The following is a 56,283-nucleotide window of genomic DNA, read 5'->3' as shown; positions in this document are numbered from 1 at the left end:
GTTGAAGTCGTAGTCGAGCAGGATCGCGATCTCGCCCGAGAGCACGCGCGCGTACGAGGTCTGCTTGGGCACGATCGGCTCGTTCTTCTGCAGCGCCTTGAAGTAGTCGATGGCCGGCTTGAAGTTGTCGAGCGTGCCGCCGCGCGCCTCGTTCACCGCGACCGCGCCGACGTAGCCGACGAAGGCCGAGGCCGGGTCGAGGTAGCCGATCAGGCCCTTGTACTCGGGCTTGAGCAGGTCGGCCCACGACTTGGGGACCGGCTTGCCCTTGAGCGCGTCGACGTTGACCATGAAGCCCAGCGTGCCCGAGTGGATGGTGAACCAGTTGCCGGCCGGGTCCTTGAGGCCGTCGGGGATGTCCTTCCAGGCGGCCGGCTTGTAGGGCTCGACCAGGCCGTCCTTGGCGGCCTGCACCGCGAAGGTCACGCCGAGGTAGGTGACGTCGGCCACCGGGCTGGCCTTCTCGGCCGCCATCTGCGCGAGCGACTGGCCCGAGTTCTTGTTGTCGGGCGGCACGGTGATGCCGGTCTTGGCCTTGATGGCCTTCAGCTGGGTGCCCCAGTCGGCCCATTCGGTCGGGCAGTTGTAGCAGATGGCGGTCTGCGCGAAGGCGGCGCTGCCGCCGACGAGCGCGGCGGCGAGCAGGCCGAGGCGCGCGATGTGGCGCAAGGAAGAGGACATGGGAGAAGCTCCTGTGGCGGGGTGGGTTGAAGCGGTCGGGAGAAAAGGGGCGTCAGGCGATGTCGCCCGGATCGCCGTCGGGCGCGGCGGCGCACGATTCGCCGTCGCGGAACACGTGGGGCAGCAGCAGGCTGGCATCGGCGTCGAGCGCGCCGCCGCCGGCCATGGCCTGGATCAGCAGCTCGACGCCATGGCGGCCGATGTCGCTGCTGGGCTGCGCGATGGTGCTGAGCGCGGGCGTGAGGTCCTCGCCGAGCGCGATGCCGTCGAAGCCGATCACGCTGAGGTCAGCGGGCACGGCCAGGCCGCTGCGGTGCGCGGCGCGGATGCTGCGGATGGCCAGCAGGTCGTTCGAGCAGACCAGCGCGCTGGGCCGGTGGCGCAGCTGCAGCAGCCGCGCGAGCCGGTCGACCGCGCTCTCGACGAAGGGCACCTCGACCAGCGGCTGCGGCTTGAGGCCCGCATCGGCCATGCCCTTCTGGTAGCCGCGGTAGCGCTGTTGCGCGCGGTCGGAGGCCGCCAGCGTGCCGCTGACCATCGCGATGCGCCGGTGGCCCAGCAGCACCAGCCGCGCCACCGCGTCGGCGACGGCGGCCTCGTTGTCGACCGTGACGCAGGGATGCGCGGGATGGCGGTTGTAGGCCAGCACGTAGGGCACGCGCTGGGCGCGCAGCCGCTCGAGCGCCTTCGAGGTCGAGGGGTTGGAGACCACGAGGATCAGCCCGTCGACATTGCCGGCCAGGAGCATGTGGACCGCGCGCTCCTCCTCGTCGAGCTTGTAGCCGGTGGTGACCGGGATGATCGCGTAGCCGCCGGCCACGGCCGCCTGCGCGATGCCCTGCAGGCATTCGGCGAAGGTGGGGTTGAGCAGCGTGGGCAGCACCACGCCGAGCACGCGGCTGCGCTGGGTGCGCAGGGTGCGGGCGCTGGCATTTGGCAGGTAGTTCAGCTCGCGCGCCGCGCGCTCGACCAGGTCGCGCGTGGCGCCGCTGACCTTGTCGGGGAAATTGAAGACGCGCGAGACGGTGGCGACGGAAACGCCGGCCTTGGCCGCGACTGCTTGGATGCTCATCGGTGGGTGCTATGTAATCGATTACATTGGACCGCGGCAGTATGACCCCGCCATGACAGCGCGGGATCGATGAAAACCCGTGCGCCCGAATGCGCGAAGGGCGCGCCGGGAATCCCGGCGCGCCCTTCGAGGGAGCAAAAAAGACGGTGGGCTGCTACTTGCCGCGCCGCACCCTTCGGATCTCGTCGAGGATCAGGCAGATCGCGCCGAGCGTGATCGCGCTGTCGGCCGCGTTGAAGGCCGGGAAGTACCAGCCGCCCGCGTGGAAGCTCAGGAAGTCCACCACGTAGCCGTGCATCATCCGGTCGACCACGTTGCCGATGGCGCCGCCCAGGATGCAGGCCATGGAGAACGAGAACAGCTTCTGGCCCGCATGCGACTTCAGCATCCAGACGATGAACACGGCCGCCGCCACGCCGATGCCCGTGAACAGCCAGCGCTGCCAGCCCGAATGGTCGGCCAGGAACGAGAAGGCCGCGCCCGTGTTGTGCGCGCGCACGACGTTGAAGAAGCTGGTGACGTAGGTGGCGTCGCCGAGCTTGTAGTAGCCGAGGATCAGCGTCTTGGTGAACTGGTCGATGATCACGATGATCAGTGCCAGCGCGAGCCAGGGCCAGATGCCGGCGCCGCGCGAGCGCGAGGCCGAGACGGTGCGGGTGGCGGCCATCAGGCGAAGCTCCTCGATTCGCCGGCGCCGAACAGGTTGCTGGTGCAGCGGCCGCAGATCGTCGGATGGGCCGGATCGTGGCCCACGTCCTCGCGGTAATGCCAGCAGCGCTCGCATTTCTGCGCCGTGCTCGGCACGACCGCCGTTGCCAGCGCCTCGCCCGCGGCCAGCTCGATCGCCGAGGCGATGAAGACGAACTTCAGGTCCTCGCCGAGCGAGCCCAGCAGCGCGAAGTCCTCGGCCGGCGCCGTCACGCGCAGGTTGGCCTGCAGCGAGGAACCGACCTTGCCCTCGGCGCGCACGGTCTCGATCTCCTTGTTCACCGCGTCGCGGATCTCGCGGATGCGGCCCCACTTGGCGAGCAGGGCCTCGTCGGGCGCGTCGAAGCGGCTGTAGGTCTGGGTGAAGATCGAGTCGCCGGCCTGGCCGGTGCCGACGATCTTCCAGGCCTCCTCGGCCGTGAAGCTCAGGAACGGCGCCATCCAGCGCAGCATCGCCTGCGAGATGTGCCACAGCGCGGTCTGCGCGCTGCGGCGCGCGCGCGAGCCGGGCGCGGTGGTGTAGAGGCGGTCCTTCAGGATGTCGAGGTAGAAGCCGCCGAGGTCTTCCGAGCAGTAGATCTGCAGCTTGGCGACCACCGGGTGGAACTCGTACACCTTGTAGTGCGCGAGGATCTCGTCCTGGAACTGTGCGGCGCGCGCGAGCGCATAGCGGTCGATCTCGAACAGCTCCGACAGGGGCAGCGCGTCCTTCGCGACGTCGAAGTCGCTGGTGTTGGCCAGCAGGAAACGCAGCGTGTTGCGGATGCGGCGGTAGGCGTCGACCACGCGCGCGAGGATCTTGTCGTCGCCCGCGATGTCGCCCGAGTAGTCGCTCGCGGCCACCCACAGGCGGATGATCTCCGAGCCCAGCTTGTTGCTGATCTCCTGCGGATCGATGCCGTTCTTGAGCGACTTGCTCATCTTGATGCCCTTGGCATCGACGGTGAAGCCGTGCGTGAGCAGGCCCTTGTAGGGCGCGCGGTCTTCGAGCGCGCAGGCCAGCAGCAGCGACGAGTGGAACCAGCCGCGATGCTGGTCGTGCCCTTCGAGGTAGAGGTCGGCCTCCGGGCCGGTCTCGTGGTGCACCGTGGGGTGCGTGCCGCGCAGCACGTGATAGAAGGTCGAGCCCGAGTCGAACCACACCTCGAGGATGTCGGTGCTCTTGGTGTAGCTCGGCGCGTCTTCGGCGCCGAGGATCTCTTCCACCGTCACGCGGCTCCAGGCCTCGATGCCGCCCTTCTCGACGATGTCGGCGGCCTGGTCGAGGATCTCCATCGTGCGCGGATGCAGCTCGCCCGAATCCTTGTGCAGGAAGAAGGGGATCGGCACGCCCCAGCTGCGCTGGCGGCTGATGCACCAGTCGGGCCGGCCGGCGATCATGTCGTGCAGGCGGGCCTTGCCGTTCTCCGGATAGAAGCTGGTCTGCTCGATCGCGTCGAGCGCGGTCTGGCGCAGCGTCTTGGGCGCCTTGTCCTTGGTGAACACGCCCTCGCCCTCGTCCATGCGGATGAACCACTGCGCCGCCGCGCGGTAGATCACCGGCGTCTTGTGGCGCCAGCAGTGCGGGTAGCTGTGGCTGATGGTCTCGGTGGTCAGCAGGCGGTTGGCATCGCGCAGCGCGCCGATGATCACCGGCACGGCCTTCCAGATGTTCTGGCCGCCGAACAGCGGGAAATCGGGCGCGTAGCTGCCGTTGCCCTGCACCGGGTTCAGGATGTCGTCGTAGGCCACGCCATGGGCGACGCAGGAGTTGAAGTCGTCCAGGCCGTAGGCGGGCGAGGAGTGGACCAGGCCGGTGCCGTCGGTGGCGGTGGCGTAGTCGGCCAGGTAGATCGGCGACAGGCGGCGGTAGCCCGCGTCCACGTCGTACAGCGGATGTTCGAACTCGAGCCCGCCGAGCGCCTCGCCCTTGACGGTGGCGATCACCTTGCCGTCGAGCGCATAGCGCGTCATGCACATCTCGACCAGCGAGGCGGCCAGGATCAGCAGGCCGCGCTCGGTGTCGACCAGCGCGTACTCGAGCTCGGGGTTGAGGTTGATCGCCTGGTTGGCCGGGATGGTCCAGGCGGTGGTGGTCCAGATGACGGCGAAGACGTCGCCCAGCGCATCGGGCCGGCCGAAGGCGGCGAGCACCTTCTCGCGCTCGTGTGCCTTGAAGGCCACGTCGATGGTCTGGCTCTTCTTGTCGGCGTACTCGATCTCGAACTCGGCCAGCGACGAGCCGCAGTCGAAGCACCAGTAGACCGGCTTCAGGCCGCGGTAGACGAAGCCGCGCTCGATCACGCGCTTGAACGCGCGCAGTTCGCCGGCCTCGTTGGCGAAGTCCATGGTCTTGTAGGGATGGTCCCATTCGCCCAGCACGCCCAGGCGCTGGAAGTCGGCCATCTGCTGGGCGATCTGCTCGGTGGCGTAGGCGCGGCTCTTGGCCTGCATCTCGTCGCGGCTCAGGTTGCGGCCGAACTGCTTCTCGATGGCGTTCTCGATCGGCAGGCCGTGGCAGTCCCAGCCCGGCACGTAGAGCGCGTCGTAGCCCTCGAGCTGGCGCGCCTTGGTGATCATGTCCTTGAGGATCTTGTTCACCGCGTGGCCCATGTGGATCTGGCCGTTGGCGTAGGGCGGGCCGTCGTGCAGGATGAACTTGGGCGCGCCGCGGCGGGCCAGGCGCAGGCGGTGGTAGGTGCCGTGCTCGGCGTCGTTCCATTCCTTGACCCAGCCCGGTTCGCGCTTGGGCAGGTCGCCGCGCATCGGGAAGGGGGTGTCGGGCAGGTTCAGCGTGGAACGGTAATCGGTGGGGGCAGCAGCGTCAGACATGTTGGGGGTGCGAAACAGTGGGCTTCGACAGGCTCAGCCCGAACGGCACAAAGGGCGTCGGTGCGGAAGAAAAGCCGTTCGCCCTGAGCTTGTCGAAGGGCGGCAGCACGGAGCGTGCAGGGCTAAATTCGATCGCGCGTGGTCTGGCGGTGGGTTTCTGCGTGGGTGGATGCAAAGAAGGCACGCGCGTCGCGGCCATCCTTCGCGATGCCCGCGGTGAGGGCTTCGAGGCTGGTGTAGCGCAATTCGTCGTGCAATTTGTGCAGCAGTTCCACGCGCACGATTTTACCGTAGGCCCCTTCGGCGCCCAGGTGAGAGGGCCACTCGAGGCAATGGGTCTCGAGCAGGACCCGGCCGGCATTGACGTCGTTCGGGTCGAGCGAGGGCCGCACGCCGAGGTTGGCGACGCCGGGCAGCGGCCGCTCGGACAGGCCGTGCACCAGCACCACGAAGATGCCGCTGGCCGCCGGTTTCCAGTGCTTGAAGCGCAGGTTGAGGGTGCGGAAGCCATCGTCCTGCCCCGGTGCCGAGGCACCGAGCGCGCGGCCCAGCTTGCGCCCGTGCACCACGTGGCCCGAGATGGCGTAGGGCCGGCCGAGCAGGGTCTGGGCATCGGCCATGCGGCCTTCGGCCAGCGCCTCGCGCACGGCCGAGCTCGACACGCGCAGGCCGTGCACCTCGTAGCTGTTCATGCGCGCGACATCGAAACCGCGGGCATCGCCGGCCGCGTCGAGCATCGCGTAGTCGCCCGCGCGTTTGGCTCCGAAGCGGAAGTCGTCGCCCACCAGCACGTAGCGCGCGCCCAGGCCGTCGACCAGCACGTTCTGGATGAATTCCTCGGGCGACTGCGAGGCGAGCCGGGCATCGAAGGGCAGCACCACCGTCTGCGCGACGCCGCAGGCGGCCAGCTCGCCGAGCTTGTCGCGCAGCGTGCCGATGCGCGCCGGCGCGAGTTCGGGCTTCTTCGCGAGCGCGGCGAAATAGTCGCGCGGATGGGGCTCGAAGGTCAGCACGCAGCTCGGCAGGCCGCGCTGCCGCGCCTCGGTCTGCAGGAGCGCCAGCATGGCCTGGTGGCCGCGGTGGACGCCGTCGAAATTGCCGATGGTCAAGGCGCAGGCCGGAGCCACGCCCGGGTGCCGGAAGCCGCGGAAAACCTGCATGGGTGAATATCTTTTTGATAGCGCCTGTCGCCCGCCGAATGGGCTCATCAGGCCGTTTTGTCACAAAGCCGGTATATTGTGACGCAGTGCGCCGATCCGCGAGGTCGCCGACGCGCTCCGTGTCCCGGGTCTCTCCGTGTTTCTTTCGTTCTGTCGAGGAGGCGTGTGGTGAAGGTCTTGAAGCTGTCGGCCCAAGGGCTGCCCCAGTCGTGGATTTCGCTCGAACAGGCGGTGATCCACTATGCAGCGGACGAAGTCCGCTGGGAGGCTGGCGGCCAGGTGGCCCTGTTCCGCGGCGGCCACAACGCGATGACGGGCGAGCAGTCGCAGATTGCCGTCAACAGCATCATCGGCACCAAGGGCGTGCCGCGCATCAACCCCTTCACCCAGCGTCCGGGCCTCACCAACAGCAAGCTGTTCGCGCGCGACCGCAACGTCTGCGCCTACTGCGGCGGCCATTTCCACGAGGACGAGCTGACCCGCGAGCACATCATTCCGTTCGCGCAGCGCGGCATCGACACCTGGATGAACGTGGTCACGGCCTGCAAGCCCTGCAACCACCGCAAGAGCAGCCGCACCCCCGAGCAGGCCAACATGCCGCTCTTGTACGCGCCCTACGTGCCCAGCCTCTGGGAGGATTTCATCCTGCGCAACCGCCGCATCCTGGCGGACCAGATGGAATTCCTGATGGCGCACCTGCCGCAGAGCTCGCGGCTGCACGACAGCTAGCTGGCCGGGTTCAGGCTTTCCAGGCCGGCGGGCGCTTCTCGATGAAGGCCTGCACGCCTTCGAGCGCACTCGCATCCATCATGTTGCAGGCCATGGTCTGGCTGGCGTCCGCCAGTGCCGGCGCGATGCCCGTTTCGAGCTGCCGGTAGAACAGCGCCTTGCCGAGCGCCAGCGCGGTGCGCGGCTTGGCGACGATGCTGGCCAGCAGCGCCTCGAGCGCGGCATCGAGCTCGGCCGGTGGCGCCACGCGGTTGACCAGGCCCTTCTCGCGCGCCTCCTCGGCGCCGATGAATTCGCCGGTGACGAGCATCTCGAAGGCCTCCTTGCGGCCCAGGTTGCGCGACAGTGTGACGCTCGGCGTGGCGCAGAACAGCCCGACGTTGACGCCGCTGACCGCGAAGCGCGCCTCGCTCGAGGCCACGGCGAGGTCGCACACCGCCACCAGCTGGCAACCCGCGGCCGTCGCGATGCCGTGCACGCGCGCGATGACGGGCACCGGCAGCCGCTGCAGCGACAGCATCATCTCGCCGCAGCGCGCGAACAGGCGCTGGTAGTAGTCGAGCGCGGGCGCGGCGCGCATTTCCTTCAGGTCGTGGCCGGCGCAGAAGGCCTTGCCGGCACCCGCGATCACGACGGCACGCACCGTGTCGTCGGCCGCGATGCCGGCGATGGCGTCCTCGAGGGCGCCCAGCATGCCCTCGGACAGCGCATTGAACGCGCCCGGGCGGTTGAGCGTGAGCGTGACCACGCCGCGGGCGTCGCGGGCCTCGAGCACGAAGGGGGAGCTGTCGTTCATCGCATGCCGCCTTTTCTTCAGTAGGTCAGTTCCAGCACCGTGACATGGCCCTTGACCGCGGGCCAGGTGAGCCCCGTGAGGCGCTCGCCATTGAACTCGCCCGTGACCGCGCGCTGCGGCTCGGAGCCCGTCTCGCGCAAGCGCGAGCTCGACACGCCGGCCCCCTTGGGCGGCACCCCTGCCGGCGGGCTCTTGCCGTCGAAGCGCATGGTGTCGCGCTGCGCGTCGAAATAGCCGCGCGGCCGCGTGAAGACGGCCACCGCGTTGGCGCTGCCGTCGGCCGGCACGATCGGGTCGAGCCGCAGGTTCACGAGGCTGCTGCCGCGCGGGAACGGGCTGCGGTAGATGTGGGTGACGCTGGCCTGCGTGTCGAGCACGAATTCGTAGGCCGCATCGGCGCGTGCGTTGAAGGGTCCCCAGCGGCCATCGGTGCCGATGGTCTTGCGGTGCACGGGCTCGCCGAGCCGCCGGCCGGTGGCCGGATCGACCGCGTACACCAGCACTTGCGCGCCGGCCAGCGACTGGTTCTCCGCGCCGATCGCGCGGCCGTCGAGCACCACGTTGGCCTCGCGCGCGATCTCCAGGCTGCGCGGCGCCTCGCCGGTGAGGAACTGCCAGGTCGCCGCGAAGGCCGCGGGCGAGAACGAGGTCTCGCGATGGTCGACCCGCGGCAGCACGGTGTTGGTCGCGCCCTTGAGCGCCGGGCCGTCGAAGCCGATGTTCGTCGGCTTGCCGGGCGAGCCGATCCACAGGCCGTCGGGCTGGGCGTACTTGTCGTTGTTGTCCGAGCGCAGCGTGAGCCACTTCAGGCCGGGCGTCACCTCGTCGCCGTTCGGGCCCTTGGGCGCGTTGAGCTGCCGCATGAAGGGCGACAGCCCCGAGAACTCGTTGTTCTCGCGCAGGCCCGGCACGGCCCAGATGCCGTGCGCCGGGTTGCCGCCGAGCACCACGTGGCTGGTAACGGCCGCGCCGCCGCCGTTCTGCACGTAGTTGCGGATGGTGTTGCCGCCGCGCGAGTTGCCGATCAGCACCACCCTGGCCGCGCCGGTGGCGCGCAGCACCTGCTCGACCCGGTCCTTGAGGAAGGCGGCCGATTCGGCCGTGGAACTGCGCCCGGGCTGGGCCACGCCGTCGTCGTCGCGCGCCAGCGGCAGGGGCTGGTCGAAGGCGAACAGCCGCTCGCGCGGCCAGCCGTTCGACTCGAAGCGCCAGAGCGTGGTCTGCCACAGCGCGGCCGAGTCGCCGTTGCCGTGCACGAAGACGATGGGCGGGCGGTCGGCGAGCGAGGGCATGGCGGTCGGCGCATTGGCGCAGGCGGTCAACAGGAGGGCGGGGGACGCGAGCAGCCCGGCGAGGACCGGCGGCGCGCCGAGGAGGAGGGTGCGGCGGGATGGCATGGTCGGTCTTCGTGGTTGCGTTGCGGCGGCCGTTCCGAATGAAAAAACGCCCGCCGGCGCGAAGGCGGGCGGGCGTTGGATGCTAAGAGAAAAGCACCGTCAGGCGAAGACGCCGGCCGTGTCCTGCATGCGCGCCGACACCTCGCCCAGGTGGTGGAAGCTGTCGCCGAAGCTCATCTCGAGCTGCGTGAGCTTGCGGAAGTAGTGGCTGCCGATGTATTCGTCGGTCACGCCGATGCCGCCGTGCAGCTGCACCGAGTTCTGGCCCACGAAGCGCATCGACACGCCGAGCTGGTACTTGGCGCGCGCCAGCGCCTGGCGCCGCTCGGCCGCGGGGGCGTTGAGCTTGAGCGTGGCGTAGTAGCTCATCGAGCGCGCGAGCTCGAGCTGCATCTTCATGTCGGCGACGCGGTGGCGCAGCGCCTGGAAGCTCGAGATGACCACGCCGAACTGCTTGCGCTGGTTCATGTAGTCGACCGTCACGTCCACCGTCTTGTCGAGCACGCCCACCGCTTCGGCGCAGGTGGCGGCGATGCCGACGTCGACCGCGTACTCGAGGGCCGCGAGGCCGTCGGCCGTGACCAGCGTGGCGTCGGCCTTGTCGAACACCACCTCGGCGGCGCGGCTGCCGTCCTGCGTGCCGTAGCCGCGCGCTTCCACGCCGCTGGCGCTGCGCTCGACCAGGAACAGGGCGATCTTGCCGTCGGCCTGGGCGGGCACGAGGTAGGCATCGGCCTGGTCGCCGATGGCCACCAGGCTCTTGGCGCCGGTCAGGCTCCATGCCTCGCCGGCCTTCACGGCCTTGGCTTCGCAGACGTCGAGGCGATAGCGCGCCTTGCGTTCCTGGTAGGCCAGCACCACGATGGCCTCGCCACCCGCGATGCGCGGCAGCCAGGCCTTCTTGAGCGCGTCGCCCGCGTAGCCGCCGAGCACGGCACTCGCGATCAGCGTCTGCGCGAAGGGCTCGAGCACGATGCCGCGGCCCAGTTCTTCCATCACGACCATGCCGGCCACCGGGCCCATGCCCAGGCCGCCATCGTCCTCGGAAATGTAGAGGCCGCCGAGGCCGAGCTCGGCCAGTTCGTCCCAGGCCTCGCGCGAGAAGCCGCCCTTGGCCTCGATGCCGCGGCGGCGCTCGAAGTCATAGCCCTTGTCGACCCATTTGCGGACGGCGTCGCGCAGTTGTTCCTGGTCGTCGGTGAAATTGAAATCCATGTCTTTGTCTCCTCAGCCCAGCACCGTCTGCGCGACGATGTTGCGTTGCACTTCGTTCGAGCCGCCGTAGATGGTGGTCTTGCGCATGTTGAAGAAGGTCGACGACAGCGGCGCGAGCGCCGGGTTGCCGCCCGGGAAGTTGCCCTGCCAGCCGGCGGCCATGGCTTCGCGGATCAGCGGCAGCGCATACGGGCCGCCCGCGAGCATCATCAGTTCGCTGTAGCGCTGCTGGATCTCGCTGCCGCGGATCTTGAGCAGGCCGGCCACGTCGAGCGAGTTCTTGCCCGAGGTGGCGGCCGACAGCACGCGCAGCACCATCATCTCGAGCGCGACGATGTCGACCTCGAGCCTGGCGATCTCGTCGCGGAAGCGCGCGTCGTCGTACACGCCCTCGGTCTTCGCGATGCGCTTGAGGCGCTCGAGCTCGCGCTTGGCGCGGTTGATGTCGGCGATGTTGGTGCGCTCGTGCGAGAGCAGGTGCTTGGCGTAGGTCCAGCCCTTGTTCTCCTCGCCGATCAGGTTCTCGGCCGGCACCTCGACGTTGTCGAAGAACACTTCGTTGACTTCATGGCCGCCGTCGAGCAGCTTGATCGGGCGCACGGTGACGCCGGGCGACTTCATGTCGAGCAGCAGGAAGCTGATGCCGGTCTGGGGCTTGCCCTCGCTGCTGGTGCGCACGAGGTTGAACATCCAATCGCCGTACTGGCCGAGCGTGGTCCAGGTCTTCTGGCCGTTGACGATGTACTTGTCGCCCTGGCGTTCGGCCTTGGTCTTGAGCGAGGCGAGGTCGGAGCCCGAGCCCGGTTCGCTGTAGCCCTGGCTCCACCAGACCTCGCCGCTGGCGATGCCGGGCAGGAAGCGCTTCTGCTGCTCGGGGTTGCCGAAGGCCATGATGACCGGAGCCACCATCACCGGGCCGAAGGGCACGATGCGCGGCGCGCCGGCCAGCGCGGTCTCTTCCTCGAACAGGTGGCGCTGCACGGCGGTCCAGCCGGGACCGCCGAATTCCTTGGGCCAGCCGTAGCCCAGCCAGCCCTTCTTGCCGAGGATCTTGGCCCAGGTCTGCATATCGTCGCGCGTGAGTTCCAGCGCGTTGTGGACCTTGGTGGAGATTTCCTTGGGAAGGTTTTCTTTGACCCATGCGCGAATCTCTTCGCGGAACTGCTGTTCTTCGGGCGTGAAGCTCAAATCCATGCGTGCCTCGCTGTGTTGATCGTCGGTGCACCGCAGACGCGGCGTGTCTCCGGAGCCATGAGTTTTAGCACGGTCGTGCTGCAAATCGCTGTCCGCGCGGCGACAAGTCTGGGTGCGCGGACCTCGCGCGGCAAGGGGGAGGGCGGGAAAAGGGCGCTTTCACGGGCACGGATAATCCCGCCTCCCATGAAGAACATCGTGATCCTGATCTCCGGCGGCGGCTCCAACATGGAGGCCATCGTGCGCGCCGCGGCGCGCGACCGCTGGGCCGAACGTTTCGGCGCTTGTGTCGCCGCCGTCGTCAGCAACAAGGCGGAGGCGGGCGGCCTGGCGCTGGCCCGGGCGCAGGGCATCGCGACCGCGGTGGTGCCGCACAAGGATTTCGCGAGCCGCGAAGCCTTCGACCAGGCGCTCGCCGTGGCGGTCGACGCGCATGCGCCGGCACTGGTGGTGCTCGCGGGCTTCATGCGCATCCTGACGCCCGGCTTCGTCGAGCGCTATGCCGGGCGGCTGGTGAACATCCATCCCTCGCTGCTGCCGGCCTTCCCGGGCCTGCACACCCACCAGCGCGCGATCGACGCGGGCTGCAAGGTGGCCGGCGTCACGGTGCATCAGGTCACGACCGAGCTCGACCACGGCCCGATCCTGGCGCAGGCCGTGGTGCCGGTGCTGCCCGACGACACGGCGGCGACGCTCGCCGGCCGGGTGCTCGCCCAGGAGCACCAGTTGTATCCACGCGCCATCGCCCAGTGGCTGACGGATACATTGGGACACAATCCTTAAAGAACTTGTTTATATTCGCGGGTTTTCGGGAGTCGCAGTGAAAACGCAATCGCTACTGTCCACGATCGCCGGTGCCGCCCTGATGGCAGGCTGCGCCGCTCCGGCCCCGCCGCCGCCCGCCGCACCGGCGCCGCCGCCCGCCCCGGTGTTCCAGTGCGGTGCCGACGGTGCCCGTTTCGCCGTGGGTCAGCAGCTCACGCCGCAGCTCGAAGCCGCCGCCAGGGTGCGCGCGGGCGCCGGCACGGTGCGCGTGCTCAAGCCCGGCGATGCCGCGACCACCGAGCTCGATGGCGGGCGCCTCAACCTCGACGTCGATGCGCGCAACCGGGTGACGGACGTCCGCTGCGGCTGAGCGGTTCGGCCCGATTTCCCGAACGGACGGCGAACCGGCGACGCAGGATGAGCGCCGATGCCCGTTCAGCCTTCGATCCGCGCGAAGCGCGGCTGCAGCCGGCCGTCGATGTCCACGGTTTCCTCGAACATCGCGGCCGGGCGCACCCACAGGCCGCGGGCGCCGTAGAGCGCGCGGTAGAGCGTCATCGGTTCCAGGGTCTCGCTGTGGCGCACGGTGTCCAGCACCTCGTATTCCCCGCCCTTGTAGTGGCGGTAGCGGCCCGGCGGGGTCTGGATCAGGGGCGGCAGGTCGTCGTCGGTCACGGGGTCGTTTCTTTCTTTGTCAGGAGTCGGGGCCGCCGGCAGGCATGCCGGGGCCGGCGGAAGTACCGGAATGGATCGCGCTGATTTTGTCCACCTCGTCCGGCTGAGCGAGCATGCCAGTGCGGAGGACAGCGCGCGCTACCGCCGCGGCGTGGCGGCGTTCGCGGCGCTGGGCTATCTCTGGGTGCTGGCCTGCCTCGGGCTGGCGATGGGGCTGATCGTCTGGGTCGCCGTGTCGCTGGGCGACGGGCGCTTCAGCGTCTCGCGCGGCTGGCTGCTGCTGTTCGGCCTGGGCCTGCTGTGGGCCACGGTGCGTGCGCTGTGGGTGCGCTTCGACGAGCCGGACGGCCTGGAGCTCTCGCGCGAGGACGCGCCCCAGCTGTTCGAGGCGCTCGATCGCATCCGCGGCAAGATCAAGGGACCACCGGTCCATCGCGTCTACCTCGACGACGACTTCAACGCCAGCATCCGCCAGGTGCCGCGCTTCGGGCTCTTCGGCGGCGCGGTCAATTCGCTGAGCATCGGGCTGCCGCTGCTGATGATGCTCGACCGGCGGCGGCTGCTGTCGGTGCTCGCGCACGAGTACGGCCACCTGCGCGGCAACCACGGCAAGCTCAGCGCCTGGATCTACCGCACGCGGCTGTCGTGGCTCAAGCTCGACGCCAACCTGCAGCGCAACGAAGGCGTGATGGCGATCGTCTCGCAGGCCTTCTTCCGCTGGTACTTTCCGCGCTTCGCGGCCAAGACCTTCGCGCTGGCGCGGCAGGACGAGTACGAGGCCGACCGCATCTCGGGCCGGCTGCTCGGCACCTCGGTGGCGGCCGCGGCGCTGACCGAGATCTCGATCAAGGCCAACTGGTACGCCAACGAGTTCTGGCCCTGGCACTGGGCCCGCGCCGAGCGCGAGCCGCTGCCGCCGGGGCCCTTCGCGGGGCTGCGCGAGTGCGCCGCGACGCCCCCGGGACCCGAGTTCGCGCGCCAGGCGCTGCGCGAGGCGATGCGCCGTGTCAGCGACCTGGAAGACACCCATCCGGTGCTGCGCGACCGGCTCGAGGCGCTGCGCCAGAAGGCGACGGTGCCGGCCTGGTCGAAGCGGCCGGCGCTCGAGATGCTGGTCGACGGCCCGCGCTGGATCGCGCACTTCGACGCCCAGTGGCGCCAGGCCCATGCCGCCGACTGGAAGCAGCACCACGCGCACCGCTCGCGCATCCGCGAGCGCATCGCCGTGCTGGCGGCGCGCGGCGAGCGCAACACACCCGACGAGTGGGTCGAATGGGCCGACGCCGAGCGCCGCCTCGACACCTCGGCGCCAGTGCGCGAGCGCTACGAGCGCGCGCTGCGGATCGCGCCCGAACACCCGGGCGCCTTGCGCGGCCTGGCGCAGATGATCCCTTCGACCGAGCGCGAGACCCGGCTCGCGGTGCTGGAACGGTTGCACGAGGCGGGTGCCGCGAGCCGCTGGTGGGCCGCCCGCAATGCGGTGGCGGTGCTCGAGAACCCCGACGCCGGTCCGCACGACGAGGCGGGCCTCAAGCACTGGCGCGGCCGCCTGAAGGAGGCCGAGGAAGCCGAGGCGCGCGCCTGGGAGGAACTGACCGAGACGCCGAGCTTCAGCCAGATCGGCCGGCACGACCTCAACGAGCACGAGCTCGACGAACTGCGGGCCGACCTCGTGCGCAACCTGCCGGTGTCGCGCGCCTGGCTGGTGCGCAAGAACCTGCGCGAATTTCCGTGGCGGCGCGCCTTCGTCGTCTTCGTCGAGTTGCCGGGCCTGGACGACGAGGAGCGCTGGCAGCTGTGCCGCCAGCTCGAGCAGACCCTGAGCCTGCCCGGCGTGGCGCTGGTGCTGTGGGCCGGGCATTCGCCGACGCTGGAGGACATCGAGCGGCAGGCTTTCGGGGCCGTCTGGACGCGCGGAGCCTGAGGCGGGCGGCGGCTGAGACAATCGGGGCATGCACCCCAAAGCCCTGTTGGAGGCCACCGCCGATCTGGTCGGCCTGGTCCTGAAATTCGATCACCCCGCCGACCAGGTGGTTTCGCGCTTCTTTCGCGACCACCGCGAGTTCGGTCCGCGCGAGCGCGCCACCCTGGCCGAGACGGTCTACACCGTGCTGCGCAAGAAGCTGCTGTTCGATCACCTCTCGCCCTCGGGCAGCGGCCCGAAGGAACGCCGGATGGCGATCCTGGGCTTCCACGGCCCGCGCGACTTCCTCAAGAGCGCGCTCAACGACACCGAGAAGCGCTGGCTCGACAACTGCGACGCGGTCAGCGAGGCCGACCTGCTCGAGCGCCATCGCCACAACCTGCCCGAATGGCTGGTGGCGCCGCTCAAGAACCAGCTCGGCGACGGTTTCTGGCCGCTGGTCCAGAGCCTGCAGCAGCCGGCGCCGCTCGACCTGCGCGTCAATTCCCTGCATGACAAGCGGGCCGACGTGAAGGCGGAGCTTGCCAAGGCTGCTATCAAATCGGAAGCGACACCGTATTCGCCCTGGGGCTTGCGCCTCGAAGGCAAGCCCGCGCTGACCAAGCTCGACGCCTTCGTGCGCGGCGCCATCGAGGTGCAGGACGAGGGCTCGCAGCTGCTGGCGCTGCTGCTGGACGCCAAGCGTGGCGAGATGGTGGTCGATTTCTGCGCGGGCGCCGGTGGCAAGACGCTGGCGATCGGCGCGGGCATGCGCAACACCGGGCGGCTGTACGCCTTCGACACCTCGGCGCACCGCCTCGACGCGCTCAAGCCCCGGCTGGCGCGCAGCAATCTCTCGAATGTGCATCCGGCCGCCATCGCGCACGAGCGCGACGACCGGGTGAAGCGGCTGGCGGGCAAGATCGACCGGGTGCTGGTCGATGCGCCGTGCTCGGGGCTCGGGACGCTGCGGCGCAATCCGGACCTGAAATGGCGCCAATCGGCCAAATCGGTGGAGGAACTGACCGTGAAGCAGGCGGCGATCCTGCAGAGCGCGGCCCGGCTCGTGAAGTCGGGCGGGCGGCTGGTCTACGCCACCTGCAGCGTGCTGCCCGAGGAAAACGAGGCCATCGCGGAGGCTTTCGGCGCCGCGAATCCCGATTTCGTGCCCGTGGACGCGGCGGAACTGCTGCAGGGCCTCAAGGTGGAGCGGGGCGACAGCCTGGTCGCGGGCGGCGCCGACGGACGGCGCTACCTGCGCCTGTGGCCTCATCTGCATGCCACCGACGGTTTCTTTGCGGCCGTGTGGAACCGCAAATAGGTACGGGGCTCCAAAGTTAGGGTAAATCTGCGCAAACCATGGGGTGAAAGGTGAGTGATTCCTGACCCCCGGCCCTAAAATTGCGAGTTACCTAGAAGCCGCACCTTCGTGCGGTTATGGAGTACCTGACTCAATGTTGCTTCCTGACTCCGCCATCCTGAGCGCGGCCATCGACTGGCTCGGAAACGGCCTGTGGGATCTCACCTGGTGGCAGATCGTGCTGTACACGCTCGTCACCACGCACATCACGATCGCCGCCGTGACGATCTTCCTGCACCGGACGCAAACGCACCGGGCGATGGACCTCGGTCCGATCCCGTCGCATTTCTTCCGCTTCTGGCTCTGGCTCGGCACCGGCATGGTGACGAAGGAGTGGGTCGCGATCCACCGCAAGCACCACGCCAAGTGCGAGAGCGAGGAAGATCCGCACAGCCCGCAGGTCAAGGGCATCGAGGAAGTGCTCTGGCGCGGCGCCGAGCTCTACCGCGCGGAGTCGAAGAACAAGGAAACGATGGAGCGCTACGGTCACGGCACGCCCGACGACTGGATCGAGCGCAACCTGTATTCGCGCTACAGCTGGCAGGGCGTGGGCCTGATGCTGGTGATCAACCTGGCGCTGTTCGGCACGCTCGGCATGGCCGTGTGGGCGGTCCAGATGCTGTGGATCCCGATCACCGCCGCCGGCATCATCAACGGCATCGGCCACTACTGGGGCTATCGCAACTTCGAGGCGCCCGACGCCAGCCGCAACATCATGCCCTGGGGCCTGATCATCGGTGGCGAGGAGCTGCACAACAACCACCACACCTACCCGACCTCGGCCAAGTTCTCGGTCAAGAAGTACGAGTTCGACATCGGCTGGATCTACATCCAGATGATGCAGAAGATCGGCTGGGCCAAGGTCAAGAAGGTGCCGCCGAAGATGCAGATCGGCGACATCCAGCCCGTGGCCAACGAGAAGACGCTCGAAGCCGTCATCGCCAACCGCTACGAAGTGATGGCCGGCTATGCACGCGAAATGCGCCGTGCCACCCAAGAGGAAATCGCCGCGCTCAAGAGCAAGGGCGCCGACCTCTCGGTGCTGAAGGCCGCCAAGCGCTGGATGCACCGCGACGACGACAAGGTGCCTGCATCGGCTCGCTCGCACGTGGTGCAGGCCCGTGCCGCTCACCCGGTGCTCGACAAGATGGCGACCATGCGCGAAGAGCTGCGCCAGCTGTGGCTCAACACCTCGCATTCGCGCGAGCAGCTGGCGGCCGATCTGGCGGCCTGGTGCCATCGCGCGGAAGCCAGCGGCATCGCGGGCCTGCGCGAGTTCTCGACGCGGCTGCGCTCGGCGCGCGCCTGACCTCCGCCGGGGCCTTGGCCCCTGTCAAAAAGCCGGCCCGATGGCCGGCTTTTTTGTGCCCGACGTTTCCGTGGGGAAGGAATCTGGAGGGCGCGTCAGATGGCTGGCCCGTCCCGGTAATTCGCTCTGCGGGCGAAATTCAGGGCAAATAAAAAAGCCCGCGGCTTGCGCTGCGGGCTTTTTAGAAAGAATTCAGACTGAATTACTTCAGCTTGATTTCCTTGTATTCGACGTGCTTGCGTGCCTTCGGGTCGAACTTCATGATCGACATCTTTTCAGGCATCGTCTTCTTGTTCTTGCTGGTCGTGTAGAAGTGGCCGGTACCCGCGGTGGATTCCAGCTTGATCTTTTCGCGTCCGCCTTTGCTCGTTGCCATGATTCAGCTCCTTAAGCTTGGCCGCGTGCGCGCAGGTCTGCGAGCACGGCGTCGATGCCGTTCTTGTCGATCAGGCGCAGGGCAGCGCTCGAAACACGCAGGCGAACCCAGCGGTTTTCCGTTTCGACCCAGAAACGACGGTATTGCAGGTTCGGCAGGAACCGGCGCTTGGTTTTGTTGTTGGCGTGGGAAACGTTGTTTCCCACCATCGGGCCCTTGCCCGTGACTTCACATACGCGTGCCATGAGGACACTCTTTCTTGAACAGCTGGCACCGGCTCGACAGCAGTGGCCGAGGGTGTTTTGCAGCTTGACCTCGCCAGAAACGGGTGGCGGTACCCCGGATTGCCGCTGAGCCCACCCTTCATGGAAAGGAGGCGCGATTTCGGCAAAGCCTCGGATTATAGCCCTTTTGGCGGCCCGGCAGCAAAGCCCGGGGCGGGCCCATGAAAAAGGCGGGCACCGGGCCCGCCTCGTCGAGGAGCCTCGCGGCTCAGAGCGTGCCGTCCTGCTCCAGGAAGCGCTGCGCATCGAGCGCGGCCATGCAGCCCGTGCCGGCGCTGGTGATGGCCTGGCGGTAGATGTGGTCCTGCACGTCGCCGGCGGCGAACACGCCCGGCACGCTGGTCATGGTGGCGAAGCCCTGCAGGCCCGAGCGCGTGACGATGTAGCCGTCCTTCATGTCGACCTGGCCCTGGAAGATGTCCGTGTTCGGATGGTGGCCGATCGCGATGAAGCAGCCCTTGAGGTCGATCTGCTCGGTCGCGCCGGTCTGCGTGTTCTTGATGCGAATGCCGGTCACGCCGGAATCGTCGCCCAGGACTTCATCGAGCGTATTGTGTACTTTCAGTTCGATTTTGCCTTCGGCTTCTTTTTCGTGAAGCTTGTCGATCAGGATTGGTTCCGCGCGGAATTTGTCGCGGCGATGCACCAGCGTTACTTTTTTCGCGATATTCGAAAGATAAAGCGCTTCTTCGACCGCGGTATTGCCGCCGCCGATCACGCAGACTTCCTGCTCGCGATAGAAGAATCCATCGCAGGTGGCGCAACCCGAAACACCGCGGCCCATGAACTTCTGCTCGGATTCGAGGCCCAGGTACTTGGCCGACGCGCCGGTGGCGATCACGAGCGCATCGCAGGTGTAGGTGCCGCTGTCACCGGTGAGCGTGAAGGGGCGCTTGCTCAGGTCGACCTTGTTGATGTGGTCGAACACGATCTGGGTCTTGAAGCGCTCGGCATGCTCCAGAAAACGCTGCATGAGGTCGGGACCCTGCACGCCATGCACATCGGCCGGCCAATTGTCGACCTCGGTGGTCGTCATCAATTGCCCGCCCTGTGCCATGCCGGTAATCAGCAAAGGCTGAAGATTTGCACGCGCCGCATAAACGGCAGCCGTATAACCGGCGGGACCTGAGCCCAGAATTAAAACCTTGGCATGTTGGGAAGCGGACATGGTGCGTAAAAACCTAGGAATTGCGCTGATTCAGCGTGTACATTTTGAGGGTGGTAGCGATACATGGGGAGTATCGCCGCTCGGATCAACCACCGAGTGCACGGTGTTTTCAATGCGCGCGATTGTAGTAATCCATCGGCGCGCCGATGGCCCGACCGCAGGAGCGCGCGGTACCAGGGATTGAATGAATGTCGATGCTGTCCAACCTTGAATTGCTCCGGCGCGTTCCGCTGTTCGCGTCGCTGACTCCTTCGCAGTCCGCAAGCATTGCGGATGCGATCATCAAGAAGCGTTTCAAGCGCGCGGAGGTCGTGGTCGAGCAGGGCAAGAAGTCCGATGCGCTCTACATCATCCTGACGGGGCGAGCGCGCGTGACCAGCGCGGACAGCCGCGGCCGCGAGGTCATCCTGGCCACGCTGCATCCCGGCGACTATCTGGGCGAGATGAGCCTGATCGACGACGAGCCGCACTCGGCCACCGTGCGCACCGAGATCCAGTGCGACGTGCTGATGCTGGGCCGCGAAGCCTTCGCGCGCTGCCTGCCCGAGAACTCCTCGATGGCCTACAACATCATGCGCGGCCTGGTGCAGCGCCTGCGCCATGCCGACCGCAAGATCGAGTCGCTCGCGCTGATGGACGTCTACGGCCGCGTCGCGCGCTCGCTGCTCGAGTTCGCGGTCGACGATGGCGCCGGCAACCTCAAGGTGCGCGAGAAGATCTCGCGCCAGGACCTCGCGAAGATGGTCGGCGCCTCGCGCGAGATGGTGAGCCGCGTGATGAAGGATCTCGAGGAGCGCGGTTTCGTGCAGACCCTCGAGGACGGCTCGATGATCGTCAAGGAGCGCCTGCTGTCGCTGGCCTGAGCCGGCACGGGGCGTGAAAGAAGGTGTGAGCGAAACTGCCGCGGCCCGTGGACGCGGCAGAATAGCCGCGGCCCTTTTCGTTGTAGTGTTCGTGCCGCCAGACCCGCATGCTGCCGGTCTGGCCGCCAGTATTTCATGACCTATTCGCTCAATACGCTTCACTCTTCCACGGCCGGCGAAGGTGCGCCCGTGCGTGTGCGGGCCATGCGCTTCGCCCACGAGATCACCCTGATCGCCGGTTTCGCGGCGCTGTTGTTCTGGCTGCTCGCCATGCTGAGCTTCACGCCCTCCGATGCGGCCTGGTCGACCTCGGGCACCGGCGGCGAGATCAAGAACTGGGGCGGCCGCATCGGCGCCTGGGTGGCCGATGGAAGCTACTTCCTGGCCGGCTATTCGGTCTGGTGGTGCCTGGCGGCCGGGCTGCGCGCCTGGCTGTCCTCGCTCGCGAGCTGGATGCGCGGCGGCGAGACCGGTCCGCAGGGCGATCCGGTACCGCGCGGCCGCTTCAACCGCAGCCGCCTGGCCTTCTGGTTCGGGCTCGTGCTGCTGCTGTGCGCGAGCACCATGCTCGAGTGGTCGCGCCTGTACCGGCTCGAATCGCACCTGCCCGGCTCGGGCGGCGGCGCCATCGGCCTGCTGGTCGGTCCCGCGAGCGTGCGCTGGATGGGCTTCACCGGTTCCGCGCTGGTGGCCATCGCCGGCGGCGTGATCGGTTCGGCGCTGGTGTTCCGCTTCTCCTGGAGCCAGATCGCCGAACGCATCGGCGCGCGCGTGTATTCGCTGTTCGAATCGCGGCGCGAAAAGCGCGAGGTCGCCGCCGACATCGCGTTGGGCAAGAAGGCCGTGCGCGAGCGCCGCGCCGAGGTCGACGACGAACCCGCCTACGTGCCGCGCGGCGCCATCGAACCTTCGATCGACGGCGACCAACCTGCCACCGCGCCCGACATGGACGACCTGCGCATCGAGCCGCGCGCCAAGCGCCGCCCCGCGTCGCCGCCGGTGCAGATCGAGCCCGCGATGACCGAGGTGCCCAAGAGCGACCGCGTCGCCAAGGAGCGCCAGAAGCCGCTGTTCAAGGAGCTGCCCGACAACAAGCTGCCGCAGGTCGACCTGCTCGATGCCGCCCAGAGCCGCCAGGAAACCGTCTCGGCCGACACGCTCGAGATGACCTCGCGCATGATCGAGAAGAAGCTCAAGGACTTCGGCGTCGAGGTGCGCGTCGTGCTCGCCTCGCCCGGCCCGGTCATCACGCGCTACGAGATCGAGCCCGCCACCGGTGTCAAGGGCTCGCAGATCGTCAACCTCGCGAAGGACCTCGCGCGTTCGCTCTCGCTGGTGTCGATCCGCGTGGTCGAGACCATCCCCGGCAAGAACTACATGGCACTCGAACTGCCGAACGCCAAGCGCCAGTCGATCAAGCTCAGCGAGATCCTCGGCTCGCAGGTCTACAACGAGGGCAAGTCGATGCTCACGATGGGCCTGGGCAAGGACATCATCGGCAACCCCGTGGTCGCCGACCTCGCGAAGATGCCGCACGTGCTGGTGGCCGGTACCACCGGTTCGGGCAAGTCGGTGGGTATCAACGCGATGATCCTGAGCCTGCTCTACAAGGCCGAGGCGCGCGACGTGCGCCTGCTCATGATCGACCCGAAGATGCTGGAAATGTCGGTCTACGAAGGCATTCCGCATCTGCTCGCGCCGGTGGTCACCGACATGCGCCAGGCCGCGCACGGCCTCAACTGGTGCGTGGCCGAGATGGAGCGCCGCTACAAGCTCATGAGCAAGCTCGGCGTGCGCAATCTCGCGGGCTACAACACCAAGATCGACGAGGCCAAGGCGCGCGAGGAGTTCATCTACAACCCCTTCAGCCTGACGCCCGACGACCCCGAGCCGCTGCGTCGCGAGCCGCACATCGTGGTCGTGATCGACGAGCTCGCCGACCTGATGATGGTGGTCGGCAAGAAGATCGAAGAGCTGATCGCCCGCCTCGCGCAGAAGGCGCGCGCCGCCGGCATCCACCTGATCCTGGCCACGCAGCGGCCCAGCGTCGACGTGATCACCGGCCTCATCAAGGCCAACATCCCGACCCGCATCGCGTTCCAGGTCTCGAGCAAGATCGACAGCCGCACCATCCTCGACCAGATGGGCGCCGAGGCGCTGCTGGGCATGGGCGACATGCTCTACATGCCCAGCGGCACCGGTCTGCCGATCCGCGTGCATGGTGCCTTCGTGAGCGACGAGGAAGTGCATCGCGTGGTGGCCTATCTCAAGAGCCAGGGCGAGCCCGACTACATCGAGGGCGTGCTCGAAGGCGGCACGGTCGATGGCGACGGTGACGGCGACCTGCTCGGCGGCGGCGGCGACAGCGAGAAGGACCCGATGTACGACCAGGCGGTCGAGGTGGTGCTCAAGAACCGCAAGGCCAGCATCTCGCTGGTGCAGCGCCACCTGAAGATCGGCTACAACCGCGCGGCGCGGCTGGTCGAGGACATGGAGAAGGCCGGCCTGGTGAGCGCCATGAGCGGCAGCGGCCAGCGCGAGATCCTCGTGCCCGCGCGCGCCGAATAGGCGCTCCCGCGCGATCCCGCGTCCATTCCGTTACGTGTTGAGATACGGCTTGCACAAGCTCGCTGCCCCTTGCAAATCTTCATCAAGCCCTACAAGGGCGGCCATGGCCGCCGGGGTAAGGTCGATGCGGTGTTCAGCTTCGAAGGTTTGAAAAAATGAAGACTCGTCCCTGGCTGCTCGCCGGCCTTCTCCTCGCCTGTGGCGCCCATGCATGGGCCGGCGGCATGGAAAGCCTCGAGGCTTTCGTCAAGTCCGCCAAGTCCGGCCGCGCCGATTTCACCCAGACCGTGACCGCGCCGCCGCGCGACGGCCAGGCCGGCCGCGTGAAGACCTCGAGCGGCACCTTCGAATTTCAGCGGCCCGGCCGCTTCAAGTTCGACTACAAGAAGCCCTTCGCGCAGAGCATCGTGGCCGACGGCAAGACGCTGTGGCTCTACGACGCCGACCTCAACCAGGTCACGCAGCGCGCGCAGGCGCAGGCCCTGGGTTCGACGCCCGCGGCCCTGATCGCCGCCGCGCCCGACCTGCGCGCGTTGCAGGCCGATTTCGCGCTCGAAGCAGGACCGGAGCGCGACGGCCTGCAATGGGTCAAGGCCACGCCGAAGAACAAGGACGGCCAGTTGCAGAACGTGCAGGTCGGCTTCCAGGGCGACGCGCTCGCGGCGCTCGAGATCCTCGACAGCTTCGGCCAGCGCTCGGTGCTCAAGTTCAGCAAGGTCGAGGTCAACCCCGCGCTGCCCGCCGCCACCTTCGACTTCAAGGTGCCCACCGGCGCGGACGTCGTCAAGCAGTAATCCACCCCTCACTCGCTCATCCCGCTCTTGGCCGTCAGCTCGCATCAACCCCTGGCCGAGCGCCTGCGTCCGCGCACGCTCGGTGAAGTCATCGGCCAGCAGCACCTGCTCGGGCCCGGCATGGCGCTGCGCATCGCCTTCGAGTCGGGCCAGCCGCATTCGTGCATCCTCTGGGGCCCGCCCGGCACCGGCAAGACCACCATCGCGCGCCTGATGGCCGATGCCTTCGATGCGCAGTTCCTGAGCATCAGCGCGGTGCTCGGTGGCGTGAAGGACATCCGCGAGGCGGTCGAGCGCGCGACCGCGGCGCGCGACGGGCTCGAGCAGCGGCGCACCATCGTCTTCGTCGACGAAGTGCATCGCTTCAACAAGAGCCAGCAGGACGCCTTCCTGCCGCACGTCGAGTCGGGCCTCTTCACCTTCATCGGCGCCACCACCGAGAACCCGTCGTTCGAGGTCAACTCGGCGCTGCTCTCGCGGGCCGCGGTCTACGTGCTGCAGTCGCTCGGCGAGGCCGACCTCAAGCAGATCGTCGCCAAGGCGCAGGCCATCAATGCATTGCCCGCCATCGAGGACGCAGCGCTCGATCGCCTGATCGCCTATGCCGACGGCGATGCGCGGCGGCTGCTCAACACGCTCGAGACGCTGGCCGTCGCGGCACGCGCCGAGAAGCTCGAGGCCATCGGCGACGAATGGCTGATGCGCGTGCTCGGCGAGCGCATGCGGCGCTACGACAAGGGCGGCGAGCAGTTCTACGACACCATCAGCGCGCTGCACAAATCCGTACGCGGCAGCGACCCCGATGCCGCGCTCTACTGGTTCGTGCGCATGCTCGACGGCGGCGCCGACCCGCGCTACATGGCGCGCCGGCTGGTGCGCATGGCGAGCGAGGACATCGGCCTGGCGGATCCGCGCGCGCTGCGGCTCGCGCTCGACGCGGCCGAGGTCTACGAGCGCCTGGGCACGCCCGAGGGCGAACTCGCGCTGGCCCAGTGCGTGGTCTACCTCGCGATGGCGCCCAAGTCGAACGCGGTCTACACGGCCTACAACGCGGTGCGCGCGCTGGTCAAGAAGGACAGCACGCGGCCCGTGCCCATGCATCTGCGCAATGCCCCGACCAAGCTCATGAAGGAGCTCGACTACGGCAAGGGCTACCGCTATGCGCACGACGAGGAGGGCGGTTTCGCGGCCGGCGAGCAGTACCTGCCCGACGGCCTGCAGGGCCAGGTCTTCTACGAACCGGTCGATCGCGGACTCGAGATCCGCATCGGCGAGAAGCTGCGCGAACTGCGGCGCCGAAACGCTGAACAGGGCGACTGATACGCCCTTGCGGCATGCACGCAAGACGTGCATGGATACAAGCGCAAAGCGCATGACGTCAGCGGGTAAACCCCCGTCGATGCGCACCAAATAGGCGCTGGCCCGTGACTACAATCCCGCCCACTAAATCGGCGGCCACCACATGCTGGCTGGTTTTTTGCTTGTCAAGCCAAGGCGCCAAACCGGTGCCACGGTGGGTGAATGGCACCCCGCAACGGTGCAACACAGAGGAATCTTCTTTATGGACATTTTGCTGCAGCAGATCATCAACGGTCTGGTTCTCGGCAGCATGTATGCCTTGATAGCCTTGGGCTACACCATGGTGTACGGCATCATCAATCTGATCAATTTCGCGCACGGTGAAGTGCTCATGGTGGGGGCGCTCACGAGCTGGTCCATCATCGGGCTCATGCAGTCGTCGATGCCCGGCACGCCGGGCTGGCTGATATTGATCATCGCGCTGGTCATCGCGTGCGTCGTCGCCGCCACGCTGAACTTCGTGATCGAGAAGGTCGCCTACCGGCCGCTGCGCAACTCGCCCAAGCTCGCACCGCTGATCACCGCCATCGGCATGTCGATCCTGCTGCAGACGCTGGCGATGATCATCTGGAAGCCCACCAACAAGGCCTACCCGACCCTGCTGCCTTCGGACCCCATCCACATCGCCGGCGCCGTCATCTCGCCGACGCAGGTGATGATCCTCGGCGTCACCGCGGTCTCGCTGGCCATCCTCATGTGGCTGGTCAATTACACGAAGCTCGGCCGCGCGATGCGCGCCACCGCCGAGAACCCGCGCGTGGCCGCGCTGATGGGCATCCGCCCCGACATGGTCATCTCGGCCACCTTCATCATCGGTGCCGTGCTCGCGGCCATCGCGGGCGTGATGTACGCCTCCAACTACGGCATCGCGCAGCACGCCATGGGCTTCCTGCCCGGCCTCAAGGCCTTCACCGCGGCCGTGTTCGGCGGCATCGGCAACCTCGCGGGCGCGGTCGTCGGCGGCATCCTGCTGGGGCTCATCGAGGCCATCGGCTCGGGCTACATCGGCACCCTCACCGGTGGCGTGCTCGGCAGCAACTACAGCGACATCTTCGCGTTCATCGTGCTGATTGTGATGCTCACGCTGCGCCCCGCTGGCCTGCTCGGCGAACGCGTGGCCGATCGCGCGTGAAGGAGCTTGCCATCATGAAGAACAGCAAGAACCTCGCGCTCTACCTGGTCGGCGTCATCGCCGTGCTCGCGCTGCCGCTGCTGCTGCAAAGCCAGGGCAACGCCTGGGTGCGCATCGCCGACATCGCACTGCTCTACGTGCTGCTCGCACTGGGCCTGAACATCGTGGTCGGCTACGCCGGCCTGCTCGACCTGGGCTACGTCGCCTTCTTCGCGGTCGGTGCCTACCTCTACGCCCTCATGGGCTCGGGCCACCTGTCCGAGACCTTCGAGTGGTTCAAGGCCACCTTCCCGAACGGCCTGCACACCTCGCTGCTGATCGTGATACCGCTGGCCTTCGTGTTCGCGGCGCTGCTCGGCGTGCTGCTGGGCGCGCCCACGCTGAAGCTGCGCGGCGACTACCTCGCGATCGTCACGCTGGGCTTCGGCGAAATCATCCGCGTGTTTCTGAACAACCTCGACCAGCCGATCAACATCACGAACGGTCCCAAGGGCATCACCTCGATCGACTCGATCAAGTTCTGGGGTCTCGACCTGGGCAAGGCCTGGAAGTTCGACGGCTTCACCATCTCCTCGGTCACGCTGTACTACTACCTGTTCCTCGCGCTGGTGGTGGTCACCATCGTGATCTCGCACCGCCTGCAGGTCTCGCGCATCGGCCGCGCCTGGATGGCCATCCGCGAGGACGAGATCGCCGCCAAGGCGATGGGCATCAACACCCGCAACATGAAGCTCTTGGCCTTCGGCATGGGCGCGAGCTTCGGTGGCGTGTCGGGTTCCATGTTCGCGGCCTTCCAGGGCTTCGTCTCGCCCGAGTCGTTCAGCCTCATGGAGTCGGTGATGATCGTCGCCATGGTCGTGCTCGGCGGCATCGGCCACCTGCCCGGCGTGATCCTGGGTGCCGTGCTGCTGGCGGCCCTGCCCGAGGTGCTGCGCTACGTCGCCGGCCCGCTGCAGGCGCTGACCGACGGCCGCCTCGACGCCTCCATCCTGCGCCAGCTGTTCATCGCGCTGGCCATGATCGTCATCATGCTGGTGCGCCCGCGCGGCCTGTGGCCCTCGCCCGAGCACGGCAAGACGCTTCAGCGCAAGGGCGGCGTGCCGGTCGATCCGGCCCACGCCACCGTGGCGCCGGGCTCGCTGCAGACCCACGCACCGGGCGTCGACACCCCGGCCGACGAGCTGCCCGGTGCGGCCTCGCGTCCCATGTCGATCAATCCGTGAGCGAGGAGACGCATCCCATGAGCAAGGCAGACACCATCCTCGACGTTCGCGGCATCTCCAAGCGCTTCGGCGGCCTGCAGGCCCTGTCCGACGTCGGCATCACCATCCAGCGCGGCCAGGTCTATGGCCTGATCGGCCCCAACGGCGCCGGCAAGACCACCTTCTTCAATGTCATCACCGGGCTCTACACGCCCGACAGCGGCAGCTTCGAGCTCGCCGGCAAGCCCTACCAGCCCACGGCCGTGCACGAGGTGGCCAAGGCCGGCATCGCGCGCACCTTCCAGAACATCCGCCTGTTCGCCGAGATGACGGCGCTCGAGAACGTGATGGTCGGTCGCCACATCCGCACCCGCTCCGGCGTGGTCGGCGCGATGCTGCGCACCGGGTCCTTCAAGGCCGAGGAGAAGGCCATCGCCCAGCGCGCGCAGGAACTGCTCGACTACGTGGGCATCGGCAAGTTCGCCGACTACAAGGCGCGCACCCTGAGCTACGGCGACCAGCGCCGCCTCGAGATCGCGCGCGCCCTGGCCACCGACCCGCAGCTCATCGCGCTCGACGAGCCCGCGGCCGGCATGAACATGACCGAGAAGGTCCAGCTGCGCGAGCTGATCGACCGCATCCGCCGCGACGACCGCACGATCCTGATCATCGAGCACGACGTGAAGCTGATCATGGGCCTGTGCGACCGCGTCACGGTGCTCGACTACGGCAAGCAGATCGCCGAAGGCACGCCGGCGGACGTACAGAAGAACGAAAAGGTGATCGAGGCTTACCTCGGCACCGGAGGACATTGAGATGAGCGCAGCAGTGCAAACCCAAGAGGAAGTCGCGGCGGGCGCTTCGCAACGCAAGGCCGTCGGCAACGTGTTGCTCAAGGTCAGCGGCCTGAAGGTGGGCTACGGCGGCATCCAGGCCGTCAAGGGCGTGGACTTCGAGGTGCGCGAGGGCGAGTTGGTCTCGCTGATCGGCTCCAACGGCGCCGGCAAGACCACCACCATGAAGGCGATCACCGGCACGCTGCCCGCGGGCGCGGGCGACATCGAGTTCCTGGGCCGCAGCATCAAGGGCCGCGGAGCCTGGGACCTGGTGGGCGAGGGCCTGGTGATGGTGCCCGAGGGCCGCGGCGTGTTCACGCGCATGACGATCACCGAGAACCTGCAGATCGGCGCCTACATCCGCAAGGACAAGGCCGGCATCGCGAGCGACATGGAGCGCGTGTTCGTGACCTTCCCGCGGCTGCGCGAGCGCAAGGACCAGCTGGCCGGCACGATGTCGGGCGGCGAGCAGCAGATGCTGGCCATGGGCCGCGCGCTGATGGCACGCCCCAAGGTGCTGCTGCTCGACGAACCCACCATGGGCCTGTCGCCGATCATGTGCGACAAGATCTTCGAGGTGGTGCAGGCCGTGGCCGCGCAGGGCGTGACCATCCTGCTGGTCGAGCAGAACGCCAACCGCGCGCTGCAGCTGGCCGACCGCGGCTACGTGATGGAATCGGGCCTGATCACCATGTCGGGCGATGCCAAGGGGCTGCTCAGCGATCCGAAGGTGCGCGCGGCATACCTGGGCGAGTAGGCGGCACGGCGGGCCTTTCGAGGCCGCGCAACGAAAAGGGCGGCGGTGCGAGGCACCGGCCGCCCTTTGTCTTGTGGGTGCGAGCTCAGTCGACCTTCGCGCCCGTGGCCTTCACCACCTGCTCGTACTTGCCGAGCTCGCTCTTCATGAAGGCGCCGAACTGCGCGGGCGTGCTGGCCACCGGCTCGGCCAGCAGCAGCGCGAAGCGCGACTTGGTCTCCGGCGCGTTCAGTGCGTCGACGAAGGCATGGTTGAGCTTGGCGACCACCTCGGGCGGCGTGTGGGCCGGCGCGACCAGGCCCCACCAGGTGTCGATCGAGAAGTCCTTGAGCGTGTCCGACACCGGCGGCACCTCGGGCAGGGCGCTGCTGCGCTGCAGGGTGGTCACGGCGATCGCCTTGAGCTTGCCCGAGCGGATGTTGGGCGCGGCGGTGGCGAGGTTGTCGAAGTTGAAGTCGACCTGGCCCGACACCAGCGCCAGCTGCGCCGGGTTGCCGCCGTTGTAGGGGATGTGCACCGCGAAGATGCCGGCCGCCTTCTTGAACATCTCGCCCGCCAGATGGCCGGCGCTGCCGTTGCCGCCGCTGCCGTAGTTGAGCTTGCCGGGGTTGGCCTTGGCGTAGGCGATCAGGTCCTTGAGCGTGGCGATCTTCAGGCGTTGCGCGGTCTCGGCGTTCATCACCAGCACGTTGGGCACGCGGACCATCTGCGTGATCGGCGCGAAGTCGGTCGCCGCGTTGAAGGGCATCTTGCTGTAGAGCCAGGGGTTCACCGCGTTGGTGGCGGTGGCCGCGATGCCGATGGTCAGGCCGTCGGGCGCGGCCTTGGCGACGATGTCGGCACCGATGTTGCCGCCCGCGCCGGGCTTGTTGTCGATGATCACCGGGCCGCCGAGCGTGTCGCGCACGCGTTCGGCCAGCGCGCGCGCCGTCACGTCGATGGGGCCGCCGGCCGCGTAGGGCACGACGAGGCGGATCGGGCGCTGCTGCTGGGCCAGGGCGGGGGTGCCGGTGGCCAGGGCGAGCGTGGAGAGGGCGAGGGTGGCGAGGAAGGTCTTGCGGGTTGTCATGCCCCGGATTGTCGGCGCGCCGCGCGGTGCTTGCAGCGTGGCTATCCCTAGCCGGCGCGCCGAGCCACCGGCTTCAGGGCAGTGCCTTGTCGGCTTCGGTGGTGAACGCGTCGGCGAAGAACTCTTCCTCGGGCAGCCCCGCCAGCGCCACGTAGTCGCGCTTGGCCGAGTCGACCACGATCGGCGCTCCGCAGGCATAGACCTGGTGGCCCGAGAGGTCGGCGAAGTCCTCCAGCACCGCGGCATGGACGAAGCCGGTGCGGCCGGTCCAGTTGTCTTCGGGCGTGGCGTTGGAGATCACGGGCACGTAGCGCAGGTTCGGCATCTGGGCGAGCTGCTCGCGCACCCAGTCGTCCATGTAGAGGTCCCCGGGCCGGCGGCCGCCCCAGTAGAGCGTGGCGGGGCGGTCGATGGCCTTGAACTTCATGTGCTCGAGCAGCGCCTTGATCGGCGCGAAGCCCGTGCCCGAGGCCAGCAGGATCAGCGGCTTGTCGGAATCCTCGCGCAGGAAGAAGCTGCCGTAGGGACCCTCGATGCGCAGGATCTCCTTTTCCTTCATGGTGAGGAACACGTGGTCGGTGAACTTGCCGCCCGGCAGGTGGCGCAGGTGCAGCTCGATGCCGGTGCCCGGCTCGCCCAGCGTGTGCGGCGCATTGGCCATCGAGTAGCTGCGGCGCGCGCCGTCGCGCAGGATGAATTCCACGTACTGCCCCGCGTAGAACTGCAGCGGCTCGCCGGCCGGCAGTTGCAGGCGCACCTGCATCACGTCGTGCGACTTGCGCGCGAGCGCGAGCACCCGCACCGGCATCTTGCGGATCGGATGGGCGCCGGCCTCGGTCACCTGGCGCGATTCGAGCACCACGTCGCTGCGCGCGCGGGCGCAGCAGGTCAGCACGAAGCCCGCGAGCTGTTCCTCCGCGCTCAGGGCCTTGCTCTGGTGCGGGCCGAGCTCGACCTCGCCCGAGAGCTTGCGGCACTTGCACGAGCCGCAGGCGCCGTCCTTGCAGCCATAGGGCAGGCCGATGCCCTGGCGGATGCCGGCAGCGAGGATGGTTTCGTCGCCTTGGGCCGCGAAATGGCGGCCGCTGGGTTCGACGGTGATGGAAAAGCCCGCCTCATGCGGCGCTGCAACAGTCATCGGTATTCTTCGGCTTGGATCAGCCCGTTACATGGGGGCTGAAAAAGAAAAGGGAACCCGAATTTTGCCTTCAATCCATAGCCCCTCCGGCGCGCTGCCGGCGCGCTTCCGCCGGGCACGCCTCCTGATCGTGGGCTGCGGCGACGTCGGCCAGCGCGTGGCGCGCGATCTGCGCGGGCGCGTGTCGCTGGTGGCGCTCACCTCCTCGGCCGAGCGCGTGCCCGACCTGCGGGCCGCGGGCATCCGGCCGTTGATCGGCAATCTCGACGATCCCAAGACCCTGCGCCGCCTCTCGGCGCTGGGCACGCGTGTGCTGCACCTGGCGCCGCCGCCGCGCGACAGCGGCTCGGCCTGGTGGCGCGACCAGCGCACCGCCGCGCTGGTGCGCGCGCTGCGGCTGCGCGGCCTGCCCGATGCGCTGGTCTACGGCTCGACCAGCGGCGTCTATGGCGATTGCGGCGGCGCGCGCGTGAACGAGACCCGCACCGTGCGCCCCGACACGCCGCGCAGCCACCGGCGCGTCGATGCCGAGCGCGCCGTGCGCTGGTTCGGCCGCAGCACGGGCGTGCGCGCCAGCATCCTGCGCATCCCGGGCATCTACGCACCCGACCGCGAGGGCGGCACGCCGCGCCAGCGGCTGCAGCGCGGTACGCCGGTGCTGCGGCGCGAGGACGATGTCTACACCAGCCACATCCACGCCGACGACCTCGCGCGGGCCTGCATCGCGGCGCTGTTCCGCGGCCGACCGCAGCGCATCGTGCATGCCTCGGACGACACCGAGCTGCGCATGGGCGACTACATCGACCTCGCGGCCGACCTCTACGGCATGCCGCGCCCGCCGCGGGTGGCGCGCGAGGAGGCCGAGCGCCAGCTGCCGTTGCAACTGCTGAGCTTCATGGGCGAATCGCGCCGGCTCGACAACACGCGGCTCAAGCGCGAGCTGCGCGTGCGGCTCGCGCATCCGACGGTGCACACGGGGCTGCGCGAGAACGCCGGCTAGAACTTGTACTGCAGCTTCAGCCACGCATTGCGCGGCGTGCCCTCGGTGTAGCCGTTGTAGCCGCCGAGTCCCGCGTAGTAGCGCTTGCCGCCGAGGTTCTCGATGTTGAGGCTCGCACTCAGCTGCCGGCTGAACTCGTAGCGCGCCATCAGGCCGATCAGCGTCACGCTGCCCTGGGTGGCGCGGCCGAGGCCGTAGTTCTCGTCGAAGTAGATGCCGTTTTGGTAGCTCAGGCTGCCGCCCAAGGTGAGCCGGCTCCAGTCGCCGGGCAGGCGGTAACTGGTCGAGATGCGCAGCATGCGGCGCGGCAGGGAGGTGTTGAGCAGCGCGCCCTCGGCATCGCGCTTGGCGTTGTAGGTGTAGCCGCCCATGAGCTGCCAGCCCTTCGCGAGCTCGCCCGATACCGTGGCCTCGAAGCCCCGGGTGCGCGCGCCTTTCACGGCGCGCGTCGGAATCGTGCCGTCCGCCAGCGGCGGTGCGCCGGGGATCTCCACCGCCAGGTTGTCTTCCTCGGTGCGGAACACCGCGAAGCTGGTGTTGAGCCGGCCGTCGAGGTGCTCGCCCTTCAGGCCCAGCTCGATGTTGTGGCCGCGCTTCGGATCGAGCACGTTGTTGTTCGTGTCCTTGGACGTGTTGGGCTGGAAGATGTCGGTGTAGCTCGCATAGGCCGAGAACTCCCGGCTCAGGTCGTAGACCACGCCCACGTAAGGCGTGAACACGCCGTTCTCGCGCTGCGGCGGCGCGTCGGTGGTGCTCGGGATGCCATCGGCCCAGTTGGTCGAGTAGCCCCGGTTGCGGTACCAGGTGACCCGGCCACCCACGACCACGGCCAGCGCGTCGGTCGGCCGCAGCCGCACCGAACCGTAGAGTGCACGCTGCTGCGTCTGCTCGCCGAAGCGGAAATTCGGATAAACGAACGCTGCCTGCGGCGCGGCCGCGATGCCGTAGAGTGCGACCGGCACCTGGTCGGAGCCGTCGAGGGTCGAACTGCTGCCGAACACCGAGTAGCTGTAGCGGTTCACGTTGAGGCCAACGCTGGCCTGGTGCGTGCGGCCGAACAGCTCGAAGGGCCCGGTGGCATAGAGGTCGAACGACTTGTTGCGGCCCTCGGCCGGGTTGTAGCCGCGGTCGAGCACGCCTTCCTGGGTCAGCGGATCGAAGGCCGAGGGATAGAGCCAGAGGTCGCCGCCCGCGCGCTCGCGCTGGTTCTTCACGCTGGCCGCCTCGGCCTTCACGCGCCAGCCGTTGTCCAGCCGGTGCTCGAGGTTCAGGAACACGCGGTCGGTGGTCATGTTCCAGTAGCTCCAGGGCGCGCTGGAGTTGAAGGACACGGGCAGCCGCGTCCGCGAGCCGTCGGCATAGTAAAGCGGCGACTGCCCGAAGTTGGCCCCCGTGATCGCGTTCTTCTGGTGCTCGTAGCCCAGCGCCACCGTCGTGCGCGGCGCGAGGTCGGCCTCGACCACGCCGTAGAACAGGTCCTGCCGGCGCTTCTTGTAGTCGGTGAAGGTGTCGCCGTCGGTGCGCGAGGCCACCACGCGACCGCGCAGCGTGCCCGCCTCGTTGAGCTTGCCGCCGATGTCGGCCTCGGCCCCGTAGCGGTTCCACGAACCGAAGCCGCCCTGCACGTAGCCCGACAGCTCGGTGGTGGGCCGCTTGCGCACCAGGTTGATCGAGCCGCCCGGCGTGCCGACGCCGTTGAGCAGGCCGGCTGCGCCGCGCACGACTTCCACGCGGTCGTACATGGCGGTGCCGACCATGCTCGGCTCGCCGGCCACGCTGGTGAAGGCCAGCGTCGGGATGCCGTCGATCATCTGGCTCAGTTCGAAGCCGCGCGAGGTGAAGCTCACGCGCTCGTCGAGCCGGTCGGCGACGATGCCGGGCGTCTGGCGCAGCACGTCGTCGAGCGAGACCAGGTTCTGGTCCTCGATCTGCTGGCGCGTGACCACGCTGACCGATTGCGGCGTCTGGCGCAGCGTCAGGTCCATGCGCGTGCCGGCGCCCGTGATCCGGGCGGTGTAGGAGCCCGTGCCCTCGGTGGTGGCGCCGGCATCGGTCGGCGCGGTCACGGTGACGGGCGCGAGTTCGCCGGCGCCGGCGTCCTGCGCCGGCCGCTGCACGACGAAGCCGCCTTCGGAGCGGCGCGCGACCAGCCCGCTGCCGGCCAGCACCCGCGTCAGCGCCTGTTCGACACTGAGGGTGCCGCTGAGCGCGGGTGCGCTGCGGCCGGCCACCAGGGCCGGGCTGAACAGCACCTGCATGCGGGCCTGCTGGCCGATCTGCGTCAGGGCCTGGCCCAGCGTGCCGGCCTCGACCCGGAACGTGACCACGGGCGTGGCCTGGGCTTGCGCATGGACGGCGGCCGGGCCGGCGAACAGGGCCGCCAGCACGAGGGCCAACGTCCCCTGGCGTGCCGACGGCGGCAACGAACCGAACGGCGGGCCGGGGCGGCGCGCCGAAGTGGCGCCCCCCATGGCGCGGGTGGCAGTGCCACGGACTGTCATGCTTTCTCCTCCAGGTAAGACAAGGTGCTTACCTGTCTAGACGTGCCAGTCGCGCGCACCCGAATGTCGGGTCGGAAAAAAATTCAGGTGCTCAGGAGCGGCGTGCGGCGCCGATCGACACCGCGCCGTCCGGCTGCCAGTGCAGCTGCACGCCGGGGAGCAGGTCGGGCAGCGCGCGCAGGAAGGCGTCGGGGCGGCGCAGGTCGATGGTTCCGGACACCTGCAGGGTGCCAACCGCGCCGTCGAGCGTCACCGCGCCCGTGCGGTAGCGCGCCAGCTTCTCGAGCACGCGCGCCAGCGGCTCGGCCTCGACGATCAGCATGCCGTCGCGCCAGCTGCCGACCGCGTCGGCGGCACCCTGGACGACCACCGGCTCGGCCGCCGTGCCGGCCGCGAGGTCGATGCTCGCCGTGTCGCCGGCACCCAGTTCCCGTTCGACGCCAGGCCGCGCGGTGTCGGGCGTCAGGGCCACGCGCCCGCTCCTCACGCCCACCTGCAGCAGCGTGGGCAGCGCCAGCATGTTGAATTCGGTGCCGATGTCGCGGATGCGCGCCGTGCCCGAGACCACGGCGAAGGGGCGGCGGTCCTCGCCGATCTCGAAGAAGGCCTCGCCGCGCTCCAGCCGCACTTCGCGCCGGGCCAGGGTGTAGCGCACGGCCAGCCGGGTGCCGACATTGGCGCGGATGCGGGTGCCGTCGGCCAGCACGAGCTGCCTTACCTCGCGCGGGCCGTTGGCGAGGGTCTGCGACTCGACGGGAATGTGCTGGTAGCCGGCCCAGCCGGCCAGCGCGAGGACGGCGCAGGCGGCGAACGCGGCGGCGCCCCAGTGCCAGGCCGGGCGCGTCGCCGTGGAGCGCGCGCGGACCGGGGCGCGAACGAGGGCGGGGCTCGGCACCGGCTGGCGCGCGGCGGCCGGCAACTGCGCCATGTCGCGCCACACCGCCTGCAGCTGCGCGTACTCGCGCGCATGGTAGGGCGAGGCCGCGAGCCAGGCCTCGAACGCCGCCTGCTCGCGCGCCGGCAGCGCGCGGTGCTGCTGGCGGAAGAACCAGTCGAGCGCCTGGGCTTCCACGGCGGTGGGCGGCGCATCGTCGTCCGGCGCTTGGGGGCGGGGCGGGCTGTTCATGCGTCGCGCGGCGGCGTGGGCTCGCCCTGCACCTGCCGCTTGCAATGCAGCAGCGCGAGCTGGAGATGGCGTTCGACCATGCGCACGGAGATGTTCATGCGACGCGCGATCTCTTCATGCGGCAGTTCCTCGAAGCGGTAGAGCAGGAAGGCCTCGCGCTGCTTCTCGGGCAGGCCGTCGATGGCCCGCTGCAGCAGCGCCAGGCGCTGGCGCGCCTCGGCGCGTTCCTCGGGCTGCCAGGAGGAGGGCGCGGCCGGTTCGTCCGCAGGTCCGGCATCGTCGTCCGGGCGAAGCGCGGCGGGGTCCGCGCGCTCGGAGAACACCGCGTTGCGCACCTTCTCCGCGCGCCAGTGGTCGCGCAGGACGTTCTGCGCCACCTTGCGCAGGAAGGCGCGAGGCTGTTCGACGGGATGCTGGAGCGCCAACACGCGGGCATAGCTTTCCTGCAGTGCATCGGCGGCCACCTCGCGGTCATTGACCGTGCGGAGGCAGAAGTTCAGCAGTTCTCTGTAATAGCGCGCGGGCACATCGATTCCAGCCAGGGAAATTGCAGGAATCCTTCTCGAATCGAGATGTGGCGGCGGCTGGATCTGAAGCGCGAGGCGGACGGATTGGGGCCGGATTATAGAAACGCACCGCGAGTGCGCGGTGGTTCGGCTGCGGATGCGCAAGCCGGCAAAGGTCGCTGCCGTGTGTGGTGCCCGGGGCCGGAATCGAACCGGCACGCCTTGCGGCGGGGGATTTTGAGTCCCCTGCGTCTACCAATTTCACCACCCGGGCACGGCAGGAAGGAAGCCCAAAATTATGGCACAGTGGAATGATGAACCGTCCAAAAGCTCCTTCTTTCGTATATCCGCTACCCTCCGGGGCGGAATCCAGCGCCTCCCGCGCGGCAGACCGGACGCAGTCATGACCCACAAGTACCCCACCATCGAAGACGCCATCGGCCGCACGCCGCTGGTCGCGCTGCAGCGCATCAACGCCGAAGAGAACGCACGGCGCAACAACGTGATCCTCGGCAAGCTCGAGGGCAACAATCCCGCCGGCTCGGTCAAGGACCGCCCGGCGCTCTCGATGATCAAGCGCGCCGAGGAGCGCGGCGAGATCAAGCCCGGCGACACGCTGATCGAGGCCACCTCGGGCAACACCGGCATCGCGCTCGCGATGGCCGCGGCCATCAAGGGCTACCACATGGTCCTGATCATGCCGGAGGACCTCTCGATCGAACGCGCCCAGACCATGAAGGCCTTCGGCGCCGAGCTCGTGCTCACGCCCAAGAGCGGCGGCATGGAATACGCGCGCGACCTCGCCGAGCAGATGGTGGCGCAGGGCAAGGGCCGCGTGCTCGACCAGTTCGCCAACCCCGACAACCCGCGCATCCACTACGAGACCACGGGCCCCGAGATCTGGGCCGACACGCAGGGCAAGGTCACGCACTTCGTGAGCGCCATGGGCACCACCGGCACCATCACCGGCGTGTCGCGCTTCCTCAAGGAGAAGAACCCCGCGATCCGCATCGTCGGCGCGCAGCCGGCCGAAGGCTCGCGCATCCCGGGCATCCGCAAGTGGCCGGCCGAATACCTGCCGAAGATCTTCGACCCGAGCCGCGTCGACCAGGAGATCAACGTGAGCCAGGACGATGCCGAGGAGATGTGCCGGCGCCTCGCGCGCGAAGAGGGCATCTTCGGCGGCATCTCGGCCGCTGGCGCGCTGTGGGCGGCGCTGCAGGTCGCCAACACGGTCGAGAACGCCACCATCGTGTTCGTGGTCTGCGACCGCGGCGACCGCTACCTGTCGACCGGCGTCTTCCCCGCCTGATGCCAGCACCGCGGTGCGCCACGCGGCGCGCCGGCGGTTCCCCGGAACGAGACAAGAAAGAACAAGAGCCACCCCATGCCCCATCCCAAGTTCTGCCAGGTCTGCGCCACGCCGCTCGAATGGATCGCGTTGATGGAAGACGGCGGCCCCAAGGAGCGCCTGCGCTGCCCCAACTGCGGCCACACGCACTGGAACAACCCGACGCCGGTGCTGGCCGCCATCGTCGAGTACCGCGGCCAGGTGCTGCTGGCGCGCAACGCGGCCTGGCCCGGCAAGATGTTCGCGCTGATCACCGGCTTCATGGAGGCCGCCGAGACGCCCGAGGAAGGCATCGCGCGCGAGGTCAAGGAAGAGACCAACCTCGACGTGAGCGCCACCAAGATCGTCGGCGCCTACGACTTCCAGCGCATGAACCAGGTCATCATCGCCTACCACGTGGTGGCCGATGGCGAGGTCAAGCTCTCGCCCGAGTTGGTCGACTACCGCCTCTACGACCTGCCCGACCTCAAGTGCTGGCCCGCCGGCACCGGCTATGCGCTGGCCGACTGGCTGCGCACGCGCGGCCACGAGCCGGTGTTCTTCACCGCGGCCGAGAACGAGGAACGCCGCCGCGGCCTGAACCTGCCGCCCGAGCCGCCCGTCGGCAAGGGAGCCTGAGCATGGACGTCGACCGCGAAATCGACACCCGCGGGCTCAACTGCCCACTGCCCATCCTCAAGGCCAAGAAGTCGCTCAACGACATGGCCAGCGGCCAGCTGCTGCGCGTGGTCTCGACCGACCCCGGCTCGGTGCGCGACTTCCAGGCCTTCGCGCGCCAGACCGGCAATGCGCTGATGGAGCAGCAGACGGTCGGCACCGACTTCATCCATGTGCTGAAGCGGCGCTGAGATCGAGGGGCCGCGGCTGGATTACGATCCCCTCTGATTCGTGACGGAGGGGGGCATGGACACCATAGAGTGCATGCGGATTTTTGTGGAGATAGCCCGGCGGCGCAGCTTCCGGGCCACGGCCGATGTTCTTGGCGTTTCGTCGGCATCGATCAGCCGGCATGTCGCCTTTCTTGAAGGCCGGCTCGGCATCCGGCTGTTGAACCGGACCACGCGAACGGTCAGCCTGAGTTCGAACGGCCAGAATTACTACGAGAGTTGCCTGCAGGCGCTGGCGGCATTCGACAAGGCCCAGACCGCAGTTTCCGGACGCGCCGCAGAACCTTCGGGGCCTCTGCGCCTGTCGCTGCCGGGGAGTTTCACCCAGCCCGAATTCGTCGCGATGCTGGCACGTTTCAGCGCCAGATATCCCAAGATCAATCTGGACATCTCGGCGACCGATGCCATGGTCGATCTGGTCGAGCGGGGCGTCGATGTGGCGCTGCGTTTCACCGCGAACCCGGACGAATCGCTGGCCGGTCGGTGCATAGGCCAGTTCGCGCTCTGGCTCTGCGTCTCTCCGGCCTATGTGGCCCGCTACCGGATGCCGAAATCCCTGGCGGACCTGGCCATGCACCCCTGCCTCGGCTATGCCTATCACGCCGGAGGCGATACCTGGACCCTGAGCGATGGCTCGCAGACCCACGAGGTGCGCGTGCGCCACCACCTCAAGGCGGACAACGGCGAGCTGTTGCGTGCCGGGGTCAGAACTGGCATGGGCGTGGCCTTGCTGCCCTCGTTTCAGATCCAGGCGGCATTGGCCGACGGGAGCCTGCTGCGGGTCCTGCCGCAGTGGCAATCGCCGCCCGTGGGGGTCTGGCTGGTCTACAGCCATCGTCGGCACCAGGCCCGCAACGCACGGGTCTTCATCGAGCATTTCTCCGAAGAACTCCAGGCGTTGTTCGCTGCCGATTGAGCGGGTCATCCCGGCGAACTGATTCGATTCCCGCAATGCTGTGCTTCGGCGGACGGAGAGCCAGGGCGGGTTGGCGTTCCTAGCATCGGGGGCTTCAATCACTATCCAGGGATCCAATGATGCTCAGACACGCCGCCCCTCTCGTCCTTTCCATCGCCGCGCTGGTCGCGGTGTCGGCTCAGGCCCAGGAGTCGCGCAATCGGCCCGATGATTTCTCGGCCACTTCACCGCAGCGCGCTGAGGCGAACATCAACAAGACGCTCAAGCAGTTCCAGGACGAGCGGCGCATCGTCGAGCGCAACCTGAACAACTTCGACGACCTGGATTTCAATGTCTACAGTCACCAGAAATGGGACGAGATGCATCGCAGCCATGCCAAGGACATCATCGTTCACTATCCCGACGGCAGCGTCACCCATGGACTGGATGCGCACCTGGAGCGCTCCAAGAAGATCTTCGCCTTCGCGCCCGATACCGAGAATCCCATCCACCACGTGCGCATCGGCCAGGGGCAGTACACGGCCGTGACCGGTGTCTGGCGCGGTACCTTCACGAAGCCGTTCGTCATGGGCAATGGCAAGGTCGTCCAGCCGACGGGAAAGAAATTCAACATCGAGATGGCCACCGTCGCCCGCTGGAACGCGGAGGGCACCATGGACGAGGAATGGCTGTTCTACGACGACTACACCTTCATGCAGCAGATCGGCGTGCTGAAGTAACGTCCTCGCGGGCCACGGCGACCCGCTCGGCCGCCAGGGGCCTCAGAGCTTGAGGCTCTTGAGGTAGTCGCGGAACTGGGCGCCCACCTCGGGGTGCGCGAGCGCGAGTTCGACGCTGGCCTGCAGGAAGCCTTCCTTGCTGCCGCAGTCGTAGCGCACGCCCTTGTACGAATAGGCGTAGACCGATTCCTTCTTCATCAGCGCGGCGATGCCGTCGGTGAGCTGGATCTCGCCGCCCGCGCCCTTGGGCTGCTCGCGGATCTCGGCGAACACGCCAGGCGTGAGGATGTAGCGGCCGGCCACGCCCAGGCGCGAGGGGGCGTCCTCGGGCTTCGGCTTCTCGACCATGCGGTTGACCTTGACCAGGCCGTCCTCGACGGCGTCGCCGGCCACGATGCCGTAGCGCTTCACGTGCTCGAGCGGCACTTCCTGCACCGCCAGCAGCGAGCCGCCGAGGCGCGCGAAGGCCGCGGTCATCTGGGCCAGCACCGGTTCGCCGCCCGTGGGGCCGACCATCAGGTCGTCGGCCAGCAGCACGGCGAAGGGCTCGTTGCCCACCAGGTGCTCGGCGCACAGCACCGCGTGGCCCAGGCCCAGCATGCGCGGCTGGCGCACGTAGGAGCAGGTCATGTCGTCGGGCATCACCGAGCGCGCGATGTTCAGCAGCGCATCCTTGCCGCTGGCCTCGAGCTGGCTCTCGAGCTCGTAGGCGGTGTCGTAGTGGTCCTCGATCGCGCGCTTGTTGCGGCCGGTCACGAAGATCATGTCGCGGATGCCCGCGGCATAGGCTTCCTCGACGGCGTACTGGATCAGGGGCTTGTCAACCACCGGCAGCATTTCCTTGGGCTGGGCCTTGGTGGCCGGCAGGAAACGGGTGCCGAAGCCTGCAACGGGAAATACGGCCTTGCGGATGCGCGTCGGGGAGGTGGACATGGGCAATTCGGTGTCGGTTCGTTCAGGATGAAGGAAGGAGTGAGGGCCGCCGGGGGCCGTCCGGAACTGCGGCGGCGGAACCGGTCCGCCGCCTGGCCGATTCTGCATCGGCCACCCATCCTACCGGCCTGCGGACAAGCCCGTATGTCAGCCGAGGCGCACAAGCTGGTCGCGCAGGCGTTCCAGCGTGGCCGTGAAGTCGGCCAGGCGCTTGCGCTCCTGCTCGATCACGGCCGGCGGCGCCTTGGCCACGAAGGCCTCGTTGCCGAGCTTGCCATTGACCTTGGCGATCTCGCCTTCGATGCGGGCGATTTCCTTGCCGATGCGCGCGCGCTCGGCCACCTTGTCGATCTCCATGTGCAGGCACAGGCGGGCATTGCCGACCACGGCCACCGGCGCGGCCTCGGCGGCCGCGGCCCAGGCGGCCTCGTCGTCGAACACGCGCACTTCCTTGAGCTTGGCCAGCGCCTGCAGCACCGGCGCGGTCTCGCGCAGGAAGGCCGCGCCCTCGGCGTCGTCGGCCACGGCGTACAGCGGCAGCCGCAGGGCGGGCGAGACGTTCATCTCGCCGCGCAGGGTGCGGCAGCCGTCCACCAGCGCCTTGAGCCGCGCCACGTAGGCCTCGGCGGCCTCGTCGATGCGCTCGGGCTGGCTGAGCGGATAGGCCGCCACCATCACCGATTCGCCCGTGCGGCCCGCCACCGGCGCGACCTTCTGCCACAGCTCTTCGGTGATGAACGGGATCACCGGATGCGCGAGGCGCAGCAGCGTTTCGAGCGTGCGGATCAGCGTGCGGCGGGTGGCGCGCTTCTGCGCGTCGTCGCCGGTCTGGATCTGCACCTTGGCGATCTCGAGGTACCAGTCGCAGAACTCGTCCCAGGCGAACTGGTAGATCGCGTTGGCGACGTTGTCGAGCCGGTACTCCTCGAAGCCCTTGGCGACCTCGGCCTCGACGCGCTGCAGCTGCGAGACGATCCAGTAGTCGGCGCGGCTGAACTTCAGGTAGCCGTGCGCGGGACCGCCGACCTTGCACTCCTCCTTCGTGTGCTCCTTGAGGCCGCAGTCCTGGCCCTCGCAGTTCATCAGCACGAAGCGGGTGGCGTTCCACAGCTTGTTGCAGAAGTTGCGGTAGCCCTCGCAGCGCTTGCTGTCGAAGTTGATGCTGCGGCCCAGCGAGGCCAGCGAGGCGAAGGTGAAGCGCAGCGCGTCGGCGCCGAAGGCCGGGATGCCCTCGGGGAATTCCTTCTGCGTGTTCTTGCGCACCGCGGGCGCGGTCTCGGGCTTGCGCAGGCCCTGGGTGCGCTTGTCGAGCAGCTCGGGCAGCTCGATGCCGTCGATCAGGTCGACCGGATCGAGCACGTTGCCCTCGGACTTGCTCATCTTCTTGCCCTGCGCGTCGCGCACCAGGCCGTGGATGTAGACGTCCTTGAAGGGCACGCGGCCCGTGAAGTGCTTGGTCATCATGATCATCCGGGCGACCCAGAAGAAGATGATGTCGTAGCCCGTGACCAGCACGCTCGAGGGCAGGTAGAGGTTGTAGTCGCTCGTGGGCTCGGTGCCCTGGTTCGGCCAGCCCAGCGTCGAGAACGGGAACAGGGCCGCGGAGAACCAGGTGTCGAGCACGTCCTCCTCGCGGCGCAGCGTCTTGCCGGGCGCTTGCGCCTGGGCCTCCTCCTCGCTGCGCGCGACGTAGACCTTGCCCTCGTCGTCGTACCAGGCCGGGATCTGGTGGCCCCACCAGAGCTGGCGCGAGATGGTCCAGTCCTGGATGTTCTCCATCCAGTGGTTGTAGGTGTTGATCCAGTTCTCGGGCACGAAGCGCACCTCGCCCGAGCGCACCACGTCGATCGCCTTCTGCGCGATCGACTGGCCGTCGGCGCCGGGCTTGGTCATGGCCACGTACCACTGGTCGGTCAGCATCGGCTCGACGATGGCGCCGGTGCGCGCGCAGCGCGGCACCATCAGCTTGTGCTTCTTGGTCTCGACCAGCAGGCCCAGCGCGTCGAGGTCGGCCACCACGGCCTTGCGCGCCACGAAGCGGTCGAGGCCGCGGTACTTCTCGGGCGCGTTGTCGTTGACGGTCGCGTCGAGCGTGAGGATGCCGATGGTCTCGAGCTGGTGGCGCTGGCCCACCGCATAGTCGTTGTAGTCGTGCGCGGGCGTGACCTTCACCACGCCGGTGCCGAAGGCCTTGTCGACGTAGTCGTCGGCGATCACCGGGATCAGCCGGTCGACCAGCGGCAGGCGCACCTGCTTGCCGATCAGCGCCTTGTAGCGCTCGTCTTCCGGATGGACCATCACGGCCGTGTCGCCGAGCATGGTCTCGGGCCGGGTGGTGGCCACCGTGAGCGTGCCCGAGCCGTCTTCCAGCGGGTAGGCGATGTGCCAGAGCCAGCCGTCCTCTTCCTCGCTCTCGACCTCGAGGTCGCTCACGGCGGTCTTGAGCGTCGGGTCCCAGTTCACCAGGCGCTTGCCGCGGTAGATCAGGCCCTCTTCATAGAGCTTGACGAAGGTGTCCATCACCACGGGCGAGAGCTTCTCGTCCATGGTGAAGTATTCGCGGCTCCAGTCGACGGTGTCGCCCATGCGGCGCATCTGCTGGGTGATGGTGTTGCCGCTGCGTTCCTTCCACTCCCAGACCTTGGCGATGAAGTTCTTGCGCGCCTCCTGCGGCGTCGGGCCCATCTCGTGGCGGCTGATGTTCTGCGCCTGCAGCTGGCGCTCGACCACGATCTGGGTCGCGATGCCCGCGTGGTCGGTGCCCGGCAGCCACAGCGTGTTGTCGCCCTTCATGCGGTGGTAGCGCGTGAGGCTGTCCATGATCGTCTGGTTGAACGCATGGCCCATGTGCAGCGTGCCCGTGACGTTGGGCGGCGGCAGCTGGATCGAGAACGCGCCGGCGTCGGCCTTCGGCTTCCCGGTGCCGCGCCAGCCCGCGTGCGCGTAGCCGCGCTTTTCCCATTCGGGACCCCAGTGCGCCTCGAGGGCCGCGGGTTCGAACGATTTGGAAAGGCTCTCGAGGCCGGGTTGGGCGGTGGGTGTGGTGGGTTCGCTCATGGGGGCTTGAGGGGCTTGGGGCAATGCGGCCATGGCGCCGGTACGCAGGTCGTACGGGCCGCGGGCCGCGCGGGGCAGGGAAGGCCGACGATTTTACCGGCGCGGCGGGGGGCGGTCGTGCCAACAGATAATTCCGCGATGCTGTTCCTGCTCTCTCCCGCCAAGTCGCTCGACTACGACACCCCGGTCCCCGCCGAAGTCCCCGCCACCCAACCCCATTTCGAGAGCCCGAAGGGCCCCTCGGTCGAACTGATCAAGCTGCTGCGCGAGAAGTCGCCGCAGCAGATCTCCGAGCTGATGCGCCTGTCGGACAAGCTCTCGGCCCTCAACGTGGCGCGCTATGCCGCCTGGCGCCCCAAGAGCACCGAGCAGAACGCCCGCCAGGCCGCCTTCGCCTTCGACGGCGACGTCTACGGCGGCCTCGACGCACGCTCGCTCACGCCCGCGCAGCTGGACTGGGCACAGGACCACGTCTGCATCCTCAGCGGCCTGTACGGCGTGCTGCGCCCGCTCGACCGGCTGCAGCCCTACCGGCTCGAGATGGGCACCGCACTGGCCAACCGGCACGGCAAGGACCTCTATGCCTTCTGGGGCGCGCGCATCGCCGAGCACCTCAACGAGCGGCTGGCGGCCGACCGCACGCCGGTGGTGATCAATGCCGCCTCGCAGGAGTACTTCCGCGCCGTCGACACCAAGGCACTCAAGGCGCGTGTGGTCGAATGCGTGTTCGAGGAGTGGAAGGGCGACCGCTACAAGGTCATCAGCTTCTTCGCCAAGCGCGCGCGCGGCCTGCTGGCGCGCTGGGCCGTGCTGCACCGCGTGGCCACGCCCAAGGCGCTGGAAAAATTCGATCTCGAGGGTTATGGTTTCGACGCCCAGGTGTCCACGGCCGAACGGCTGGTCTTCAGGAGAAAACTCGTATGAATGATGTGAGGGAAGCAGGCGAGGCAACCGGAGCGCGCGCATGACGCAGGCCGTGAGTCCCGAACTGCGCGACTGGCTGGTGAGCCAGCTCGCGGCCGGCCATTCGGTGCCCGCGCTGCGCGCCTCGATGCGCGCGGCCGGCTGGCACGATGCCGCCACCGACATCGCGCTGGCCCAGCTCGAGGCCGGCTTTCCCGAATCCAAGGCCGCGTCGGCGCTGCCGCCGCGCACCTCGATGCCGGGCCCCGACCTCGAGGGTTCGCCGCTGTACATCGACGTGGGCGACCGCCGCGTGCAGGTGCTGCAGACGATGAAGCATCCGCGCGTGATCGTGTTCGGCAACCTGCTGTCGGCCGAGGAGTGCGAGGCGCTGATCGCGGCCGCGCGCGTGCGGCTCGCGCGCTCGCTCACGGTCGAGACCAAGACCGGTGGCGAGGTGCTCAACGTCGACCGCACCAGCGAAGGCATGTTCTTCGAGCGCGGCGAGAACGAGACCGTGCGGCAACTCGAGCAGCGCCTGGCGCTGCTGCTGCGCTGGCCGCTGGAGTTCGGCGAGGGCCTGCAGATCCTGCGCTACGCGCCCGGCGCGCAGTACCGGCCGCACTACGACTATTTCGATCCCGGCGAGCCCGGCACGCCCACCATCCTCAAGCGCGGCGGCCAGCGTGTCGCCACGCTGGTGATGTACCTGCAGGAGCCCGAGAAGGGCGGCGCCACCACCTTCCCCGACGTCGGCCTCGAGGTCGCGCCGGTGCGCGGCACCGGCGTGTTCTTCAGCTACGACCATCCCGATCCCGCCACCCGCACGCTGCACGGCGGCGCGCCCGTGGTCGCGGGCGAGAAGTGGGTCGCCACCAAGTGGCTGCGCGAGCGCGAGTTCCGCTAGCCCGCAACGCTAAAAAGCTACGAAAGCCACGATGAAGGTCCAGGCCAACGGATTGCAGATCGAAGTCGACGACACCGGTGGCGAGGGCCGCCCGGTGATCCTGCTGGTGATGGGCCTGGGCATGCAGCTCGTGGCCTGGCCGCGCGATTTCGTGCAGCCGCTGGTCGACGCCGGCTTTCGCGTGCTGCGCCACGACAACCGCGACATCGGCCTGAGCGAAGGCTTCGACCACAAGGGCGTGGGCAACATCGTCTGGGAGAGCATCCGGCTGCGCCTGGGCCTGCCGGTGCGCTCGGCCTACACGCTGCAGGACATGGCGGCCGATTCGCTCGGCGTGCTCGACGCGTTGGGCATCGCGCAGGCGCATGTGGTTGGCGCCTCGATGGGCGGCATGATCGCGCAGCGCATGGCGGCGACCGCGCCCTCTCGCGTGCAGAGCCTCGTGAGCATCATGAGCTCGAGCGGCGCGCGCGGCCTGCCCGGTCCGCGCCGCGAGGTGGCCGCGATGCTGCTGCGGCGCCCGCTGGGCCGCGGCGAGGACGAGCTGATCGCGCACAGCATCCGCCTGCTGCGCCTGATCCAGAGTCCGGCCTATCCGCAGACCGACGAGGCGCTGGCCGAGCGCCTGCGCTTTTCCATGCGCCGCGCCTACCATCCGGCCGGCATGTTCCGCCAGATGCTGGCCATCGGCGCCGACACCGAGCGCCCCGAGCTGCTGGGCCGCATCCAGTGCCCGACCCTGGTGCTGCACGGCGAGCCCGACGCACTGGTGCCGATCGCCTGCGGCCAGGACACGGCGCGCCGCATCCCCGGCGCGCAGTTCGTGCCCATTCCCGGCATGGGCCACGACCTCCCGCCCGAGGTCTGCGCCATCCTTGCCAGACACATCGTCCCGTTCCTGAACGCGACGCCATCCCGCCATCCATGAGCCACGACGCCTCCCACACCCCCAACCCCAACACGCCCGAGCAGTCCCAGCTCGGCCGCGCCTCGGCCTACGCCGACCGCTACGACCCCACGCTGCTGTTCCCGATCGCCCGCGCCACCCAGCGCGAGGCCATGGGCATCGCGGCCGGCGCCTTGCCCTTCTTCGGCGCCGACCTCTGGACCGCCTTCGAACTGAGCTGGCTCAACCCGCGCGGCAAGCCGCAGCTCGCGATTGCGCACTTCACCGTGCCCTGCGAAACGCCCAACATCATCGAGAGCAAGAGCTTCAAGCTCTACCTCAACAGCTTCAACAACACCGCCTTCGTCGACGCCGAGGCCGTGCGCGAGCGCCTGCGCACCGACCTGGCCGAGGCGCTGTGGCGCGGCAGCGACCGCGCGGCGGGCATCGGCGTGAAGCTGGTCGCGCCCGAGCTGTTCGACCGCGAGCCGGTGCACGAGCTCGACGGCCTGGACCTCGACCGGCTCGACATCGAGTGCACGCACTACCAGCCCGCGCCCGAGCTGCTCTCGAGCGACGCCACGCAGGTGCCGGTGACCGAGACGCTGACCAGCCGGCTGCTCAAGAGCAACTGCCTGGTCACGGGCCAGCCCGACTGGGGCAGCGTGCAGGTCCGCTACAGCGGCCCGCCGATCGACCAGGCGGGGCTGCTCGCCTACATCGTGAGCTTTCGCAACCACAACGAATTCCACGAGCCCTGCGTCGAGCGCATGTTCACCGACATCTGGAAGCACTGCCACCCGACCAAGCTCACGGTGTATGCGCGCTACACCCGGCGCGGCGGGCTCGACATCAACCCGTTCCGCACCAGCTGGCCGCAGGCGCTGCCGGCCAACGTGCGCACGGCGCGCCAGTAGTCGGACCGGTGTCGCCGAAGTTTTTTGAAGATTTTTTTGCCCGGATTCAAAAACTGTGTTTTTGGGGCATATAATCTGAGGCTTCGCGGGAATAGCTCAGTTGGTAGAGCGCAACCTTGCCAAGGTTGAGGTCGAGAGTTCGAGACTCTTTTCCCGCTCCAAATTTTTTGCTTCTTCGAAGGGTCCGCAAGACCCGCCGCAGAACGCAAGCGAAGACGAAAGAAAAGGCCGCTGTCCCCAGCGGCCTTTTTCTTTTTCCGCGGCCGCTCGCGAGGGGCGCCCGGCCCGTGTGGCATCCTGCCCGCATGACCCCCGACACCCGTTCGCTGCGCCTGTTCGTGGCGGTGGCCGACCACGGCAGCATCAGCGAGGGCGCCAAGCGCTGCCACATCGCGCTCGCGGCCGCGAGCAAGCGCATCTCCGACCTCGAGGCGCGCGCGCGGCTGCCGCTGTTCGTGCGCCATGCGCGCGGCGTCACGCTCACGTCGGCCGGCCATGGGCTGCTGCTGCATGCGCGCGCCGTGCTCTCGGCCATGGACCGGCTCGGCGCCGAGCTCGACGACTTCCAGCAGGGCGTGGCGGGCGTGGTCAGCATCACGGCCAATGCCTCGACCATCGCGCAGTTCCTGCCGGCGCAGATCGGCTCCTTCCTGCGGCTGCATCCGGTGCTCAAGATCGACCTGCAGGAGCGCGCGAGCACCGAGGTGGTGAAGGCGGTGCAGGCCGGCCTGGCCGACATCGGCGTGATCGAGGGCAACACGCCGGCCGATCCGCTCGAATGCCTGCCCTACCGCAGCGACGAACTGGCCGTGGTGGTGGCGCGCGACCATCCGCTGGGCCGGCGCAAGCGCATCGGCGCGGACGAAGTGCTGCGCCACGAGCACATCGTGGTGCGCGAAGGCACGGCGCTGCACCGCGTGCTGCTGAGCGCCGCGCTCGAGGCGCAGGTGCCGCTCAAGGTGCGCATGCAGGTCGGCAGCTTCGACATGGTGTGCCGCATGGTGGAGCAGGGCGCGGGCATCGGCGTGCTGCCCTATGCGGCCATCCTGCCGCAGCTGCAGATCCTCAAGCTGCGCTGCCTCAAGCTCGATGCCCCCTGGGCCGTGCGCCGCCACCTGCTGTGCGTGCGCCGGCAGCAGGACCTGACGGTGGCCGCGCGCTCGGTGCTGGAGCACCTGAGCCGGCCCGACTGAAGCAAGAGGCTTCGCGCCGCGCGAAGCCTCGCTCCCGCCAAAAACGAATTGTTCTCCTCCGGGGCGCGCGCAAAGATGCGCGCACAACGAAGGAGACAATTTTGAAGATCGTTCGCGTCAGCGCCACGCCGCTGAACATTCCCGTCGCCATCGACGTGCTGGGGCTCGACAGGAAGACCTCGCTGTCGCTGTGCCTGACCGAGATCGAGACCGACACCGGCCTCGTCGGCCACGGCATGACCGCCATCACCGAGGAGGAGATCATCGCCGCCGCGGTGCGCGAGGTGGCCGGCCCGGCGCTGATCGGCGAAGACCCGATGGCCACCGAGCGCCTGTGGGACAAGCTCTACTGGCTGCTCTCGCCGCGCGGCCAGACCGGCTATGCAAGCCATGCCATCGCCGCGCTCGACATCGCGCTGTGGGACCTGAAGGCGAGGGCGCTGGGCCAGCCGCTGTGGCGCCTGCTCGGCGGTGCGCGCGCCAAGGTGCCGGTGTATGCGACCTTCGGCTTCGGCTTCTTCGAGCGCGACCAGCTCGCGGCCGCCGCCAAGCTGTGGGTAGAGCAGGGCTTTCGCCGCCTGAAGATGACCGTCGGCGGCCATGCGCTCGCGCGCCGCGACGAGCCGCGGCCGATCGACGAGGTGATCGCCGAGGACGTGCGCCGCGTCGCCGCGGTGCGCGAGGCGGTCGGCCCCGAGGTGAAGCTCTATGTCGACGCCAACTGCGGCCTCGACCTGTTCCATGCGAGCGAGCTCGCGCGCCGCATCGAGCCCTACGGCATCAGCTTCTTCGAGGAGCCGCTGACGCAGAACGACGTGCGCCAGATGGCCCAGCTGCGCGCGCGCACGAGCATCCCGCTGGCCTGCGGGCAGAACGAGGGCCTGGCCTTCCGCTTCCGCGACCTGCTGGTGAACCAGGCGGCCGACGTGCTGCAGCCCAACGTGACGATCTCGGGCGGCTATTCGCAGTGCTTGAAGATCGCGGGCATGGCGCAGGCCTTCAACGTGCCGATCGACAACGGCGGCGCCTGGCCCTTCCACAACATGCACCTGCATGCGGGCGTGTCGAACGGCGGGCTGGTCGAGTACCACTACGTGGCGGTGAAGATGCTGCAGCAGATCTTCGACGGCTTGCCGGTGCCCGAGCAGGGCTGGCTCACGCTGCCCGAGACGCCGGGCCTGGGTTTCGCGCCCAACGCCGAGCGCGTGCGCGAACTCGCGAAGCTGCCGACCTCGCGCGGCAAGGGCAAGGCCTGAACGATGAGAACAACATCCACGATCCTTCGCCGGCGCCGGCAGGCCTTGCGCGCGGCAACGGCCCTCGGCCTCGCGGGCCTGCTCGCGGCGCCCGTGGCCTGGGCCCAGAAGTACCCCGACAAGCCGATCCGCCTCATCGTCGGCTATTCGGCCGGCGGCGGCGTCGATGCCGTGGCGCGCCTGTTGAGCGCGCGCCTGCCCGCGGTGCTGGGCCAGCAGGTGCTGGTGGAGAACCGCACCGGCGCCACCGGACTCATCGCGGCCGACTTCGTCGCCAAGGCGCCGCCCGATGGCTACACGCTGATGATGGGCGACAGCGCCCTGCTGATCGCCAAGCTGCTGCAGCCGAAGATCGCGATCGATCCGCTCACCAGCTTCAAGCCCGTGGCCGGTGCCTTCGTCTCGCCGCTGATGATCGTCACGGGCAACGACTTCCCCGCGAAGACACCGGCGGAGTTCGTCGCCCAGCTCAAGGCGAACCCGGGCCGTTTCTCGTTCGCGACCTCGGGCGTGGGCACGGTGCAGCACCTGGGCTTCGAGATGCTCAAGCAGTCCACCGGCAGTTTCGTGGTGCATGTGCCGTACCGCGGCGCCGCGCAGATCGTGCCCGACGTGATCGGCGGCCAGGTGCCGATCGGCGTGGTCAGCGCCACGGCAGCGATGGCGCAGGCCAAGGCCGGCAAGTTGCGCGCGGTGGCGTTGATGAACAGCGCGAAGCTCGAAGGGGCCGAGAGCATTGCCCCACTGGCCGATGCGCTGCCGGGGTTCGATGTGGCGCCGCGCATCTTCGTGCTCGCGCCTGCTGGAACGCCCAACGAGATCGTCGACCGGTTCTCTGCCGCCGTGAAGACGGTGCTCGATGCGCCTGATGCTGGAACTGCCGCGGCGGCGCAGGGGACCTTGCGGGCCTATGCCACGCCGGCGCAGCTTGGCAAGGACATGGCCGAGGAGACGGTGCGGTGGAAACGCATCATCACGGAGCAGCGGATCGTGGCGGATGGGGGGTGATTTTTTGGGCGTTTGTTGTCCGGGGCGGGCTCACGCCGATGGGGTACTCCCCTCCGCGAATGTCCCCCGCCTTCGGCTCCTCCTTTATTTCGCTGCGGGGAGTACCCCATCGACGTGAGCCTGGACGCAATCGTTGTTGAACCGCCGGCACCACCACTGCGCCTCCCGTGCACAGGGCAGTGGGTGCTTCCCGCAGCGAAATAAAGGAGGAGGCCGCAGGCCGGGGGACATTCGCGGAGGGAAGTACCCGCTGTCCTGTGCACGCACCCCGAACCCTAAAAACGAAGGCAACCAAAAATGACCCACCTGGGCCTCATAGTCCCCCCGAAAGCAGGCGAAGTCCCCATCGACGGCCCGCTTCTCTACGGCACCCGCATCCGCTTCAGCGCACGCGGCCTGGGTCTCGGAGAAATCTCGACGCGCGGCTACACCGAGGTCATCGACTCGGTGATCGACAAGGCGCTGGAACTCAAGGAGGAGGGCGTCAGCGCCATTTCCCTCATGGGCACCTCGCTGAGCTTCTTCCGCGGTGCCGCCTTCAACCGGCAACTCGAAGTCGAGATGTCGCGCGCCACCGGCCTGCCCTGCACCACCATGAGCAACGCCATCGTCGAAGGACTGCGCGGCCTCGGCGTGAAGCGCGTCGCCGTGGCCACCGCCTACATCGACGAGGTCAATGTGCAGCTGCGGCGCTACCTCGAACAGAGCGACTTCGAACCCCTGGCCATCGAAGGCCTGTCGATCTCCGATGTGCAGCAGGTCGGCCAGGTCGGCACGCAGGTGCTGGTGGACCTGGGCCGCCGGGTGTTCGAGGCCCGGCCGGGGGCGGACGGCATCCTCATCTCCTGCGGCGGGCTCGTCACGCTCGACGCCGTGCGCGAACTCGAGTCGATGCTGCAGGTGCCCGTGGTCTCGAGTTCGCCCGCGGGCTTTCGCGACCTGGTGCGCAAGGCCGGGCTCGATGCGCGCTCGCCCGGCAATGGCCGGCTGTTCGATTGAGACGACGGCGGCGGACCCGTCGCTCAGAACGAACGCGGCAGGCCGAGCATGTGCTCGGCCACATAGCTGAGGATCAGGTTGGTCGAGATCGGCGCCACCTGGTAGAGCCGCGTCTCGCGGAACTTGCGCTCGATGTCGTATTCGCAGGCGAAGCCGAAGCCGCCGTGGAACTGCAGGCAGGCGTTCGCCGCTTCCCAGCTCGCCTTGGCCGCGAGGTACTTCGCCATGTTGGCCTGCGCGCCGCAGGGCTCGCGTGCGTCGAACAGGCGGCAGGCCTCGTAGCGCATCAGGTTCGCGGCCTCGACCTCGATGAAGGCCTCGGCGATCGGGAACTGCACGCCCTGGTTCTGGCCGATCGGGCGACCGAACACCACGCGCTCCTTGGCATAGGCCGTCACCTTGTCGATGAACCAGTAGCCGTCGCCGATGCATTCGGCCGCGATCAGCGTGCGCTCGGCATTGAGCCCGTCGAGGATGTACTTGAAGCCCTGGCCTTCCTCGCCGATCAGGTTCTCGGCCGGGATCTCGAGGTTCTCGAAGAACAGCTCGTTGGTCTCGTGGTTCACCATGTTGAGGATCGGCCGCACCGTCATGCCCTGGCCGATGGCCTCGCGCAGGTCGACGATGAAGATCGACATGCCCTCGGATTTCTTCTTCACCTCGGCCAGCGGCGTGGTGCGCGCCAGCAGGATCATCAGGTCGGAATGCTGGATGCGCGAGATCCACACCTTCTGGCCGTTGACGACATAGCGGTCGCCCTTCTTCACCGCCGTCGTCTTGATCTTCGTGGTGTCGGTGCCCGTGGTGGGCTCGGTCACGCCCATCGACTGCAGCCGCAGTTCGCCGCTCGCGATCTTCGGCAGGTACCGCTGCTTCTGCGCCTCGCTGCCATGGCGCAGCAGCGTGCCCATGTTGTACATCTGGCCATGGCAGGCGCCCGAGTTGCCGCCGCAGCGGTTGATCTCTTCCATGATCACCGAGGCCTCGGTCAGGCCCAGGCCCGAGCCGCCGTACGCCTGCGGGATCAGCGCGGCCATCCAGCCGGCCTGGGTGAGCGCGTCCACGAACTCGGCGGGATAGCCGCGCGCCTCGTCGATCTTGCGGAAGTATTCGTCGGGAAACTGCGCGCAGAGGTCGCGCACGGCGTCGCGGATGTCGGGGAAGCGGGTGTCGTTGCTGTGCATCGCCTGAATCTATCCGCGCGCGCGGCGCGCGTCTCTCGGATTTCGGAAGCCTCCCTTCGGCCAAGGCGGATGCCCGGTCGCGGCCGTCGATTGCGCGCGACTCGCCGCGCTTCGGACATGTCCTGCAACGGGACGCGCTGCGGTCTTTCCGGCGCCTTCATCGAACGGACGCAATCTGCTGCCCATTCCCTGAACCATCCTGGAGGACAGCACCATGGCAGACGACCTGAGCAAGCGCGGACAGCCCGACCGCTCGCGCATCAACGTGAACGAGGCGCACGAGATGCGCTACTGGACCCAGACCCTGGGCGTGACCGAAGCGCAGCTGCGCTCGGCGGTCGCGGCCGCCGGCGTCGAGGTCAAGGACGTGCGGACCTACCTCGGCAAGCCCTGAGCGCCGGTGAACGGGAACCTGCGTAGGCAGGTTCCTACACCCGGGCGACGAGGCGCGGCCGATACTCTGTCGCTTGCCTCGCACCGGGACATTTCCCTTGAACCTCCCCCCCTTCCTCGCTTCCCTCCCTGGCCCGACGCTCGGGCATCGTTCCTTGCAAGCCGCTCCCGCGGCCGGAGCCGTGGCGCGATGAAGAGCTCTCCCGGAGCCCGCAGCTGGATCGCCGCCGGCGTGCGCCACGAACTGCTGACCCGCGCCTTGCCCGCGCTGCGCCACGACATGGCGGCGCCGGTGTCGGTGATCCGCATGGCGCTGCTGATGCTCAAGCGCCAGCTCGGCGCCGAGACGATCGACCGCGCCGTCAGCGAGGAACGCATGGGCCTGGTCGACGGCCAGGTGTCCGAACTGGTCGAGGGCATCCGCTCGCTGCGCGACTGGGAACTGGCGACCACCGACGACGGCATCACGCGCGCCGCGCTGGTGGCGCGCTGCGTCGCGCTGATGCGCGCCGCCTTCGACCTGCATGGCGTGTCGCTCGAGGTGGACGATGCGCTCGCCGCCGGCGAGGACGAGAAGCGCTGGCCCGCGGCGGCCGCGCTGCGCTACCTGTTCCTCGGCGCGCTCGGCTACCTGCACGACGGCGCGCCCGAGGCTGGCGCGATCCGGATCGAGGTCGATGGCTCCGAGGGCCTGCGCTTCGCGGCACTGCCGCGCGAGGCCAGCGCCGTCAATCCCGTGCTCGATGCGCACCGCGCGCCGCGCGCGCTGGCCATCGACGCGGTCGCGCTGCAGAGCCTGGCCGAGGACCTCGGCTACCGCATCGCGCTCGAGCGCGACAGCGTGCGCTTCTCGCTCGGCGCGGGCTGAGCACGCGGCCGCGCGGGCGCGGCCTTGCGCACCGGCAACGGTGCGTGCTTCGTTTCCTTCTTCGAGGCCATCGAACCCGATGCGGGCTTGGCGCTCTTGCGCAGCCGCGTCGCGGCCTGGGCTTCGCGCCGATGCGCCTGCAGGAAGCCCAGCAGCCGCCGTTCCGCCGCATGCAGTCCGCGCGAGGGCCGCGCACTGCGGCGCCCCGCGATGCGTTCGAGCAGGGCGGACGTCGCATCAGCCTCGTTGCTCGCGAGCGCGCTGCCCAGCGACAGCACGGCAGGATGCACATAGGCCTTCTTGCAGACCGCGGGCGTGTTGCCGAGCTGGCGCGCCACGGTCGCGAGGATGTCCTTCGCGGTGTAGCGGCTGCCGTCCGAGGCGACCCGGCCCGGCTCGCAGGCCAGCCGCGTGAGCTCCAACGCCTGCACCGTGCCATGCCAGGTGCGGAAGTCCTTGGCGGTGAAGCGCTCGCCGTCCAGGCCCTTCTGGCCCTCGACCACCTCGCCGAGGTAGTCGTTGACGTCGGTCGACGAGACGCTGTGCGGCTCGCCGTCCTCGCCCACGTACTGGAACAGCGCCTGTCCCGGCAGTTGCTGGCAGCCGCGCACGATTTTCGCCACGCGCGGGTCCTCGAGCGTGGCCTCGTGCATCACGCCGCTCTTGCCGCGAAAGCGCAGGTTCAGCGCCGCGCCCTTCACCGCCGCATGCCGGTTGCGCAGCGTGGTGAGGCCGTAGGAACCGTTGCTGCTCGCGTACTCCTCGTTGCCCACGCGCATCAGCGTGGTGTCGAGCAGCCGCACCAGCGCGGCCAGCACCTGGGGCCGCGCCGGCGCGCCCGTGCCCTTGCCGGCCTGCAGGTCGCGCTGCACCCGCGCGCGGATGCGCGGCAGCGCGCGCGCGAAGGCCTCGAGCCGGTCGAACTTGGTCTCGTCTTTCAGCGCCCGCCAGTCGGCGTGGTAGCGGTACTGCTTGCGGCCGCGCGCGTCGAGGCCGGTGGCCTGCAGGTGACCGTTGGGCAGCGGGCAGATCCACACCTCGTCGTAGGCCGGCGGAATCGCCAGCATGCGGATGCGCGAGAGTTCATCCACGTCGCGCACCCACTGGCCGCGCGCGTCGCGGTAGCGGAACTTCGCGCCGTGCCGCAGGCGCCGGATGCCCGGCATGTCGGGGTTCACGTAGACCAGCCCGTTCGCGATCGGCGTGGGCTTGGACGGAGGCCGTCTCGCGGAGGATGCTGTGTCCGGCATGGTGGTTGCGTGGTGTAGACAGGCCCGTTGTGCCAGCGCCGACAATGCGCGGCTGTAGGACGCCGCGAGCGCCGCCGGTGCGATGGCCGCGCTTGCGTGTCCTGCCCTCAGAGGGTGTATTTGAAATAAACACTCACACGTTATCCTCGTCCCATACGCAATGCTGCAACGCAGGAGGTGACGAGTGGGGACGACGACGCGA

Annotated in this window: 52 protein-coding genes and 2 tRNA genes (1 of these 54 only partly in view); 31 read left to right on the top strand and 23 right to left on the bottom strand. The window is 68.4% G+C overall.

The annotated features are described in order from the left end of the window. The 5 genes from BM109_RS39670 to BM109_RS39650 all read right to left on the bottom strand — a co-directional run. Positions 1–681: the 5' portion of an ABC transporter substrate-binding protein gene (locus BM109_RS39670; protein ID WP_093355754.1), read on the bottom strand. It extends 333 nt beyond the left edge of the window; only the first 681 of its 1,014 coding nucleotides appear in the window; it begins with the start codon at positions 679–681; its stop codon lies off the left edge, out of view. A 52-nt stretch (positions 682–733) separates the two neighbouring features. Continuing rightward, a complete protein-coding gene (locus tag BM109_RS39665; RefSeq protein ID WP_093355752.1) occupies positions 734–1,753 on the bottom strand; it encodes a LacI family DNA-binding transcriptional regulator in 1,020 nt (339 codons plus the stop codon). Positions 1,754–1,907: 154 nt separating this feature from the next. Beyond that, on the bottom strand, positions 1,908–2,420 hold the full coding sequence (gene lspA, locus BM109_RS39660; RefSeq protein ID WP_093355750.1) for a signal peptidase II: 513 nt from the start codon (positions 2,418–2,420) through the stop codon (positions 1,908–1,910). Beyond that, a complete protein-coding gene (gene ileS / locus BM109_RS39655; RefSeq protein ID WP_093355747.1) occupies positions 2,420–5,272 on the bottom strand; it encodes an isoleucine--tRNA ligase in 2,853 nt (950 codons plus the stop codon). Before ileS ends, lspA begins: the two co-directional genes overlap by 1 nt. Positions 5,273–5,394: 122 nt before the next feature. Next, the gene (locus BM109_RS39650) at positions 5,395–6,432 is read right to left on the bottom strand and encodes a bifunctional riboflavin kinase/FAD synthetase (RefSeq protein ID WP_093355744.1); all 1,038 of its coding nucleotides are present in this window, start codon (positions 6,430–6,432) and stop codon (positions 5,395–5,397) included. 168 nt (positions 6,433–6,600) lie between these two features. On the opposite strand from BM109_RS39650, the gene BM109_RS39645 reads away from it, so the two are divergent. After that, the gene (locus BM109_RS39645) at positions 6,601–7,161 is read left to right on the top strand and encodes an HNH endonuclease (RefSeq protein WP_057595044.1); all 561 of its coding nucleotides are present in this window, start codon (positions 6,601–6,603) and stop codon (positions 7,159–7,161) included. Positions 7,162–7,171: 10 nt separating this feature from the next. Here BM109_RS39645 and BM109_RS39640 read toward each other — a convergent pair whose 3' ends face one another. The 4 genes from BM109_RS39640 to BM109_RS39625 all read right to left on the bottom strand — a co-directional run bounded on the left by BM109_RS39640 (position 7,172) and on the right by BM109_RS39625 (position 11,763). Continuing rightward, positions 7,172–7,957 (bottom strand): enoyl-CoA hydratase, encoded by a 786-nt coding sequence (locus BM109_RS39640; protein ID WP_093355741.1) that lies wholly within the window; start codon positions 7,955–7,957, stop codon positions 7,172–7,174. A gap of 17 nt (positions 7,958–7,974) precedes the next feature. Next, positions 7,975–9,354 (bottom strand): alpha/beta fold hydrolase, encoded by a 1,380-nt coding sequence (locus tag BM109_RS39635; protein WP_093355737.1) that lies wholly within the window; start codon positions 9,352–9,354, stop codon positions 7,975–7,977. Between the two features lie 99 nt (positions 9,355–9,453). Then, positions 9,454–10,569 carry an acyl-CoA dehydrogenase family protein gene (locus BM109_RS39630; protein ID WP_093355734.1) on the bottom strand — a complete coding sequence of 372 codons (1,116 nt, stop codon included), beginning with the start codon at positions 10,567–10,569 and terminating at the stop codon, positions 9,454–9,456. A 12-nt stretch (positions 10,570–10,581) separates the two neighbouring features. After that, positions 10,582–11,763, bottom strand: coding sequence for an acyl-CoA dehydrogenase family protein (locus BM109_RS39625; protein WP_093355732.1), 1,182 nt, complete (start codon positions 11,761–11,763; stop codon positions 10,582–10,584). A gap of 186 nt (positions 11,764–11,949) precedes the next feature. Here BM109_RS39625 and purN point away from each other — a divergent pair, with 186 nt between their 5' ends. After that, complete coding sequence (gene purN / locus BM109_RS39620) at positions 11,950–12,546, top strand: phosphoribosylglycinamide formyltransferase (protein ID WP_093355729.1); 597 nt, start codon at positions 11,950–11,952, stop codon at positions 12,544–12,546. Between the two features lie 37 nt (positions 12,547–12,583). Next, positions 12,584–12,898, top strand: a complete 315-nt coding sequence (locus tag BM109_RS39615; RefSeq protein ID WP_093355727.1) for an I78 family peptidase inhibitor — start codon at positions 12,584–12,586, stop codon at positions 12,896–12,898. Positions 12,899–12,963: 65 nt separating this feature from the next. Here the strand turns inward: BM109_RS39615 and BM109_RS39610 are convergent, their stop codons facing one another. Continuing rightward, the gene (locus tag BM109_RS39610) at positions 12,964–13,203 is read right to left on the bottom strand and encodes a DUF1653 domain-containing protein (protein WP_093355725.1); all 240 of its coding nucleotides are present in this window, start codon (positions 13,201–13,203) and stop codon (positions 12,964–12,966) included. Positions 13,204–13,273: 70 nt separating this feature from the next. Here BM109_RS39610 and BM109_RS39605 point away from each other — a divergent pair, with 70 nt between their 5' ends. From BM109_RS39605 to BM109_RS39595, 3 genes are all read left to right on the top strand, one after another. Continuing rightward, on the top strand, positions 13,274–15,127 hold the full coding sequence (locus BM109_RS39605) for a M48 family metallopeptidase (protein WP_093355723.1): 1,854 nt from the start codon (positions 13,274–13,276) through the stop codon (positions 15,125–15,127). A gap of 28 nt (positions 15,128–15,155) precedes the next feature. Then, the gene (locus BM109_RS39600; protein WP_093355720.1) at positions 15,156–16,427 is read left to right on the top strand and encodes an RsmB/NOP family class I SAM-dependent RNA methyltransferase; all 1,272 of its coding nucleotides are present in this window, start codon (positions 15,156–15,158) and stop codon (positions 16,425–16,427) included. 133 nt (positions 16,428–16,560) lie between these two features. Further along, positions 16,561–17,775 (top strand): DesA family fatty acid desaturase, encoded by a 1,215-nt coding sequence (locus BM109_RS39595; protein WP_093355718.1) that lies wholly within the window; start codon positions 16,561–16,563, stop codon positions 17,773–17,775. Positions 17,776–17,977: 202 nt separating this feature from the next. Here BM109_RS39595 and rpmG read toward each other — a convergent pair whose 3' ends face one another. The 3 genes from rpmG to trxB form a co-directional block, all read right to left on the bottom strand. Continuing rightward, positions 17,978–18,151 (bottom strand): 50S ribosomal protein L33, encoded by a 174-nt coding sequence (gene rpmG, locus BM109_RS39590; protein ID WP_007830291.1) that lies wholly within the window; start codon positions 18,149–18,151, stop codon positions 17,978–17,980. A gap of 11 nt (positions 18,152–18,162) precedes the next feature. Beyond that, positions 18,163–18,396, bottom strand: a complete 234-nt coding sequence (gene rpmB / locus BM109_RS39585) for a 50S ribosomal protein L28 (protein ID WP_028251282.1) — start codon at positions 18,394–18,396, stop codon at positions 18,163–18,165. Between the two features lie 247 nt (positions 18,397–18,643). Beyond that, positions 18,644–19,603: a thioredoxin-disulfide reductase gene (trxB, locus tag BM109_RS39580; RefSeq protein WP_057595022.1), complete on the bottom strand. Its 960-nt coding sequence runs from the start codon at positions 19,601–19,603 to the stop codon at positions 18,644–18,646. 188 nt (positions 19,604–19,791) lie between these two features. On the opposite strand from trxB, the gene BM109_RS39575 reads away from it, so the two are divergent. The 8 genes from BM109_RS39575 (at position 19,792) to BM109_RS39540 (ending at position 29,114) form a co-directional block, all read left to right on the top strand. Beyond that, a complete protein-coding gene (locus BM109_RS39575) occupies positions 19,792–20,466 on the top strand; it encodes a Crp/Fnr family transcriptional regulator (protein WP_057595021.1) in 675 nt (224 codons plus the stop codon). A 135-nt stretch (positions 20,467–20,601) separates the two neighbouring features. Further along, a complete protein-coding gene (locus BM109_RS41770; RefSeq protein ID WP_093355715.1) occupies positions 20,602–23,034 on the top strand; it encodes a DNA translocase FtsK in 2,433 nt (810 codons plus the stop codon). 155 nt (positions 23,035–23,189) lie between these two features. Continuing rightward, a complete protein-coding gene (gene lolA, locus BM109_RS39565) occupies positions 23,190–23,828 on the top strand; it encodes an outer membrane lipoprotein periplasmic chaperone LolA (RefSeq protein ID WP_093355712.1) in 639 nt (212 codons plus the stop codon). 27 nt (positions 23,829–23,855) lie between these two features. Then, entirely contained in the window at positions 23,856–25,148 is a 1,293-nt protein-coding gene (locus BM109_RS39560) for a replication-associated recombination protein A (protein WP_093355710.1), read from the top strand. Positions 25,149–25,389: 241 nt separating this feature from the next. After that, the gene (locus BM109_RS39555; protein WP_093355708.1) at positions 25,390–26,319 is read left to right on the top strand and encodes a branched-chain amino acid ABC transporter permease; all 930 of its coding nucleotides are present in this window, start codon (positions 25,390–25,392) and stop codon (positions 26,317–26,319) included. Positions 26,320–26,333: 14 nt separating this feature from the next. Then, the gene (locus BM109_RS39550; RefSeq protein ID WP_093355706.1) at positions 26,334–27,542 is read left to right on the top strand and encodes a branched-chain amino acid ABC transporter permease; all 1,209 of its coding nucleotides are present in this window, start codon (positions 26,334–26,336) and stop codon (positions 27,540–27,542) included. 17 nt (positions 27,543–27,559) lie between these two features. Next, positions 27,560–28,336, top strand: a complete 777-nt coding sequence (locus tag BM109_RS39545) for an ABC transporter ATP-binding protein (protein WP_093355770.1) — start codon at positions 27,560–27,562, stop codon at positions 28,334–28,336. A 1-nt stretch (position 28,337) separates the two neighbouring features. After that, complete coding sequence (locus BM109_RS39540; RefSeq protein ID WP_256223103.1) at positions 28,338–29,114, top strand: ABC transporter ATP-binding protein; 777 nt, start codon at positions 28,338–28,340, stop codon at positions 29,112–29,114. Between the two features lie 85 nt (positions 29,115–29,199). Here the strand turns inward: BM109_RS39540 and BM109_RS39535 are convergent, their stop codons facing one another. Next, complete coding sequence (locus tag BM109_RS39535) at positions 29,200–30,183, bottom strand: Bug family tripartite tricarboxylate transporter substrate binding protein (protein WP_093355703.1); 984 nt, start codon at positions 30,181–30,183, stop codon at positions 29,200–29,202. Positions 30,184–30,256: 73 nt separating this feature from the next. After that, on the bottom strand, positions 30,257–31,321 hold the full coding sequence (locus tag BM109_RS39530) for a CDP-6-deoxy-delta-3,4-glucoseen reductase (RefSeq protein ID WP_093355702.1): 1,065 nt from the start codon (positions 31,319–31,321) through the stop codon (positions 30,257–30,259). Positions 31,322–31,385: 64 nt separating this feature from the next. Here BM109_RS39530 and BM109_RS39525 point away from each other — a divergent pair, with 64 nt between their 5' ends. Beyond that, positions 31,386–32,321 (top strand): SDR family oxidoreductase, encoded by a 936-nt coding sequence (locus BM109_RS39525; RefSeq protein ID WP_093355701.1) that lies wholly within the window; start codon positions 31,386–31,388, stop codon positions 32,319–32,321. Here BM109_RS39525 and BM109_RS39520 read toward each other — a convergent pair. The 4 genes from BM109_RS39520 to BM109_RS39505 all read right to left on the bottom strand — a co-directional run bounded on the left by BM109_RS39520 (position 32,318) and on the right by BM109_RS39505 (position 36,728). Further along, complete coding sequence (locus BM109_RS39520; protein WP_256223101.1) at positions 32,318–34,822, bottom strand: TonB-dependent siderophore receptor; 2,505 nt, start codon at positions 34,820–34,822, stop codon at positions 32,318–32,320. The genes BM109_RS39525 and BM109_RS39520 overlap by 4 nt on opposite strands. A gap of 91 nt (positions 34,823–34,913) precedes the next feature. Beyond that, positions 34,914–35,948 carry a FecR family protein gene (locus BM109_RS39515; protein ID WP_093355695.1) on the bottom strand — a complete coding sequence of 345 codons (1,035 nt, stop codon included), beginning with the start codon at positions 35,946–35,948 and terminating at the stop codon, positions 34,914–34,916. Next, positions 35,945–36,619, bottom strand: coding sequence for an RNA polymerase sigma factor (locus BM109_RS39510; protein WP_177239583.1), 675 nt, complete (start codon positions 36,617–36,619; stop codon positions 35,945–35,947). Before BM109_RS39510 ends, BM109_RS39515 begins: the two co-directional genes overlap by 4 nt. A gap of 24 nt (positions 36,620–36,643) precedes the next feature. Then, a tRNA-Leu gene (locus BM109_RS39505) sits at positions 36,644–36,728 on the bottom strand. A gap of 129 nt (positions 36,729–36,857) precedes the next feature. Here BM109_RS39505 and cysM point away from each other — a divergent pair. From cysM to BM109_RS39480, 5 genes are all read left to right on the top strand, one after another. Next, the gene (cysM, locus tag BM109_RS39500; RefSeq protein ID WP_093355690.1) at positions 36,858–37,766 is read left to right on the top strand and encodes a cysteine synthase CysM; all 909 of its coding nucleotides are present in this window, start codon (positions 36,858–36,860) and stop codon (positions 37,764–37,766) included. Positions 37,767–37,841: 75 nt separating this feature from the next. Then, a complete protein-coding gene (locus BM109_RS39495; RefSeq protein WP_093355688.1) occupies positions 37,842–38,423 on the top strand; it encodes an NUDIX domain-containing protein in 582 nt (193 codons plus the stop codon). Between the two features lie 2 nt (positions 38,424–38,425). Continuing rightward, positions 38,426–38,653 carry a sulfurtransferase TusA family protein gene (locus tag BM109_RS39490; protein WP_057592910.1) on the top strand — a complete coding sequence of 76 codons (228 nt, stop codon included), beginning with the start codon at positions 38,426–38,428 and terminating at the stop codon, positions 38,651–38,653. Positions 38,654–38,708: 55 nt separating this feature from the next. Then, positions 38,709–39,608, top strand: a complete 900-nt coding sequence (locus BM109_RS39485; RefSeq protein WP_093355685.1) for a LysR family transcriptional regulator — start codon at positions 38,709–38,711, stop codon at positions 39,606–39,608. A 119-nt stretch (positions 39,609–39,727) separates the two neighbouring features. Next, the gene (locus tag BM109_RS39480) at positions 39,728–40,327 is read left to right on the top strand and encodes an ester cyclase (RefSeq protein ID WP_093355766.1); all 600 of its coding nucleotides are present in this window, start codon (positions 39,728–39,730) and stop codon (positions 40,325–40,327) included. Positions 40,328–40,369: 42 nt separating this feature from the next. Here the strand turns inward: BM109_RS39480 and galU are convergent, their stop codons facing one another. Both galU and BM109_RS39470 read right to left on the bottom strand, forming a co-directional pair. Then, a complete protein-coding gene (gene galU / locus BM109_RS39475; RefSeq protein ID WP_093355683.1) occupies positions 40,370–41,260 on the bottom strand; it encodes a UTP--glucose-1-phosphate uridylyltransferase GalU in 891 nt (296 codons plus the stop codon). A gap of 147 nt (positions 41,261–41,407) precedes the next feature. After that, complete coding sequence (locus BM109_RS39470; RefSeq protein WP_093355681.1) at positions 41,408–44,317, bottom strand: valine--tRNA ligase; 2,910 nt, start codon at positions 44,315–44,317, stop codon at positions 41,408–41,410. A 138-nt stretch (positions 44,318–44,455) separates the two neighbouring features. Between BM109_RS39470 and yaaA the strand changes: the two genes are divergently transcribed. The 9 genes from yaaA (at position 44,456) to BM109_RS39425 (ending at position 52,386) form a co-directional block, all read left to right on the top strand. Then, on the top strand, positions 44,456–45,241 hold the full coding sequence (yaaA, locus tag BM109_RS39465; RefSeq protein WP_093355679.1) for a peroxide stress protein YaaA: 786 nt from the start codon (positions 44,456–44,458) through the stop codon (positions 45,239–45,241). 40 nt (positions 45,242–45,281) lie between these two features. After that, entirely contained in the window at positions 45,282–46,127 is an 846-nt protein-coding gene (locus BM109_RS39460) for a 2OG-Fe(II) oxygenase (protein ID WP_093355676.1), read from the top strand. A 31-nt stretch (positions 46,128–46,158) separates the two neighbouring features. Beyond that, the gene (locus BM109_RS39455; RefSeq protein ID WP_093355674.1) at positions 46,159–47,055 is read left to right on the top strand and encodes an alpha/beta fold hydrolase; all 897 of its coding nucleotides are present in this window, start codon (positions 46,159–46,161) and stop codon (positions 47,053–47,055) included. Further along, positions 47,052–47,930 (top strand): NADPH-dependent 7-cyano-7-deazaguanine reductase QueF, encoded by an 879-nt coding sequence (gene queF, locus BM109_RS39450; protein ID WP_093355672.1) that lies wholly within the window; start codon positions 47,052–47,054, stop codon positions 47,928–47,930. The genes BM109_RS39455 and queF overlap by 4 nt, the downstream gene beginning before the upstream one ends. Before the next feature lie 85 nt (positions 47,931–48,015). Then, positions 48,016–48,091: transfer RNA gene (locus BM109_RS39445), tRNA-Gly, on the top strand. A 144-nt stretch (positions 48,092–48,235) separates the two neighbouring features. Continuing rightward, positions 48,236–49,123 (top strand): LysR family transcriptional regulator, encoded by an 888-nt coding sequence (locus BM109_RS39440; protein ID WP_093355669.1) that lies wholly within the window; start codon positions 48,236–48,238, stop codon positions 49,121–49,123. A 101-nt stretch (positions 49,124–49,224) separates the two neighbouring features. Beyond that, entirely contained in the window at positions 49,225–50,379 is a 1,155-nt protein-coding gene (locus tag BM109_RS39435; protein WP_093355667.1) for a mandelate racemase/muconate lactonizing enzyme family protein, read from the top strand. A 3-nt stretch (positions 50,380–50,382) separates the two neighbouring features. Then, complete coding sequence (locus BM109_RS39430) at positions 50,383–51,387, top strand: Bug family tripartite tricarboxylate transporter substrate binding protein (RefSeq protein ID WP_093355665.1); 1,005 nt, start codon at positions 50,383–50,385, stop codon at positions 51,385–51,387. A gap of 297 nt (positions 51,388–51,684) precedes the next feature. Continuing rightward, positions 51,685–52,386 (top strand): arylmalonate decarboxylase, encoded by a 702-nt coding sequence (locus BM109_RS39425; RefSeq protein ID WP_093355664.1) that lies wholly within the window; start codon positions 51,685–51,687, stop codon positions 52,384–52,386. A gap of 23 nt (positions 52,387–52,409) precedes the next feature. On the opposite strand, the gene BM109_RS39420 is transcribed toward BM109_RS39425, so the two are convergent. Beyond that, positions 52,410–53,570 (bottom strand): acyl-CoA dehydrogenase family protein, encoded by a 1,161-nt coding sequence (locus tag BM109_RS39420; protein WP_177239582.1) that lies wholly within the window; start codon positions 53,568–53,570, stop codon positions 52,410–52,412. Positions 53,571–53,784: 214 nt separating this feature from the next. On the opposite strand from BM109_RS39420, the gene BM109_RS39415 reads away from it, so the two are divergent. Next, on the top strand, positions 53,785–53,964 hold the full coding sequence (locus BM109_RS39415) for a DUF3606 domain-containing protein (protein ID WP_057592921.1): 180 nt from the start codon (positions 53,785–53,787) through the stop codon (positions 53,962–53,964). Positions 53,965–54,153: 189 nt separating this feature from the next. Then, positions 54,154–54,831: a hypothetical protein gene (locus BM109_RS39410; RefSeq protein WP_093355658.1), complete on the top strand. Its 678-nt coding sequence runs from the start codon at positions 54,154–54,156 to the stop codon at positions 54,829–54,831. Here the strand turns inward: BM109_RS39410 and BM109_RS39405 are convergent. Then, on the bottom strand, positions 54,777–56,081 hold the full coding sequence (locus BM109_RS39405; protein WP_093355656.1) for a DNA topoisomerase IB: 1,305 nt from the start codon (positions 56,079–56,081) through the stop codon (positions 54,777–54,779). The genes BM109_RS39410 and BM109_RS39405 overlap by 55 nt on opposite strands. Positions 56,082–56,283: the final 202 nt, after the last annotated feature.

The organism is Variovorax sp. PDC80, from assembly GCF_900115375.1.
GTDB lineage: Bacteria > Pseudomonadota > Gammaproteobacteria > Burkholderiales > Burkholderiaceae_C > Variovorax.
Note: the sequence above shows the minus strand (reverse complement) of the source record. Positions and strands in the feature narration are given on the sequence as shown.

Coding starts and splice junctions, on each gene's coding strand:
- BM109_RS39665 (WP_093355752.1), bottom strand. CDS start 1,753: ATGAGCATCCAAGCAGTCGCGGCCAAGGCCGGCGTTTCCGTCGCCACC.
- lspA (WP_093355750.1), bottom strand. CDS start 2,420: ATGGCCGCCACCCGCACCGTCTCGGCCTCGCGCTCGCGCGGCGCCGGC.
- ileS (WP_093355747.1), bottom strand. CDS start 5,272: ATGTCTGACGCTGCTGCCCCCACCGATTACCGTTCCACGCTGAACCTG.
- BM109_RS39650 (WP_093355744.1), bottom strand. CDS start 6,432: ATGCAGGTTTTCCGCGGCTTCCGGCACCCGGGCGTGGCTCCGGCCTGC.
- BM109_RS39640 (WP_093355741.1), bottom strand. CDS start 7,957: ATGAACGACAGCTCCCCCTTCGTGCTCGAGGCCCGCGACGCCCGCGGC.
- BM109_RS39635 (WP_093355737.1), bottom strand. CDS start 9,354: ATGCCATCCCGCCGCACCCTCCTCCTCGGCGCGCCGCCGGTCCTCGCC.
- BM109_RS39630 (WP_093355734.1), bottom strand. CDS start 10,569: ATGGATTTCAATTTCACCGACGACCAGGAACAACTGCGCGACGCCGTC.
- BM109_RS39625 (WP_093355732.1), bottom strand. CDS start 11,763: ATGGATTTGAGCTTCACGCCCGAAGAACAGCAGTTCCGCGAAGAGATT.
- purN (WP_093355729.1), top strand. CDS start 11,950: ATGAAGAACATCGTGATCCTGATCTCCGGCGGCGGCTCCAACATGGAG.
- BM109_RS39605 (WP_093355723.1), top strand. CDS start 13,274: ATGGATCGCGCTGATTTTGTCCACCTCGTCCGGCTGAGCGAGCATGCC.
- BM109_RS39600 (WP_093355720.1), top strand. CDS start 15,156: ATGCACCCCAAAGCCCTGTTGGAGGCCACCGCCGATCTGGTCGGCCTG.
- BM109_RS39595 (WP_093355718.1), top strand. CDS start 16,561: ATGTTGCTTCCTGACTCCGCCATCCTGAGCGCGGCCATCGACTGGCTC.
- rpmG (WP_007830291.1), bottom strand. CDS start 18,151: ATGGCAACGAGCAAAGGCGGACGCGAAAAGATCAAGCTGGAATCCACC.
- rpmB (WP_028251282.1), bottom strand. CDS start 18,396: ATGGCACGCGTATGTGAAGTCACGGGCAAGGGCCCGATGGTGGGAAAC.
- trxB (WP_057595022.1), bottom strand. CDS start 19,603: ATGTCCGCTTCCCAACATGCCAAGGTTTTAATTCTGGGCTCAGGTCCC.
- BM109_RS39575 (WP_057595021.1), top strand. CDS start 19,792: ATGTCGATGCTGTCCAACCTTGAATTGCTCCGGCGCGTTCCGCTGTTC.
- BM109_RS41770 (WP_093355715.1), top strand. CDS start 20,602: ATGACCTATTCGCTCAATACGCTTCACTCTTCCACGGCCGGCGAAGGT.
- lolA (WP_093355712.1), top strand. CDS start 23,190: ATGAAGACTCGTCCCTGGCTGCTCGCCGGCCTTCTCCTCGCCTGTGGC.
- BM109_RS39555 (WP_093355708.1), top strand. CDS start 25,390: ATGGACATTTTGCTGCAGCAGATCATCAACGGTCTGGTTCTCGGCAGC.
- BM109_RS39550 (WP_093355706.1), top strand. CDS start 26,334: ATGAAGAACAGCAAGAACCTCGCGCTCTACCTGGTCGGCGTCATCGCC.
- BM109_RS39545 (WP_093355770.1), top strand. CDS start 27,560: ATGAGCAAGGCAGACACCATCCTCGACGTTCGCGGCATCTCCAAGCGC.
- BM109_RS39540 (WP_256223103.1), top strand. CDS start 28,338: ATGAGCGCAGCAGTGCAAACCCAAGAGGAAGTCGCGGCGGGCGCTTCG.
- BM109_RS39535 (WP_093355703.1), bottom strand. CDS start 30,183: ATGACAACCCGCAAGACCTTCCTCGCCACCCTCGCCCTCTCCACGCTC.
- BM109_RS39530 (WP_093355702.1), bottom strand. CDS start 31,321: ATGACTGTTGCAGCGCCGCATGAGGCGGGCTTTTCCATCACCGTCGAA.
- BM109_RS39520 (WP_256223101.1), bottom strand. CDS start 34,822: ATGACAGTCCGTGGCACTGCCACCCGCGCCATGGGGGGCGCCACTTCG.
- BM109_RS39515 (WP_093355695.1), bottom strand. CDS start 35,948: ATGAACAGCCCGCCCCGCCCCCAAGCGCCGGACGACGATGCGCCGCCC.
- cysM (WP_093355690.1), top strand. CDS start 36,858: ATGACCCACAAGTACCCCACCATCGAAGACGCCATCGGCCGCACGCCG.
- BM109_RS39495 (WP_093355688.1), top strand. CDS start 37,842: ATGCCCCATCCCAAGTTCTGCCAGGTCTGCGCCACGCCGCTCGAATGG.
- BM109_RS39490 (WP_057592910.1), top strand. CDS start 38,426: ATGGACGTCGACCGCGAAATCGACACCCGCGGGCTCAACTGCCCACTG.
- BM109_RS39485 (WP_093355685.1), top strand. CDS start 38,709: ATGGACACCATAGAGTGCATGCGGATTTTTGTGGAGATAGCCCGGCGG.
- BM109_RS39480 (WP_093355766.1), top strand. CDS start 39,728: ATGCTCAGACACGCCGCCCCTCTCGTCCTTTCCATCGCCGCGCTGGTC.
- galU (WP_093355683.1), bottom strand. CDS start 41,260: ATGTCCACCTCCCCGACGCGCATCCGCAAGGCCGTATTTCCCGTTGCA.
- BM109_RS39470 (WP_093355681.1), bottom strand. CDS start 44,317: ATGAGCGAACCCACCACACCCACCGCCCAACCCGGCCTCGAGAGCCTT.
- yaaA (WP_093355679.1), top strand. CDS start 44,456: ATGCTGTTCCTGCTCTCTCCCGCCAAGTCGCTCGACTACGACACCCCG.
- BM109_RS39460 (WP_093355676.1), top strand. CDS start 45,282: ATGACGCAGGCCGTGAGTCCCGAACTGCGCGACTGGCTGGTGAGCCAG.
- BM109_RS39455 (WP_093355674.1), top strand. CDS start 46,159: ATGAAGGTCCAGGCCAACGGATTGCAGATCGAAGTCGACGACACCGGT.
- queF (WP_093355672.1), top strand. CDS start 47,052: ATGAGCCACGACGCCTCCCACACCCCCAACCCCAACACGCCCGAGCAG.
- BM109_RS39440 (WP_093355669.1), top strand. CDS start 48,236: ATGACCCCCGACACCCGTTCGCTGCGCCTGTTCGTGGCGGTGGCCGAC.
- BM109_RS39430 (WP_093355665.1), top strand. CDS start 50,383: ATGAGAACAACATCCACGATCCTTCGCCGGCGCCGGCAGGCCTTGCGC.
- BM109_RS39425 (WP_093355664.1), top strand. CDS start 51,685: ATGACCCACCTGGGCCTCATAGTCCCCCCGAAAGCAGGCGAAGTCCCC.
- BM109_RS39420 (WP_177239582.1), bottom strand. CDS start 53,570: ATGCACAGCAACGACACCCGCTTCCCCGACATCCGCGACGCCGTGCGC.
- BM109_RS39415 (WP_057592921.1), top strand. CDS start 53,785: ATGGCAGACGACCTGAGCAAGCGCGGACAGCCCGACCGCTCGCGCATC.
- BM109_RS39410 (WP_093355658.1), top strand. CDS start 54,154: ATGAAGAGCTCTCCCGGAGCCCGCAGCTGGATCGCCGCCGGCGTGCGC.
- BM109_RS39405 (WP_093355656.1), bottom strand. CDS start 56,081: ATGCCGGACACAGCATCCTCCGCGAGACGGCCTCCGTCCAAGCCCACG.